The following is a 57671-nucleotide window of genomic DNA, read 5'->3' as shown; positions in this document are numbered from 1 at the left end:
TTAAATAATGCTAACAAGATTAAACAATACTGAACTCAAATTATCAATCTTTTCTAAACTTGCATACAATCACTTCTTTACTCCTAATGTAGGACGCCATTAGTTATTAATAATCATCTAAAATCTTAGAAAAATAAGTCGATAGCATAGGATTATAAATACATAAATAGTAAAAAATATTTTTTAGTTTTAAATGATTGGGTAGAATTATAAGAAAATAAATAAAGATAGCAGAAGGTTAAAAAGGCATAAAATGAAAAAAACCACTCCTCTAAGATTTCAAAAAGCTGGCTTTTTTGGTAGCTTGAGTCTTGCTATACTAGGATCACTTACTTCAATCACTGCAAAAGATATTACAAGTGATGTCTATAATCTTTACAATATTACAAATGATAGTTCAGATAATTTTTATATAAGATCTACTCGTACTTATAAGGGTGCAAATGGAAGTTTTACACAAAATTATAAAAATGGAAAATTGATTTTTGGAAATACTATTACTTCAAGTGGTACAGGAGAGATTTGGTTTGGTGGAAATGGTTGGAATAGCGGATCAGTGGGGTATATTACTGCAAATTTTAATGCAAAAGATGCTTATCTTACAGGCACACTTGGTGCTGGAAATGCTTGGAGTACTGGCGGTGGTGCGACTTTTAACTTCAACTTCACAAATGAGGCTACCTTGCAAGATTGGAATATACAATTCAATAAAGCAGGTACACAAAATAGCCATCTCACACTTAGTGCAAATAAAATCACTGCAAAAAATTTTAGTGCAAAAGATTCTACTGGTGGAAGCATAAGTTTTATTGCAAATACCTTTGATTTTCATGCAAAAATTTTGCAAGGAAATACCTTTAAATTTGAAAACAAAGAACCTGCAACAAAACAAAATACAGGCAAAGTAACAATTGACAATCTAAGTATTTCCGGAGGGTATTTTTATGCAAATAAACTTAAAGATACACTAAAAATTAGCACAATCAATGCAAGTAACGCAACTTTCAAAACAAAAGATATAGATATTTATGCACTAGATGCAAATAATAATGCGAGTTACATGGGTGAAACAAATGCCACTACAATTACAGGTAATTGGAATATCATAACAAGTGCAGGCACTACACACAATGAAATCACTTTGCAAAATGTGGATACTTTTAATGCAAAAGGTAGCATCACACTACAAACTTGGGGGGCATATAGCACAAAATTTATTGCTACAAATATACATAACCTCAATTTAGAAAGTATCAATCTCAATCTCTATACAGGTGGAGATACAGGTAGCAATACTTTTGATGTGAGTAATGTAAGTCAAAAAGTAAGTATCAATAACCTTACTGCTACGCGTGGAAATATTTATGCCAATACAGATTTTCATATCACAAACCTTGATATAAAAACTGCTGATTTTAATGCCACTACAGATTTCTATGGCAAACAAGACACTACTTACAATATCACAAATCTTAAGATTTTTGGTGGTTGGGGAGCTACCACTAAAGGGTCTGCAGTTTTCCATGCTGGAAAAACTCTCATAATTAATAACGCCACTATTTCTGATTGGTCTACTCTGGATGCAAGCAAAGTATCTACTACGACAATAGACACCCTAAATTCTTCTTATGCCACAATCAAAGCAGGAGCAAGTCTAGAAGTAAAAAATGCTACTTTTAGCAATACTATAAACTTCCTAGAAGCACAGGGAAATGTAAAAATTGACAATATTGTTTTTGATCAAAAAGCAGAACTTCATGTAAAATCTGGCACAGCACTTCAAGCAGAAAAACTCACAATGCAAAATGGAAGTGCTCTTGTTGCACAAGCAAATAATCCAAATAGTAATTTTTCAGGAGATACCACGATCAAAGAAATTACTATTGATAATTCTAGAATCTATGCCAATAATCTCACTACAGAAAAAATCACCATTAAAAATAATGCAACAATTTGGTTGAAAAATGATAATAGCGGACTTTATAAAAATGATGGGGATTTAAATATTGATGATGGATCAAAACTAATTGTATATGGAAACATGGAAAATACTGGTTCTTTAAATTTTGGTCTAAAACCAAGTAATAGTGAACTTATCTATACCACAGGTTATTTTAAATTTAACATGGATGATTCAGAAGAAACCAAAAAATTTACTATTACAAATATTGTTAATGGAGTAGAAAAAACAGAAGAAGTGGAGCTAAGCACTCCAAAATCAAAAATCAATATTTATACAAGCTCTAAAGATCTTATTACAGGGCAAGTTTATACACTCATCAAGGCTGATGGTGGCATACAATTTCTAAAAGATCAAAAAGTTTATACCAATCTTTCAGAAAGCACAGAATATGGAAAGCTTAGTCAAATTTTTGCGCAAAATATTTATTTTTTTGACAAAGACAATAATAATTCTGCTCTTGATGTTAATTTTGTATCCAATACAAACGATAATATTTTAAGCTTTTCTATCCCTACAACAGGCGTTTATGTCGATAGTTCACCATTTATTAAGCCAGGTATTTGGGGATTTGGTGGTAATGCTGTATTTGGTATCATGAATGGTGCTGGAGGATTAGCACAAGACTATACTCTAAGACTTGAACCAAAAAAATCAGATGAAGAAGCTACAAAAGGTAAGGAAGTAATTTATTATCTCAAAGATTATACCTATCACAATAGTGGTAATACTAAAGCAGTATTTCAAATCGATGCTACGGGTTCTAAATTTATCCTAGGTAAAGATCGCGATACTGCAGGACATACTGGAGAAATTTATATAGGAAATGCATTAGCAAGATCTACAATGCATATTAAAGCTGATGATATTTATCTAGGTGGTAAAATTTTCTTAGGAGATGGCGCACTAATTAGTGGACATCTACTCTTAGAAACTACAAACAAAGATTCAAACTTTGTAGGCTCTAATGATAATGATCATGCCTCTGAAATCCATGTAAGAAATCACTCTAGCCTTATTGTTAAAGCCGATAGCTTTGATTATCAAGGAACAATTTTTCTAAATGGTAATGGTACTGCAAGTGATGAAGTCACCATGAAACTAGATTTAAGCGGTAAGAAAAAAATCACTATCAATGACAAACAATATGATAGCTACATTTACAAGCTTGTTGTACGCGATGCTAAAAAGCTTGGTGATTCAGATCAAAGTGGTGGGATTACTGCCAAAAATTTCTATATTTCTACCTTAGAAGTTAAAAAAGGTAATAATACCTACAATGAATTTTTAACAGATATTGGACAAAGTAAAGTAGATAATCTTATTCTAGAATCTGGCACAAGCACTCAAGACCATGCTGTTTTGGTATTTAAAGATAAAGGGGTATTAGAAGCAGATCATGTAGTATTGGGAAGCTATAGTAAAATTGATGCAAGCAATTTAGAACAATTTAAAATTCTACAAGATTTAAGCATGGATAATGCAGAATTTATTTTTTCAAAAAAATCTCAAGAGATAGATATCAAAAAAATCTTAAAATTTGAAAACTCTACCTTAACAACAGGGCATTTTGACTCTTATGGCTTAAGTATCACCCCTAATGCTTCTTTCTATCAAAGTGCAGATGATAAAGATGGCTATGCAACAATAAAAATTACTGGTGAATACAAGGCAATATCAAGTCTAATTCCGCTTATAAATAATTCTCATATCACTTTTAATAAACTCAATGAACTTCAAGCAGAAGTTCTTAGCATTCAAACAATTGGTGCATATGGAAGCAGCATCAATTTAAAAGAAGTTAAAAAAGCCACTATAAATACTATCAATTTAAAACAAAATACCAGTGCAGATACTGCATACCCTACTTTTGATGCTAGGGGTAGCAAGAATCTAGAATTGACAATAAACAATCTCAATGCAACAAATGCATATTTTTACGCAAATAATAGTGGAAATACAACACTCCATCATACAAATATTACAAATACAGAAGCATATTTCAATAATCTAGCAATAGCACAAAATGGGGTTTTTTCCTATGATTCTTCTAGTAAAATTTCTATCAATGGAAATTTTGATCTCAAAGGAGAGTTGCGATTACAATTACAAAGTCAAAATTTAAATCCTATTGAAGTAACAGGGCATGCTAATATCTATGCAAGCAACAATGTCAATTTCTTAAATATTAATAATATTGCTATGCTAAAAGGTGTGCAGATCAATAAAGAATATAATGTTATAAATGCTACAAACGGTATTAATTTTTATATCGATAATCAAAACACCAATAATCACGATGAAGTTTTTTCACATTTTGGATTCTATCAAGACAATATGCGTGTTGATGATGGAGATACAACATTTTTGGCTGATACTTTTGTAATCACAAAAATCCTTACAAATCACTCTATTGGATTTAAAATTGATACAAAAGATAGTTATAAAATCAATCCTTTTGATAAAGAGAGAATCGAGTATTATTTTTTCAAAAAAGGTGGGGAAGATTGGATTTACTCTCTTGCAAATCTTAGCGAAAATGATATTGCTAACCTAAAAGATTTATATGGCATTATGTCAGGACATGATCCAATACTCCAAAACAATCAAGGAAAGCATGAGGATTTAGCAAAAAAGGAATGGTTGGATATAATTTTCAGTCACAATGCAGACTTACAAGATTTGCAAAATTTAATGATTGATAAAAATAATGCAATCTGGGCAAATGATATTATCATAAAAAATAATCTATCTTATTTTCAAGAAATTATTAAAAAAATCAGAGATGCTAGAGAGCAATTAGGTTCTATTAATTCAAAATCTAGTAGTGCTGATGCAGTAAGATTGGCAACTGACACAAATAGAACGAGTCGTCTTGTCAAACTCTCTAGCACTAAAAATCAAAGTACCTTTGCTAAAGTTATTAAAAAACTAGAAAAACAAGCCTTTGCCGATAATGATCTTGACCTTGATCTTGCAGCACTTTATCAGCAAGCTATTCGCGAAGAATATAAAAATAATATTTGGGCCACAGCAATTGGTGCAGCAAACTTTGCAGATGGTAGAAATGGTACGCTCTATGGTATTAATGTTGGTTATGATCGCTATATCAAAAATGTGATTATAGGAGGCTATGCCGCTTATGCCTATAGTACATACTATGGAGATTTATTACAAAATAATGCCCATAACTTCAACACAGGAATTTATACTCGTATTTTTATTGATCATGGAGAATTTGACCTAAATGCTAGTTTCACGGTAGGTTGGAATAATGAATACATCAACTCAAAAGAAATTGTTACAAGACAACTCAATCAAAACTATGACTATAATAGCTATATTAGTAATGTAAATTTTAATTATGGTTATTTATTTTATTTGCAGGAAAAAAGTTTTGTTTTAAAACCACAAATTGGACTCAGTCATTTTTACATCGCCTCTTCAAAAATCAGAGGAGATATAAAAGAGGTATTTTATAAAGATCTTAATGTATCAGTAAATGCGGACGGGAAACAAGCTTTAGCAATAAATCTGGCTCTTGAATCTAGAAAATATCTTAGTGAAACCTCATATTGGTACATCACAGCTGGAGCATCACAAGATTTTTTTGTTTCTTCAAATACAGCAAAAACTATAGATTTTATTGGTGCAAACACACTTGATTATCACAAAAACAACACAAGAAATCTACGCTTTTTACTTAATGTAGGTGGTGAATTTGAAGTATACAAGCAAACCTTTATTAATCTTGGATTAGGTTCTAAAGTTGGGGTTTTTTATAAAGATCTGGGAATTAGTGCTAATGTTGGGGTGAGATATATTTTCTAACCCCAACGTAGGTTTGTATCCAACCTCTAAGCCTTCTCACTTTCCTCAAAGCTAAAAGAATTGATTTTTTAATCTTATTTCTTAATAAAAACTAGAATCCTGAAAAAATTACCTTGATTCCATTTTTAATATTAATAGGGTTTTGTGCATCTGAAATTAAAATAAAACGCACATCTTTTAAAACATTAAAAGCAATATTTGTCATTACCTCTTCTTTTTTTAAAATATCAATAATGTGGAGATTTTTGTCAAAAAATATAATTTTTGGCTTCCAATCTATACTATTTGCAGTGATATTCATATTTCCAGAAATTTCAAAAATTTGCAACCAATACTCCCCACTCACCTCTTTAAGATCTAAACTATCGCCAATTTCAATACTTTTAGCATTGGTAATTTTAGAATCAAGAATATCTACATCATACTCCCATGCCTGCATATTAATTCGTTTAACTTTATTAAAAATAAAGCCTCTTTTGTTCATTTCTTCAATCACAATCAAAGGGTCAATCATATATTCACTTGTAAAACTAAAAATGATCTTAGAAATATTATTTTCATACTCTGCTTTTTTAACCTCAAAATAAGAGTATCCCATCGAAGCTAGGGCATTATTTACACTGCGCAACAAAAAAATTGGACTAGTGTGCGACGAAAAAACAATACTTACATCCTTAGGAGAATTAAATTTTAAACTCATTAGACCATTATTTTTAAGAGTTTCCAAAACCTTCTTGTTATCTAAAACTCCATCTCTAAAAAAGATCTGTTGTTGAGAAAAAAGTTTCTCTATGAAATTTTTATTAATCTTAAAAACTTCATCACCTACAAAATTGCGCACTCTATCAAATAAAAAATCATTTGTAAAACAATTTTGAACAAGCACTATAGCGACAAAAAAAATTCTAAGAATCAAAGAATCTCCTTATTCCTCTCTATGATCTTCTTGTTCTTCTCTACGATCTTCTTCTGTGTTTTTATCTTCTATAGTATTCTCCTCTATATTTTCTTCTTTTTTATTTTCCTCCAAGTTTTCTAAACTACTCTCCTCTTTTTCTTCTTTTATTCCCCCTATACTCTTTTCTTCTTTTTTTTCTATTTTTTTCTCTTCTGAAGTTTCAAACTTCTTTTTAGTAACATTAACTAATTTTGCATAATCTGCATAGCGAATAAAACTAATCTGGCCATTCTCGCAAATAAATCGAATAGAATCGCCTCCTTCATAATCTTTAATCGTGTTTCCATAGCGCATCTTAAAAGATCTATGTCCAAAAACAATAATTGATTTTTGCTGAGGAATCTCAAGACGATAAGGTTCTTTAATGATTCTATCCTGCTTAACATTGGTTTCAAGATTCCACACTTGAAACCAAATCTCTCTTTTTGGCTCGATCATCATTACTCCATCTTCCAAAGAGTTGTAGATACTTTCAGGTTGTTTAGAAGGTGTTGGGGTCACCTTATTTTGCGTGGTTTCTTTTTGATTTGTATTTAATTTTGCATACAATCCCGTCTCTGTAGTTGTGTTAGTGGACATTTCTACAACATTTGTATTATCACCCGTACTTTCATAATCTCCATAAGATACCTTTTCAAACCCAACAAAAAAAACATAAAATAATATCATCAATACTAAAATCACGCTAAGCAATAAAATCCAAATTTTTGAAAGTCCAAAGTTTTTATGATTTTTTCTACGCCTATCGTATTTTTGTTTTTGTGTATCTAGCTCTAATTCCCTAATCTTATAAGTAGAATTTAAAGCGCCATTACTAGTACTATGCTCTAGCATATAAGCATCATATTCTGCTAACCATTGACTTAAATCTACTTGATACTCTCTCTCCAAAATTGGCAAAAACCCCATAACCCAGACTCTTTGTATGCTATCAAAACGCTTTTCTAAAATATTTTCAATCATTCCCATGGATATTTTTGTATCCTGATTGATTTTTTTTGCTCCAATTTCTTTTAGTTTGTCTAATACTTCCATGCTTGTATCCTATCAATTAAAATACCGGCTGCAACCCCAACATTAAGAGAATTAAAACTCCGTTGCATTTTTATTGACAATATTCTATCAAGTTTTGACAAAATATTTGAACTTAAGCCCTGATTTTCACTCCCCAAAAACAATGCCCATTTTTCCTGCCCTTCTTCTATTATCCTTACATCTTCCCCATTCATGTCTGCACCATAAAAAAATATTTTTTCGTTTTTTAATTCATTGATTACATCTAAAACATTTTCTACCACACAAAATGGCAAATGTAAAATTGCTCCCACACTCGTTCGCAAAACTCCTTCAATATTAAATTGTTTAATCCCGCATAAAATTACCCCTTCTATTCCAAGGCAATATGCACTACGCATAATACTTCCAATATTTCCAACATCTGTAATTCCGCATAAAACTAACAACTTTTTATTTTTTTTAACAAGCTTAAAAGAGGTTTCTTCTAAAGGTTTGATTTTCAAAAAATACCCTTGGTGATTCCCATTTTTTGATAGGGCTTGGGCTTTTTTATTATCAATTTTTACAATAGGTTTTTTAAGCCTCGCAAAAGCATGAAATGTATTTTTATCCATCTCTTTAGAAAAATAAACTTCCTGAACAATTTCTGGCATCTGTTGGATAATGTAATAAGTAGTTTGTTTCCCAAAAACAATCATTCTTTTCCTTCTCTTACCATGTTTTGATAGATCTTTTTAGTATCTTCATTTGTAATTTTTGCAATCAATTTTGCCTTAATTTTGGGTGGTAGGGGGAGAGAAGTAATATCACTAAGATTTAAAACTCCTTGCGGTGGTTTTATAGGATTGAGCACCAAAACCCATTCCCCTTGAATATTTTGATTCGGCAAAATCCTAGCAACCTCCCTAGCACTTCCCTTGAAGTATTTTTGATTAAGCTTACTCATCTCTTTAACTGCAAAAACTTCACATTCTTCATCAACTACACAAATATCTAACAAAGATTCTAAAATTCTATGCGGACTTTCATAAAAAATCAAACTAAGCTTTTTTTCCACATTTGCGCAATAGTTAAAAAAAGATTCCAAAACCTTTCTTCTTGTTTGCTGTTTATGTGGCAAAAATCCACCAAATATAAACCCATCATCAATCACCCCACTCAAACAATATGCCAAAATACAAGCATTACTACCTGGCAAAACATCATAAGGAATTTGATTTTCTTGAGCATATCGTACTAATAAAGCTCCTGGATCATTTATACATGGCATACCAGCATCACTTAAAAATACTACATTCTGCTGAAAAAAATCTTTTTTTACCTTCTCTAAAAATTCTTCTTGATTATGAGAATGAAAAGGGAAAAATCTTTTTTCTTCAAAAATTTGTGGAAAATTCTGCACTATAATGGGATTTTTAGAAAGCAAAGAAATAAGTTTTTTAGTTATGCGTGTATCTTCGCACAACACAATTTCACTTCTTGCCAACGCATCAAGCATCCTAAGAGAAACATCATAGAGATTCCCAATAGGGGTTGGCAACAAAGTAATCACGAAATTTATTTCATGTTATATTTTTGCTTAAATCTCTCTACTCTACCTGTAGCATCTGCAATCTTATCACTACCAGTATAAAAAGGATGACAAAAGCTAGAAATATCAATTCTCAACTCACTTTTAGTACTCATTACTTCGATTTCCTTACCGCTAGTAACGCAAGTAACCTTACATGGAACATATTGAGGATGAATGCCTTTTTTCATCGTTTAACCTTTCAAATAAAATTTTTCGCTGATTCTATCATCTTATTGCTTTATTTTTTATTAATCTATGGAATAAAGTCAATTTTTTGTTCGATTTCTGTTTGAATTTCTTGAATAGGAATCTCATAAGTTTGATACATCATTAAAGGCTGATAACCTGTATAAAAAAATATATGTGACACAGGGAGTTTTCCACTAAAAATTCCCCAAGTACTATCAATTGGTATCCATTTATCTTGAAAATATACAAGATTCCAAGCATGATATTCAAATTTTTGCTTCACAGGATTAAAACCCACTCCTGTTACAAAAATACTAGGCACACTAATACTTTGCATAATATCATTATAAAGCTGTGCATAATGCTCACAAACCCCGCGTTTAAGTGATAATATTTGTTCACTATTCATATGCTTACTCACCAAAGTTTCATCATATTTCAAAGTATTATACACCCATTGTCCAATCGCCACATAAAAAGGAATATTAGGATTTTTTGCGATAATTTTTTCTGCAAGTTTTTTTAAGGTTTTATTTTCTTTTTCTTGCAAATATCGCTCTGGTTTTAAATGTTTGTAAGAATTAGCGCTATAAATAGAATTTGTGATTCTAGCATTTAATTCTGCCAAAAATCCCTGTGTCCTCTCACCATTAAATAAAAAAGAAGTATTATTGATATTTTGAATAATTTGAGTATTTTTTCTATTTGTACTCAACTCCATTTTTTTAACTTTAATATCACCATCTTTAAAATATTTCGGTAGTAATACATTAATACTTTCAATGCTCTGGTTTGTATAGATTCGATTTTTAATATTAATATTCCAATTTGCTTCTTTAAGGCTTAGCCAAAAATACTCCATCAAAGGTTTTTTATCAAGCAGTCCTTCAAAAATATATTGCTCTCCTTTTTTATAAAACAAAGGATTTTGGGAGAATATTTCCCAATTTTTATCCACTTCCACAATGACTTTTGCATTAACTTTCTTTCGCAAATTAGGCAAGGCAATAGGCTGGATTTGTAAAAATTTTTGCTTATTTAGAGTTTTATAAGAAATATTAATTTCTAAAACTTCATTTTTTTTTACATCAAAAATTGTAAAAAACACGCGATTATTTTTAAGATAGACTTTATAAAATTTTTTCTTAACACTAAATTGCAGGGGATGGATTTGTTGTGTATCAACGACAGGAAAATTCCATTGAAATTGTTTGGAATTATATGTTGATTTTAAAAAAATCGTATTTTTAACATTTTTCTGCACATTTCCTAAAATTATATGAGAATTTAGACTAACAATCTCATAAGAAAATGCCACAGCAAATGCAAGAAAAAATAAAAGCTTTTTCATAATCTTTTTTCTAAAAACGATTGGATATATAAATCATTAGATTTAAAAAAATTTTCTTTTTTTCCATAGAATACAACATCTCCATGCCTTAGCATCATTACACGATCACAAAAACTCTCTACAATATCCAAATCATGGGTAAGCATAATATATGAAGTTTTATACTCTTTTTGCATATCTAAAAGCAATTCCAAAATCTTTTTTTGTGTATTTTTATCTAATGCTGAAGTAGGTTCATCTAAAATCAATACCCTAGGTCGCACAAGCAAAACTCTTGCGATTGCTATTCTTTGATTTTGTCCTCCACTTAATTCATGAGGATACATAGATAACACTCTATTATCCAACCCCACTTCATTCAAAAGTTCCTCATAATCTCGTTTAAAATTAGAAAGTTGAGTAGCTTCTTTTAAAATCTCTACAATCCTCCATCTAGGATTTAACGATGCATAGGGATTTTGCAATACAATCTGCACTTTCTTATAAAACTCCACTCCACGCAATACTTTGCCTTGAAACTTTTTTAATCCACTAGATTCTAAAAGCTCCATAATCCCCAATGCAAAACTTGTTTTTCCACTACCTGATTCCCCAATAATCCCAATATTTTCATTTTCATACAATAAAAAATCCAAAGGTTTCAGCAAGGTTTTATTTTTTTGTGAAAAAAAACTATTTTTTTTCACAAAAACACTAAAATTTTGCAAACTCAAAAGTTCTTTTTCATGAACTACTAATTGTTTCTTTGGCAATTGCAATGCCTCAAGCAAAGTTTTTGTATAAGAATGCTTTGGCAATTGAAAAAGTAAAGATGTTTCTTGAAACTCCAATATTTTCCCCTCCTGCATCACACAAATTTTAGAAACATAATGCTTTACTATATTCAAATCATGTGTAATCAACAAAGTAGTAATATTTTTTTTTCGGCATTCTTGGAATAAAAAATCTAAAATCTGTTTTTGAACGCTAGGATCTAGTGCTGTGGTCGGCTCATCAAGAATCAAAAACTTTGGCTCTTTAAGCAAGTTCATCACAACCAACACCCTTTGATTCTGCCCCCCACTTAATTCATGAGGATAGCGCTCACAAACCTCAAAATCTAAATTTGCAGATTCTAAATGAAATTGAATTTGTTTTTCTCTTTCTTTAACTGTGAGTTTTGGAAATGCTAAAGAAAGACTTTCATGTAACTGGGCACCAATTTTATGTAATGGATTTAATGCATTTAAGGGATTTTGTGGTATATAGCCAAGATCTTTTTGTCGCATTATCCTTAATTCTTTTTCATGCATTTTTAAAAGATTAGAATCTTCTAAAAAAATCTCTCCAGAAACCTTACAATCCATAAAAGTATGCAAGCCAAGAATAATACTTGAAAGTAAACTTTTGCCACTTCCAGATTCTCCAACTAAGCCAATATGCTGACCTTTTTCTATACAAAAATTAATATCATGCAAACAAAATCCACCAATAATTTTTGCATTTAATTTATTAATCTTTAGCATTTTTACCTACTTTTAGCATGAAAAGCATCTCTTACCCCCTCACCTATAAAAACCAAAACCCCAAGAAGTAAAGATGTAGCAAAAAAACCTACAATCGCCAAAAAAGGATCGGAGATATTATTTTTTCCTTGTTGTAATAACTCCCCTAATGATGCACTCCCCACAGGCATGCCAAATCCCAAAAAATCTAGACTCACAAGTGTTGCAATACTTCCAGATGCAATAAAAGGGATATAAGTAATTGTTGCTACCATCGCATTTGGCAATAAATGCTTAAATATAATTTGAAAATCTCTAGCTCCTAGTACACGTGCAATTTTAATATACTCCATATTTCTATTGCGTAAAAATTCCGCACGCACCACACCAACCAAACTCATCCAACTAAACAAAAGTACAATAGCTAAAATCCACCAAAAACTTGGTGCTACAAAACTTGACAAAATAATAATCAAAAATAAAAGTGGCACACCACTCCAAATCTCTACAAAACGCTGCCCTAAAAGATCGATTTTTCCACCATAAAATCCTTGTAGTGCCCCTACACTAACCCCTATTACAACACTAAAAAAAGATAGTAAGATACCAAACCAAAGAGAAATTCTATAAGCATAAAGCAATCTTGCCAAAACATCTCTTGCTTGATCATCTACACCTAAAAGATGATTCTTACTCCATATTACAGGTGCAGGAGTTTCCAAATCTTCTATAATTGTATCGTAGCTATAGGGGATTAAAGGCCACACTATAAATGCATCTTTTAACAAAGAAAGAACTTCAGGATCTTTATATCTTGCTTCAGTCTCAAAATCCCCACCAAAAACTTTTTCAGAATACTTAATAAATATAGGAAAATAAAATTTAGAATCTTTTGCAATAAATATAGGCTTATCATTAGCTATAAAATTTGCAAAACTAGAGATCACAAGCAAAAAGATAAAAATCCATAAAGAATAGTAAGCACGTCTATTATTTTTAAAAATCCGCCATCTTCTTGCCAATAAACTCTGCATTTTCAAAACCCCCTAAAGCCTAAAACCTTAGGGGAAAAATATTACGCTGGAATAATAGAAACTTTTTTTCTATCTTTTGTTTTTTGTTGGAATTTTACAATCCCATCAACCAAAGCAAAAATAGTATGATCCTTGCCCATACCTACATTTTCACCTGGATGTACTTTTGTTCCTCTTTGTCTTACAATAATATTCCCTGCACGAACGAATTGAGAACCAAACTTTTTTACACCTAAGCGTCTACCTGCAGAATCTCTATTATTCTGGGTACTACCCTGACCTTTCTTGTGTGCCATATCTTAACTCCTTAACCTACTATCTTTAGAATACGAACTCTAGTGAAATCTCGTCTAAAGCCTCTTTTTGTCTTACTATCTTTTCTTCTTCTTTTTTTGAAAGTAATAACTTTCTTTCCTCTACCCTCATTAATTACTTCTGCTTCAATTTTAGCACCCTTTACAAAAGGTGCTCCTATTTTTATGTCACTATCAGAACAAATCATCAAGATTTCTTCAAAAGTAATTTTTGACTTTGGCTCAAGGCTCATTTTATCAAGAAGAACAATACTGTTTTCTTGGACCTTGTATTGTTTGCCTCCATTCTTAAATACCGCATACATAAGCTTTTCCTTAGAAATAAGTTAAATTTGCGACGCAAAAAGCGTAACAATTTTTAATTATACCATAAAATGTATTACAAAGTACCAATTAGTCAATTTTTGCAATACATTCAATCTCAACTAATGCATTTTTTGGCAATGTTTTTACTGCGATTGTGCTACGTGCTGGCTTATGGCTACCAAAAAATTCTGCATAAACTTCATTAAATGCAGCAAAATCTTCCATATTTGCTAAAAAAACTGTAGTCTTAATTACATTTGCAGAATGCGTATTTGCTGCCCTAAAAACAGCATCTAAATTTTTTAAAACTTGTTTGGTTTGCGTCTTAATATCACCATCTACAAAATTCCCTTCTGCATCTAATGGAATCTGTCCTGATGTGTAAAGCATATTATCACTAACAATTGCTTGAGAATAAGGTCCTATTGCCTGAGGCGCTTGTTGTGTTGCTATAATTTTCATCTCAATACTCCTTGTTTTTTAATAAAGAATTATTATACAACAAAGCTTCATTTTTTTTCAAAATACTTTAATTTTGTCGATATTTCATAACAAGTTTCCAAGATTATAAAAGATAAATTTTTGGAACTATTTTTGCTTATTAAATATTAAAATTTTTGAGGTTTGGATTATGAGAGTTACTTTTGGCACAAAATACAACCAAATGAATTATCATCAAAATGTCTTACAGAATAAACTCAATGATGCAAACAATAAAATTGCCTCTGGCTTAAAAATCAAATATGGTTATCAAGATAGTAGTGTTTATAACCAGGATCTAAAACTTGATTACGATTCAACAACATTAGCACAAGGGATTGATACTGCAAAGATTGCACAAAACAAAACACTTAATACAGACAAAACACTTGCAGAAATATCAAACACTCTGACGCAATTTAAAAATAAAATGTTACAAGCTGCAAACAACGGGCACTCTGAAACCTCAAGAAGAGCTATAGCGCTTGATTTAAAAGCAATGAAAAATCATATCATTAATATAGCAAATACCTCTATTGGCGGGCAATATATTTTCGGTGGAAGTAAAGTTGATAGACCTCCTTTTGATAGTAGTGGCAAATACCATGGAAATAACGAAATACTCTCCACTCTTGTAAGTTCCAATAATCTTGTTCCTTATAATATTACAGGGGAACAATTATTTTTAGGAACAGATTCTGATAAAAACCGTATCATTACAACAAATATTAAACTACTAAACCAAAGAAAACTCCATCCAAATATCATGGATGCGATTGATAAAGCAAAAAATCCCGAGGAAACTTATATTACCGAGAATGATTTTTTAAGAGATTTAATAGGTGATAATGATGACAATCCTGCAAATGATGGAAAAGAGTTTTTTTATTTACGCGGTGTGGGACCAAATGGAAAAGCATTTAAAACAAAATTTGCACTAGAAAAAGGTTATGTAAACTCAAATAATGCTACAAAAGTGGAAGATTTGCTTATAAAAATCGGGGAAGCATATGGAAATACTTCTCAAAATAAAGTTGTTGATGTGAGTTTAAGTAGCTGGGGGCAAATACAAATAAAAGATCTAAATCCAGGGAGTTCTAGTATACAGTTCCACATGATCTCCAGCAATAAAGATGTTGATGATATCAATGAACTTTATACAGAAGGTACTAGAATTACAACATTTAGCAAAAGTCCATTTTTAGCTCAAAAAACACTAGATACCATAGAAACCTCTCAAAATATTTATCAAAAATGGAAAACTGACTTACCCACACCTTTTATTACAAAAGATAATCTTGCAGCAGACAAGCAAACTGCTCTAAAAGATATTTTTGATCCTAGTGTTTCCTATATTACATTAAAAAATCTTGCATCTGAAGAAGAAAAAGAACACAGAATTGACATTGCAGGAAAAGATATTAGTGATTTGATGCGTCTAGTCAAGGAGTTTTATGGATCTAATATCAGCATGGAAATTACAAATGGCAAAGTAAGTTTTGTAGATTATGAAGCTAAGAAAAATAATTCTCCCTCTTCATTTTCTCTAGCTATAAGTTCTTATAATGAAGAAGGACAAAAAGTCAAGGGGATAGCGGCTAACTATGAAGCAGAATACGATGGTACTTCTTTTGAAAATCAAGGTTCAAAACTTATCGGAAATGTCTCACAAACCCTGCCTTTTCTCAATGGCCTTGCCTCAAATAGCACAAAATTATCAGAAGTAAGTAATAGTGATTTAAATGGGCAGCTTTTTAATCTACAAGTATTAGATATTAACAAACATCCTGTAAATGCACAAATTTCTTTGGGTGAAAAATCCTATTTGATTTTGCCAAATAAAAATCCTCAAGCAGAACCCTATAAAATTCCACTCTATAATCCTGAATCGGATCCAAATCCAAGCATTACAAAAGCAAATAATGTAACGTATAGACAACTTATGGACGCAATGGAAATTGCACTAAGCTATAGTAATCAAGATTCTAAAACACTAGAACTTGCCTCCCAAGAGCCTATTAGCCAAGAAGGAAAGAATGCTTATGAAACTTTAGTACAAAAAGCACATGGTAGCGTAGAGGTTAATTTTGATGAGCAAAGCAGGATTAATGTTCAAGACAAAACTACATCAAGAACAAATATGCAAGTTATTTTTTCTAATAGTTTAAGCAATGATTTCTCTCTCAATGGTATCAAGAATGCGACAGGACTTATTACGCTAAATGCAAATAATGCTCTAACAATTGATCAGCCAAAAGTAAATTTCTTTGAACAAGTTGATGCAATGATTAATGCAGTCGATAAAGATATCTATCGCCCCGGCCATACAGATCAATATAACCCTGATATGAGAAATATAGGAATCCAAAATGGTATCACAGCATTAGATCATTTAATTGACCATATAGAAAAAATGATTATCCTTAATGGAACACATGGAAAAACTTTTGAAAATATTATTCAAAGAAATGAAATGCTAAAAACCCAAGTAGATACTATAAAAGGTGAAAATATAGGTATTGATATTGCAGAAACATATAATAAATTTGCAAATCTTAACAACAACTACAACGCAGTCTTGTCATCCACAAACAAGATTAACCAGATGTCTTTGGTTAACTACCTCTAATCTTCTTCTAAAAAGAAGTTATAACTTAACTTTTATCAATATCTTATCATTCCATAGTGCGAACAATCAAACTAGAAGGAAGCCTAAAATATTCCACCCATTTTTTCTCTGCTTCTCTATGCTCCCCCTGATCTTTTTCGTGATCATATCCCTGTAAATGCAAAATGCCATGAATAAAAAGTAGTGCAACCTCTTCTTCCAGTGTATGCCCATATTTGATTGCCATTTTCTCTGCAATAGGAATACATATCACAATACTTCCTAGTAAAAAATCAATAACCCCCATATCATCTAAAGGGAAGCTCAAAACATCTGTGGGTTTATTTTGATTACGATACAATCTATTAATTTCTTGAATAGTTTTTTCATCTACAAAAAGAAGCTCAATATTTTTTTGTTGCCCTACAACCAAAGCAATTTTTTCTAGTTTTTCTAAATTTGAAAGTTTTACTAAAGTCTGATTGTCAATATCTAACATTAAAATTGCATCATGTCTTGCATGTGATAAAGATTATTTTTTTGTCTAACAAGCCAGATACTTGCATCAACAGCACCCTTTGCAAAGGTTAAGCGTGAAGTGGCATTATGTGTAAATTCAAGATATTCACCATCTGCATAAAACCCAACTGTATGACGTCCTACAACATCGCCACCTCTAAGACTAATTACACCAATTTCATCTTTTGTTCTTGCACCAATATTTCCATCTCTACCACTAACACGCACTTTAGATAGATCCAGATTTCTAGACTTTGCACAAGTTTCTGCAAGAGTAAGTGCGGTACCACTTGGTGCGTCTTTTTTATTATGATGATGAATTTCACAAATTTCGATATCTGATTCCTTAAAATTTATTGCAACTTTTTTGAGAACTGCATTTAAAATTGCAACCCCCTTAGACATATTTGTTGCATAAAGAACGGGGGTTTTTTTAGCCAGTTCCTCCATCAAACTAAACACCTCTGATTGCAAACCTGTCGTACCACATACAAGAGGCAATGGAGAAACTAACAAATGATTTAAAAGTTGTTGTGTTGCTTCGGGTAAAGAAAAATCAATAATTACATCACATGCTTTGATAAATTCTTGATAATCATTTGTAACCAAACAACCAGATGGTAATGCCACATCAATTTTATTTCTCACAAATACTGTGCTTAATTTACATTCTTGATGCTGACTTAAAATTTCAACCAACAACCTTCCAATTCTACCATTTGCGCCAAAAACCCCTACTTTCAAGTCTCAATTCCTTTTTATTTATGAGAATCTAAATAAGCTATAGCTTGCAATGCTGCAGTAGCACCATCTCCTGCAGCACATACTACCTGCTTAGGAGCTTGAATTCTCAAATCTCCCGCAGCAAATAATCCAGCTACATTAGTTTTCATTGAAAGGTCCACTACAATGCTTCCAAACTCATCTACCTCACAAAGCATACTACCATCTTCTTGTTTTAACACCTGATTATTTACTTCATAGCCCACAAAAATAAATATACCGGGAACATCTAATTGACGTGTCTCTCCTGTTTCAATATTTTTAACCATCACGCCAGTAACTCCCATATTATCTCCCAAAATTTCATCTACAACATAAGGAGTAAGGAATTCAATTTTTTCATTATTCTTTGCATGCTCGACAGTTACAGGTGCTGCCCTAAAAGTATCTCTTCTATGAATCAAATAAACTTTTTTACACATTTTAGTAAGATAGATTGCTTCTTCCAATGCAGTATCACCACCACCTAAAACCACAACTTCTTTATTTTTATAAAAAAATCCATCACAAGTTGCACAAGTACTTACACCTTTACCCCAGAATACATCCTCACCCTTAATTCCTGTTTTTTTAGGACGACCACCAGTAGCTAAAATTACACTTTTTGCTTGCATTTCCTTACCATCATTTTGCTTAATCACAAAATAATTATCTTTTTTTTCTATACGCTCCACCTGCGTCATTTCGTGTTTTAATCCAAAACGAAAGCATTGCTCTTGCCAAGGTTGCATAAAATCTAATCCGCTTAATATTTCCTTAACACCGGGATAATTTTCAATTTCACTACTTCCTGTAATTTGTCCACCAGGCATACCTTTTTCAAACAAAACTACATTCTTTACACCACCACGAGTAGCGTATAACCCTGCGGAAAGTCCAGCTGGACCACCACCAATAATTGCTAAATCTATCATAATAATTCCTTTTTAATAATTCTTACACATAATGGTATTACGGAAATACTAATCATTAGCCACTTAAAAAATGGCTAATTTACTCTCACTTATGCAATCGCATCAATCTTTTTCATGATTTCTTGTTTTGAAGTTGCACCCACCATTTGATCAACCACTTGACCATCTTTCATAAATAAAATTGTAGGAATACTTCTAATACCAAATTTCGCAGACAACTCATCTTGCTCATCTGTATTTACCTTACAAATTGCAGCTTTTCCTTCATATTCATTAGCTAGCTCATCAATCACAGGTGCAAGCATTCTACAAGGTCCACACCAAGGTGCCCAAAAATCTACTACTGCGATTCCTTCTTTTGTAACAGAATCAAAATTCTCTGAAGTTAATTCAATATATTGTCCCATAATTTACTCCTTAATTTTTAATCTCTTGGATTAAAAAAATTATACATAATTTTTTTAATCAAAAAGTAATATTCTCTATAAATGAAATCGAACCGTCTTCGATACAAATCGCATCAATACAATAAGGTAAATCTAATGAGTTTAATAAAATATAATACTTGATTGTTTTTAGAATTCTCTCTATTTTTTTAGCAGTAATTGCATAAATAGGATTAAAATTTACACCGCTTTTCACTTCAACAAAATGCACGATATTATCTTTTAAAGCAATAATGTCTATCTCCCCATATTTAGAAAAAAAGTTATATTCAATAATCTCAAACCCCCTCTGCCTTAAAAAATCTCCTGCCTTTTTTTCTGCTATTATGCCTTTTTCCCTACTCATTATATTCCTTGATAAGAATCTCATTTTTCTCATCAATCAAACTCAAATATAACTCATATTGCTTCAAAATATCTACAATTACTTCCTCTTTCGTCATATACTGAATATCATATCCCATTCTACTATCACCAAAAAATGTAATTGGTTCAAAAACATATTTTTTTGAAAGATTGGGAAGTTTTTCATCTTCTAGTAATACATCTGACACACGCCTCTTAACAACTTCTACACCATATAAAAAATCCCTTGCCAAAGCTTTTTCCACAATAAGCGCAATGGTAATTTTTTTATCATTTTTCTCTTGAATATAAGCCACAAGACCCTGCTGCACAAAAGAATCTTTTATCTCCTCCATAGCTGGTCTTATTACTTTTTCTATAAAATTCTTCATATCTCCAATTTGCGGTTGCTTGAGTATTTGTTGCAATCTTTTTTTCCAATGCATTCCTGACCAATAAATACTAGATTCTGTAAACCCTTGACTAAAATATCTCTCATCAACAATCAACCCCCTCAATAAACTAAAACATGCCAATACCAAAAATAAAGCAAAAGGCAATGCTGCAATCATCATTGCATTTAAAATTGCATCCAATCCTCCAGAATAAAGCAAACCACTTGCCAATAAAATTAACACTCCTCCCCAAAGTATGCTCTGCCATTTATACTCTTTTTGCTTCCCACAACTTGCCAAAGAATTTAAAACAAAGATACCACTATCTGCTGATGTAATAAAGAAAAGTACGAGAACAATCAGTGCAATAATAGTGCTAAGCGTAGAAAAGGGGAAATGATCCAAAAATACAAATATTAACTTCTCTGGCTGCACTCCTGTACTCAAAGGAATATCTAAGTCTAAAGCACTATTTCCAAAAACGCTAAACCAAAGAATATTAAAAGTAGTAGGCACAAGTAAAACGCCAAAAATAAATTCCCTAATTGTTCGACCTCTTGATATTTTTGCAATAAAAAATCCAACAAATGGCGCCCAGCTTATCCACCAAGCCCAATAAAAAATCGTCCAAGATTTAAACCAATCTAAATAACCCTCTTGATAAACATAGGTATTAAAACTTAAACTAACTAAATTAGATAGATAATTACCAATATTTGCAGTAAAACTTGCCAATAAATGATTAGTATCTCCATTAAACAACACAAAAAGCATTAAACATAATGCCAAAAGCAAATTTAATTCACTTAAAAATTTTAAGCCTTTTTTCAAACCACTAATTGCAGATATTGTAGATAAAACAACAACGCAAATAATAATAATTTCTTGTTGTACAAACCCACTTTCATTTAGCCAACCAATTTTTATTAATCCAGCATTAAGTTGAGAGGCACTAAAACCAAGAGTGGTACTAATTCCAAAAATTGTGACAATAAGAGCAAGAACATCAATCAAATGCCCCCAAAAGCCAAAAATCTTTTCTTTTAAAAAAGGATAAAACGCACTACGTAGACTTAGTGGTGCGTTATATCTAAAACCAAAATACGCCATTGCAAGTGCAGTAACACCATAAATAGACCAAGGGTGCACACCCCAATGAAAAAGCGAATGGAGAATTGCCTCCTGTTTATCTGCCTCAAGCTTAAATTTATGTATCAAAGGCTCACTTACACCAAAATACATTAACCCAACACCCATACCAGTGGCAAATAACATAGAAAGCCAAGAAACAAAAGAAAAAGCTGGTCGCTCATTTTGAGAACCTAGCTTTATATCCCCAAACTTTGAAAGCGCTAGGAGCACCATAAAACCAACAAAAAAACTTACACCTAAAACATAAAACCAAGAAAAACGCGCAAAAGTAAAATCTTTAATCTTTTGCAAAAACAAATTTGTAGCCTCAGGATAACTAATTCCCGCTAAAGCCAAAATTACAATCAATAAAATACTAGGAAAAAAAACTGCTGGTAAAAAACTACTTGGAATTTTCATTTACAACCCTCTTTATTTTTATTTTAATATAAGTAAAAAAAATTAATAAGTCCGCATCTTTAAAGATCCAATATTTTGAAATAAAACAAAACAATAGATCCCTAATATTTTGAAGGCTAATTAATATTTTTTTTAAAAAAATAAAATTGCTTTAGTAATATTTTATCAGTTTCAGGTAAAAAATATATTGCAGAATCTAAATGATAGAGTTTTGAATAAAGTTTTATACAAAATAGAATTAAAAAGAAAAAAACAAAAAGATGGATAAAGTTCTATGATTTTTAATATTTTAAGTAATGTAATACAAAACAAACAAGGCATTAATACAAATTAAAGATATTTTAAAAATCACTTTTAAATCAAAAAATAAAACTAAGAAATATGATAAAAATCAATAATTTAAAGAGACATTACCAAACAAATAACTTATTAAAACCCAATAATCACACAACCTCCTCAAAAGGAGGTAAAGAAATTAAGAAATCTTTTTGCGGATAATTAAAACGGCAACAAATGAAATACATGCAACACAGGTTAACCAGATTCCAGGAATTGCACGATTTTGCGTAACCTCAATTAAAAAAGTGGAGACTGCTGGCGTAAGTCCACCAAAAACCGCCACAGCTACAGAATAAGAGAATGAGAAGCCCATTGCCTTTACAGAAGATGGCATAATCTCTGACAAAGTTACTGTCATGGTGCCATTCCATACACCGTAAACAAGACTTAAGGCTAGTTCTACAAGAATTAAATTTGTAAAACTAATATTATTTGTAAGATAAATAAGCAAAGGATATGAAATAAATATCCCTAGCAATGAAGCAGTAAATAAGACTTTTTTTCTCCCAATACGATCGCTCATATAACCAGATACAAGAAGCCAAAATAAATTACTAAGAGAAATAATCACTGTAACTCCAAAACTCTCTATTCTTGAAAAATTTAAAACTTCTTTTGCATAAGTAGGAGTATAGACAGAAATAAAATAATAAAATACTGTTGTAGTCATAACCAACATAATTCCAACAATAATAGTTCCAAAATTTTGAAAAACATTTTTTAATAACGCACCAAAAGTTTTTTTAATTTGATGTGCTTGATTTTTAGCAAACTCTGGTGTCTCTTCAAGAGTTCTACGAATATAAAAAATAAATGGTATAACCAGACAGCCAATAAAAAATGGTATTCTCCAACCCCAACTCTCCATCATCGCGTCACTAAAATAATAATGTAAAATAACACCAATACCAGTAGCAAACGCTGTTGCAATTTGTTGACTTCCACTTTGCCAAGCAACAAAAAATCCTTTTAACCCTTTTGGCGCAATCTCTGAAAGATATATACTCACTCCTCCAAGTTCTGCTCCTGCACTAAATCCTTGTATCAATCTTCCAATCAAAACAATAATTGGTGCAATAATGCCAATCTGCTCATAACTAGGACAAAAGGCAATACTAATAGTTCCAATAGACATTAATCCTAGAGTCATAATAAGCCCTTTTTTTCTCCCAAATTTGTCAATATATCCACCAAGCACAATTGCTCCAATAGGACGCATAAAAGCCCCTGCTGCAAAAACACCAAAAGCATAAACAATAGAGATAAAATGATTTTCATTAGGAAAAAATACTTTAGCAATTATAGAAGCATAAAGTCCAAAAATCATATAATCATACATTTCTAAAAAATTACCGCTACCAACTTGAAAAATTTGTTTTGCATATTTTATAAAGTTTTTCATTTCTTCTCCAATAGATAATTCCTCAATAGTATCAATTTTTATTATAAAAAAGAAAAAAATATTTTATTAATTATAATTATTTTTTATCTTGAGTTAAAAAGTTACATTTAAAATTATATTTATAATTAAATACGTTACTATAATTCCTTATATACTTGCTAAAAATAAAAAAAAACATGGGCCAATTACCACAAACCTTAATATTTATTAAAAATAATAAAGATGTAAATATATAGATTTTTATTATTCTTTATTTTTTACAAGACCAAGAAAATGTAAAGATTTTTAAGATTTTCATATAAGCGCTATCTTTAGTGCTTACACAAGTGCAAATAAAATCAAAATAAATTCTACTAAATATTTTTTATTTCTTCCTAGCTTTAAAAATTCACTGTGATTGTTAATTATTTGTAATTTTTTGAGTTTAAAAATAGTTTTTTGTTTTAGAAATCAAGATAAAAATTATCATTTTTTCTTTTTTTGCCTACTTTTTGCTTAATACACATACAAGGAAAATAAAATAATACCACCCCTTCCTAAAGACCTTAAGCATACAGCAAACATCAATTATTAATAAAAATTACTTAAAATCTTCAATTCTTATAAAAAACGATTCCTCAACAATAAACTCCTGCTGATCAATTTTCTGCAGAGCAAGAACTATATCTGCTTCCAAACTAATATGAGTAATAATACACAATCTAACAATCTCATCTTTTGCCTGCTTTTGTAAAAACATCTCAACAGAAATATTATTCTCGCTCAAAATTCCCGCAATTTTTGTCAAAACCCCTACACGATCAAAAGCACTCATTCTTAAATAATAACGACTTTGAATACAACCTTTGTCCCTAAGCTTCAAAGAAAAATGATCTTTTTCAAAGCCAAGCATTGCAGAATTTTTACCTCTAGCAATCTCAATTAAATCACTAATCACAGCACTAGCAGTTGCATCTCCCCCCGCACCAGCACCATAATACAATGTTTCACCTACACAATCTCCAATTACACTAATAGCATTCATTACCCCATCTACTTTTGCAAGCATTTTATTTTCATCAATGAGAACAGGGTGTACTCTCAACTCCACTTCATTATGAACTTTTTTTGCAATTCCCAAAAGTTTGATCACAAATCCAAAATCTTGTGCAAAAACAATATCATCTCCGTGAATTTTCGTAATTCCTTCAATAATAATCTCTTCTGGTTTTGCATTGATACCATACGCCAAAGATGCAAGTATTAAAAGCTTATGTCCTGCATCTTGACCATTAATATCCAAACTAGGATCTGCTTCAGCATATCCTAGATTCTGTGCACTCTTTAGCGCAGCTTCAAAACTAATTTTTTGTTGACTCATTTGTGAAAGAATATAGTTACTCGTACCATTTAAAATCCCTCGCAAAGAAAGAATATGATTTGCGCTTAATCCATCTTTAAGAGCCTTAATAATAGGGATACCTCCACATACACTTGCCTCAAAACCAATAAAGTTATCTTTTGCAATCTGTTCAAGCTCATAGCGATAATAAGCAAGCATTGCTTTATTTGCAGTTACCAAACTCTTATTACTTTTTAAAACCTTTTTAGCAATTCTATACGCATCATCAACACCACCCATTAATTCCACAACAATTTGCACATTAGGATCATTAATCAATGCATCTTCATCAGTATCCAGAGATAAAACTACATCACGAGCTTTAGAGATATTCTTAACCACTCCTCTTTTGACTACAAGTTTTGCACCAATTCTTGCACTAATAATCTCTTCATTTTCTCGTAAAATCTTTACAACACTACTTCCTACGACACCCACCCCAATAATGCCTACTCCAATCTCTTTCACTTTACCTACCTTTAGTTTTTATTAAAATGAATGCGTGGATCCACCACAACATATAAAATATCACTAATCAGACTTGCAAGCAACCCAAGCAATGTAAAAATATACAATGTCCCAAATACAACAGGATAATCACGATGTAATAGGCTATCATACCCTAAAAGTCCTAATCCATCAAGACTAAACAATATCTCAATTAATAAAGATCCCGAAAAAAACATTCCTAAAAATACCACCGGAAATGAAGAAATTACAAGCAACATCGCATTTCTAAAAATATGTTTATATAAAATTTTTTGCTCCCCAACACCCTTAATTCTTAAATAAGTTACATAATATTTCTGCATCTCATCTAAAAAAGAATTTTTCACTAATAAAACCAATGTTGCAAATCCTCCAATACTAAGACATGTAACCGGTAAAACTAAATGCCATAAATAATCTTTTATTTTTCCCCAAGTACTTAACTCTGCAAAATTATCACTTACCAAGCCCCTTAAAGGGAAAAGATCCCAATAATTTCCACTAGCAAATAATACAATCAGCAAGATTCCAAATAAAAACACAGGAATAGCATTTGCAAAAATAATCAAAACACTACTTAAAATATCCCATCTACCACCATCTCTATATGCCTTAAAAATCCCCAAAGGAATCCCTAAAAGATAAACAATCAATGTGCTAAAAACCCCAAGACTTATAGAGACAGGCATTTTTTCCTTAATAAGATCAATTACACTAATTTGACGATAATAACTTCTACCAAAATCAAATTGCAAATAATTTTTAAGCATTAAAACATAACGCTCTAAAATAGGCTTATCAAACCCATACATTTTTTTAATCTCTTCTAAAGCTTCTGCATCAACTCCACTAGCACCACGATAAGCACCAATTTTTGCACTAGAATTATGTACTTCTGTTTGATTTTGCAAAGAATCAATTTTATTTATCATTTGCTCAACCGGCCCTCCAGGAGAAAGTTGAATAATAAAAAAATTAATACTTAAGATTCCAAAAAGTGTGGGGAAGATTAGCAGTAAACGCTTGAAGATATAAGAATACATCACTCCTCCATCCACCAAGTATTAGGATCAACTCCATATTGAGGTAAAATTTTTGGCATCATAATTTTTTTAGCATATGCAATACGATATGAAGGTAAATAAAAATGTGGAATCACATAAAAACCCCAAGAAAGAACACGATCTAACACCCTGGTAATAATAATTTGCTCTTGATTATCTTTTGCATTAATTAATCTTTTAATCAAATCATCAATCATTTCATCTTTGATTCCAGAATAATTACGACTCCCTGGCATATCTGCGCTCTTACTCCCCCAATAATACATTTGCTCATTACCTGGAAAAAGTGATTGTCCAATCACACCAACAATCATGTCATAATCAAAGTTCCTCACCAAATTTGCATAACGCGAAGAATCTACCACTTCAATTTGCATATCAATCCCCAAAATCTCCAAGTTTTTTGCAAAACTCAAAGCCAGTCTCTCAAAAGCAGGATTATTTAAAGTCAAGGTAAAAACAAAAGGTTTTCCCGTCTTTATATTCACTAGTTTAAAATCCTTAATTTCATATCCTGCTTTTTTTAATAAATCTCTTGCATATTTAAGATTTTCTCTTTTATTCTCACCTATCTTTTTTGCTCCATCTGTCCTTGGTATTACAAAAGCCTCTTTTAGTAAGCGAGGATATTTCTTATCTAGAATCTGCATATAAGGCTCTAGCACCTTTTTTTCATCTTCGCTAATGATGTTTTGCATAGCATAAACAGAATTATCAAAATAACTTAGTGTTCTTTGATATTGAGAAAAAAATAAATTTTTATTGCTCCATTCCCCATCAAAGGCATATAATAATGCTTCTCGCACTAAGGGGTTTTTAAAAACCTCTCTCCTAGTATTCATAAAAAACCCTTGCATACCGCTAGGAAATCCATTTTTTAACATAACTTTTTTTATCTTTTCTTCTTTAATAAGCCTACCTGTATATCCGCGTGCCCAAAGTTTTGCTGTACTCTCTAAACGCCAATCATAATCCCCCTTTAAAAATGCCTTAAGTGCCACACTTTCATCTTTATAATATTCATAAACTATAAAATCAAAATTATACATTCCCCTTACTACAGGTAGATTCTTAGCCCAATAATTCTTATTGCGCTCATAAGTAATTTTTTTACCTATATCAAAAGATGCAATAAAATAAGGACCACTACCTAGCGGTTTTTGTAAAACATCTTTATCAAATTCATGATTTTTTCCATAAAAATGTTTAGGTAAAATTTGCAATTGTCCCAAAATTAGCGGTAATTCACGATTTTTATTAGTTTTAAAAATAAATTTTATAGTTTGTTTGTCTAAAATTATCGCCTCTTTGACATCTGCATAATATTGCCGAAAAATTACAGAACCTTTTTCTCTTAAAATATCAAAACTAAATTTCACATCTTCTGCACTCACAGGCACACCATCATGAAATCTTGCTAAAGGGTTAATATGAAAAGTCACAGAATAAAAATCCTTTGCTACCTGGACATCATCTGCCAATAATCCATACTGACTATAAGGCTCATCAAGGCTTTGCACCATCAAAGTATCATACAAAAGTTCCAAACCTTGTGCGGGATTACCTTGCAATAAAAATGGATTAAGACTATCAAAACTCCCCAATGCATAATTTCTAAACACCCCACCTTTTTTGGCATCAGGATTAACATATTCAAAGTGCTTTAAAGAAGGATATTTTACCTTTCCATCTAACGAAAGAAAAGGGTTAGCAAAAAATTGCCCTAAAAAAAGACAAATAATAAGGATTTTTTTCACTCACCTAGCCACCCTTCTAGCATTGCTATATCTTCATAACTTGTAAGATTTAAAGTAATAGGTGTAATAGAAACATACCCTTCTTTTGTTGCAGCAAAATCTGAAGACACTCCTCCTCGCTCACGCCATGCTAATGGTTGCAAACCTAACCAATAATACTCATTGCCCCTAGGATCCCTATTTAAATGTGCATTATTTGTATAAAGCCGATATCCCTTTTGAGTGATTTTATACCCCTTAAATTTTTCTATACCAATCTGAGGTACATTAACATTTAATAATTTTCTATCTCCCAAAGGAAAGGAGTTGTTAAAAATTTTTTCTACCAATTCTCTAATTACTTTTTTAGCAAGTGCAAAATCAAATTCACTAGAGAGATTTTTATCTCGCATAACTTGTGAAATAGCAATTGATGGAACCCCTTGTATTACCCCTTCCATAGCTCCTGCAAGCGTTCCTGAATAGGTTGTATCTTCTCCCATATTTGAACCCAAATTAATTCCTGAAATCACTAAATCAGGTTTTTTACCATCTTTATAAATTGCATTTAATGCCAAATAAACACAATCCGTGGGACCACCATCATCAAGCTTATAAAAATCATCATCTACTTTAATAAACTTCAAAGGTTGCGTAAGACATAAACCATGTCCACAAGCAGATTTTTCTCTTGCGGGTGCCACAATTAATACTTGAGCAATATCACTCAAAGCCTCTTTTAATGCTAATAATCCATTAGAATCAAACCCATCATCATTTGTTAATAATATTTTTTTCATATTTCATCCTTAAAATACTTCTTCAAAAGCCATTGAAGATTTTGTTGCAATTTTTCTGGAAATTTTTCCATTTCTTGCAAAAGTGTTTCTTTTAATCTCTTCAGCTCATCTCTAGCACCATCAAGTCCCAATAAATTCACATAACTATTTTTATAGGAATCATTTTGTGTCGTTTTACCTGCTTCTTCTTGTGTATGTACGCAATCAATAATATCATCACGCACTTGAAAAAATATTCCCAAAGTAATCCCAAAATTATAAAGATTATGCAAACTTTTTTGATCTAAATTTACAACTAATCCACCCATATACAAACTTGTTGCAATAAGTTTTGCAGTCTTATTAAGATGAATAAGATAAAGTTTTTCCAAAGGTAGTTTTTGATTCTCAAAATAACAATCCATTGCCTGCCCTATAATCATCCCCCCTACTCCACCATTTGTACTCAAAACCTCAATCATTTTAAGTTTATTTTCAGGACTTAGTCTTGCTTGTGTAAGAAGATAAAAACTAAAAGTATTTAAACCATCGCCCACTAAAGTAGCTGTAGTAATATCATAAGTTTTATGCAAAGTAGGATGACCTCTTCTTAAATCTGCGTTGTCCATACAAGGTAAATCATCATGTATTAAAGAATAAGTATGCAAACATTCCAAAGCTAGTGCTGGTAAAAAAGCATTTTTTAATAACACAGGAGCATAAGATTCTACAACTGCTAAAAGCAAAGCAGGTCTAAACCTTTTACCGCCATTTAAAAGCATCTCCCAAAATGCCTTTTGAAAATAAGGATGAAATCCTTCAAAATCAAGAGGATAATTCTGCAAAAACTCTTCAAAATCTTTTAATACCTTTTCATAATCCATTTTTCACCTCGGATAAACTTTTAGATAAAATTGAAAACCATTGCGATCTACTAATAATTCTATAAAACCATGCTTTAAAAATGCACGCATCAATAACTCACGCACATTATAAAAAAAATCACCTTCTAAATCAAAAGGTGAAATTTTGTCAATCCAAACAATCTTATCTCCCACATTTAATTTTTCTAAACCATTTTTTAAATTATCATTTGCGCGTATAATTTTTAGATTTTTATTAATTTTTATCCCTTGGCTTTCAAAAAAGCTATCTTGCAATAAAAACCCACCATATCTCTGACCTACATTAACTACAAAAGATTTTGTAATATTTTTTTGTCCTTTTTTACGCTCCACCAAAATCTCTACAGGTTTATCAAATATAAGATTTACAATACTCCATTCTAAATTTACATTTTTAAGCAATGCTTGCTTCCCAATTTTTATAATTCTATCTCCGGGTAAAAAGGGATTGTTTGGAAAAAATGGGTCAATTTGTATAATCTCCCTTCCTTGTATCCTTACTCCAATATCACCATAATAAGGCTTATCTTGTGATAAAAAACGCTCGATATAAGGCTTGGTTACAAAATCTCCATTTTCTGTAGTAATCCCATAAATTTGATAGCAAATATTACTAACAACTTGATTCGCACCCATAGATTTATCTCTAAGCTTTGCAAAATCTAATAATCCATTTTGTTTTCTTATAATTTTAGTAGGTATTTTTTCTTGATGATTTAACACACTTACTTCAATTTCAAAGGCTGTTTGATCAATATTGCGTAATAAATAACCTCGAATATTCTTATCAGATTCTATGAGATAAAGCCCTATAAAAGGATCATGCTTAATAATTTTTTTATCACGCAAAGGAGCAAATGAATGTATAATAAAATAAGTTTTGTTTTTGTAAAAGATAGGAACTGCATAAATATTTTTATTAAATTTTAAAGTTATTTCTTCATAACGCTTTTGACAATAAGAAAAATCATACCCTTGTGCTAAATACACAAAAAATAAAAAATAGCAAAGAACTCTATGCATTAAAACAGCTTTACATCACCAAATAAATTCATCGCCATGCTCTTTCTACCCTCATCGACATTTTTATAAACATCATTTAAGGCACTCATTAATAAAATCTGCAAAGATTCTTTATCTTCTAGCAAACTATCATCAATACTCAAATCAATTAATTCTCCAGCACCATTCATGGTTACACTCACTAATCCTCCAGCACTTTTTGCTGTATAAATATTACTCTTTGTTTTCTCTTCTAGATCATTTACACTTTTTTGCATATTACCTAGCAAATCTTTTAAACCTTGTGCATCAAACATTTCTATATCCTTTATATTTTATGATGTATTGCAGAAATTGCATTATTTTCATCAACTAAAACAATCTTTGGTTTATAATCCTTAAGCTCTTTAAAATCATAGCTTGCGTAAGCCACTATAATCACAACATCTCCGATTGCCACCTTTCTTGCAGCTGCACCATTTAAACAAATTTCTCCTTTTTTCTGACCAATAATCACATAAGTAGCAAAACGCTCTCCATTATTAACATTTAAAATCTCTACTTTCATCCCCTCTAACAATCCTGCTGCATCAGCAAGTTCTCTATCTATAGTGATAGAGCCAACATAATTTAAATTTGCATCACTCACCCTAGCACGATGAATTTTACTATAAAGCATCTCTACTTGCATATTAACCTCAATTATAATAATCCAAATAGCCTTTCTTCGGCAAAACCAAATAAATATTTTTTGGAATGTAATGCAAAATCTTATCTAAAAAAATCTTTTCTTCCAACAAACTTCCAAAAATTAACACATTTTGCAAAGAAAAATTCACACAAAGATCTTGAATAAAATTACCAAAAAATTCTCCCATAGAATCTAAAATTCCATAACTTAGCGTTGCCTCATCTACTCCAGCAAGCAAAAAACTCATTACAGAACGCAGAATCTTTGGATAGTCTAATTTTAGATTTTGTTGTTCATCTTTAACAATCTTGTAATCAATCCTAGGTCCCCTATCTCTTACATATTTTCTCGCATGATTTAAAATACTTTCAGAATCAATATTAAATTCCTTATCATATTGCGCAATAAATGCTACAACACTCAAAAACTGAAAAATATTTGATGTTTTTTTATATTCTTCATTAAAAATTTCTATACGATCTTTTGTATCCTTAAAAACTTGGTAGAAATTTTTAAGTAACTTTTCTCCATCCTTATATGCCAAAATATCCTGCAATACAAGTTTTGGATTTAATTCAAAACTAAAGTTTAGTGCGCTTTGGTATTCCCCATTCTCTCCTATCCAAAATAGCGTAGGATTTTTCTTACTAAGACATACAATAAGATGTTTTTGATTCTGAATTTTTTTATTTGAGAAAGACTTCCTCAATTCTTTTTGATGTGCTTTGATAATACTAAAAGGATTTCCTTGAACTTTTTGTGTATCTAAAATTATACCACTTTGTGAAACCACAATATTTTGTGCAGGAGATACACCTTTTTTTTGATGATAAGACAACACTGCTTCTTTATCACTACTTAAAATATATGCATAATGTATGCCTTGTTGCAAAAGCATACCACCCAAAGCACTCAAAAACAAATCATAAGGTAACATACACCAAAATATACGATCACCTAAATTCTCTCTAAAAATATCCTTAGGATTTAATGCGATAATAGGTTTTTCATAGCTAGCTAAAGATTGCACTTGTAAAGCTTCTGTACTCATGTAAGTTTTTAGATTTTCTATATCCCAAAAAATTAACTCCGCATTTTTTTCCTGTGAGGCATTAAGGCTTAAAATCTTCTTCCCCCTTGTAGTCTCTAAAACCAATTCCTCTGTAAGTAGTTTTTTTACACAATCATGTAAAACTTCTTGAAATGCCTCAAAAGTATCAATCTCTTGATTTTGGTACTTTAAATGAGTAAGCCAATCAAACACTATTTTTAAGGAATTTATATTTCCAGTTTCTTTAATCAGCTTAGCATCAAAAATATTTTCCTCATAAAAATTATCAATATTTTTTTTAAATTCCACTCCCTCTATTTCTTCTAGTTCTTTCAATTCTTCAAAACTAAAATTAATCGACAAAGGAATACTTTGTGAAATTTTTTCGGCAAAATCTATCATTTCTTTTTTTGATGCTTGGATATAAAAACTATAAAACGCATAATCACTTGCATTTTCCTCAAGTTTCTCTGCATGCAGTAAATCAGCTTGTTTTACATGAAAATAAAGAATATTCTTTAAAATATCAAAACCATCGATGTATAAAATTGTAAATTTAAATTCATAAATCATCAACGCCCCTAAATGAATGATTAGCAATAACTTGCAAATCAATATTCTTTATTTTTTCATACTTAACTTCATGTTTTTTAAAAAAATCTAAAACTACTTGTTCCATCACTTTTACCCCCTGCAAGATTTCTTGACTAAGCATAAAAGTTGTATCCTCTCCAATTATATAAGGTACAATTCCCACAATATATACTGGAGGTAAATCCCCCATTGCCTCCACTAGGCGTAATGTTTGCAACATCTCCACTTCATGCGCACTCCCAGCCCAAGTAATTATATTAGGAATTTGAGTAAATGAAAAATGATATACATCACCAACTTTTGCCCCATCAACACTCACACAATCAAGTATCAACACTTCATCATACTCCACAATAACAGGAATTAAAGATTGTGCCAATGTCCCCCCATCGATAAAATCCACTTGATGCTGGGTGTATAACTTATAATTTACCTTAAAGTAATTACAAAGATGCACCCCTATTCCCTCATCACCAAAAAGAATATTACCTACGCCTAAAACCAAAATTTTCATTTATTTTTTACTATCTTCTTTGTGATATCTAACACCACTTACAATACCATCTACACCACCATTAGGATATTTAATAGAATTCCATACTGCCATATAAATATGCACAGGAATAAAAAGTATAAATGCCCAAGTAGCTAGATGATGAATCACCCTCACATTTGCCAAACCACCACACATAACTTCAACCCATTTAAAGTAATGTTCCAAAATACCCCCTAGCCCATTATGATAAACATTTATATATAATGCTATACCTGTAACAGAAACAATCAAAACCAAAACAGCAAGTCCAAAATACACAACAAGCTGCAAAGGGTTATAAGCCCCTTTAATATGTGGATGCCTACTAATCCAAAGATAAGAGCCTATTACACCTAACCAAATTTTAGGTTTATAAAATTGACAAAAAGACCTACGCTCTGGTGCGCTCTTTTTATCAAAAATAAAAAGATAGAGTCGAAAAATAGAAATACCAATTAATAAAAACCCTAAAATCAAATGAATACTTCTTGTATATCCTTGCAAAAATCCTGTTGGTGTTGCATTAAAATTTGGTTGCAAAAAAGGATAGGCTATATAAAATCCCGTAAAAATTAATCCAAAAATAGAAAAAGCCCTGATCCAGTGAAATGCTCTTACAAATCCAGAAAACTCTTCTTCTGCAAAAAAAGTTGATGCCTTCATGTTCACTCCTTAAATTTTTGCAAAATTTGGCTCTACTTTATACTCACCAAGTGCATTCCCTTTTGTATCCATCATGTGTACAGAGCACGCAATACAAGGGTCAAAAGAGTGGATTGTTCTTATAATTTCCAAAGGTCGAGTAAGATCTTCAATCTTTGTTCCAATAAGACTCATTTCATAAGGTCCTTTTTGTCCTTTATGATCCCTTGGTCCTGCATTCCAAGTAGATGGCACTACAGCTTGATAATTTTCCACAACACCATCTTTTATTTTCACCCAATGACTCAACATTCCTCTAGGAACATTGCCAATATACCTACCTTGATATACTTTATTTTTATCAATTACATAAGGTGCGCAAGTAGTCTGATCAGATTTAAGATTTTCAATTAAAGTATCTAATGCCTTCATTCCATGTTTACAAATCACCACAGACTCAATACATCTTGCCGCAGTTCTTCCAAGCGTGCTAAAAAGTGCTGCTATAGGCAATCCACTATCTTTTAAAAATTTTGTTGCAACTGGTGTAATATAAGGATTTTTTGCTGCCAATCCCACAACAATTGTTGCCAAAGGTCCAACCTCCATTGGCATATCATCATATCGCGGCGATTTAATCCAGGAATATTTCCCCTTAAGATCCAATAATTTAGTATCAATCATCTTACCATCAGGACCTAGGCTTTGTCCATCTTTAAAGCCTGTGTGATATGGATTTGTCTGACCTGAGTAAGGATGTAATGCTACTTCTTGTGTATTCTCATATTTGTACCAAGAATTTGTCACTTCTTCTTTAATAAGCTCTTCATCAATTGCATGCACTTTAGAGAGATCTCCATCTAAAACCACTCCTGTACTAAAAAGATATTCATTAATCCCGATTTGCATTTCAGAATGAGAAATAAAATTCTTAAGATTACAGCCTTTTAATACAGATTGTTCATTATTAAACATTTTTGCTGCCATTACAACATCAGGATAATATGCATAATTAATAAATTCTGAAACCATTTCAAACTTTGCTTTCCACTCACCAATTCTTGAAGGATCTAAAATATCCATAACAGCAGTAATTCCACCAACAGTCAAGCTTTGTGGATGCGGTTGTTTTGCACCAAAAATTGCCATCATTTTTGCAATTTCTCTTTGCACTTCCAATAATTTCAAATAATGTGATAAAACAATAAGATTTTGCTCTGGTGTAAAATGATAAGTCTTGTGCCCCCAATATGCATTATTGAATGGACCCAATGCACCTTGTTTTACAAAATCTGCCACTCTTTTTTGCACTCTTTTTAGCTCATCTTCCCCTGTATTTATTGGATATTCTGTATGTTTAAATGCTTCTTTAGCAGCCTTTCTTGGATCTGCTTTGAGTGCTGAGGTAATATCACACCAATCAAGTCCGTGTAATGTATAAAAATGTACCACATGATCATGTAAAAACAAAGAAATATTCATCAAGCTTCTCACCATTTGTGCATTTAATGGAGGAGTAATTCCTAATGCATCTTCTACTGCCATAATCCCTGCTTTATAGTGGCTATAAGTGCAAACTCCACAAATTCTTTGCGCAATAAATCCGGCGTCCCTAGGATCTCTACCCTTAATAATTGTTTCCAATCCTCTAAAAAGTGTTGATGAAGAAAAAGCATCTGTAATTACATTATTTTCATCAACAATTACTTCAATTCTTAAATGCCCCTCAATTCTTGTGATAGGATCTACTACAATTCTTTTTGTCATTTTTTCTCCTTTGTTTTTATTTGTTTTTAGCTACACCAGAGATTAACGCATGTGCTGCAATACCAATTGCTGTTGCAGATAAAATCACCATCCCCGCTGTATCAGCTGTCTTGTCGGCTCCAAAACCATTAAACGCAGTATGATAAAGTTTATTACCTAAAGGCTCTTCAAACGGACTCATTGTATCCCAAAAATTTGGCTCACTACACCCTATACAACCATGTCCCGCTTGAATTGGCCAACTTGTATGAGAATTAAAGCGTAGTTTAGAACAATTATTAAAAGTATAAGGTCCCTTACACCCCACCTTGTAAAGACAAAATCCTTTTTGTGCATTTTCATCTCCAAAATGTTGCACAAACTCGCCTGCATCAAAATGTCCTCTCCTTTCACATAAATCATGGATTCTATTACCATATGCCCATTTTGGTCTATTAAATGCATCTAAAGCAGGTAATGCTCCAAACATAATAAAATAAAGCACATTACCTACAATATTTTTTTCACTAGGAGGACAGCCAGGGACATTAATTACAGGCTTTGTGATAATTTTACTCAAAGGTTCTGCAGCAGTTGGATTAGGGTATGCAGCTTGCACGCCACCAAAGCTAGAACAAGTTCCAATCGCAAAAATTGCTGCCGCATTTTCTGCTGCATCTCTACATGCTTGCGCACCTGTTTTACCATGTGCACCAATTGTCAAATAATACTCAATTGTAGGTATTCCTCCCTCTACCATAAGAATATAATTTCCCTGATGTTTTTTAATTGCATTTTCTAGATTCTGCTCTGCTTGATAGCCAGCCGCCGCCATAATTGTTTCGTGATATTCTAAATTAATGACATCAAAAATAATAGAATCAATACTTGGATCCTCTGTACGCAACAAGCTCTCGCTACATCCTGTACACTCAGCCATGTGCAACCAAATTACTGGGAGTCTGTTTGCAACTTCAGCTGCCTTAGCAGTCAGTGGAGCAAAAGATGCAGGAAGTGCCAATGTTGTTGTCATCATTCCCGCCCATTTTACAAAATCCCTACGATCTATACCTTTTTTACTCAACTCCTCATAAATATCTTTTTTATCTTCTTTACATACGGGAAGTTTTGCTAACAAATCCAATCGTTTCGAAATCTTATCAAATAACTTCTTGTTATCTCTCATTGCATTCCTTTCTTTGTTAAGTTTATTTAGTATGGCACAATTTTATTTTACAGTAATATTGATGCAAAAGCTATTTTTTTACTATTTAATTTTAAGATTTTTTTATTTTTACTCTAAGAGGACGACTTTATTTAATATATTTTGCATACAAAACACTTATTTTGTAATAATTTAAAAATTAAAAAAATCAATTAATGTTTCTCAAATCTGTTTTAATAAACTAATATTGTTATATTTCATTACTTTATTTTTTAGTATAATTACAGCTAAAAACAATAAAACCAAGGATTTATTTGCCCAAAAAAATATCTTTTTATTTTCTACTTTTCTTTCATATTTCTTATGCTGGCGGATTTAAAGTACAAGAGCAATCTCTTAATGGCACTGCACTAAATTCTGCTTATGTTGCGGGAGCTAGAGGAGCAGATGCAAGTTATTATAACCCCGCTAATATGGGATTTAGCAATGACTGGGGAGAAAATAAAAGCGAATTTGAACTTGCCACTTCTTTGTTGCAAATTCCTGGTTTTGATTTTCAAGTGCCTACAACAAACCAAGGTCTATATTCCCAAACAAACATCAAGTATCAGGACACTTCAAAAAAATGTGATTGGTGGAATTTTGTCTGTCTAGGAGCGCTTGCTGCGGTAAATGCCTTTGCTCCAAAACAAGTAGATATTGAGCACTCCAAACCTGATTCTCAAATTGTTAATGGCTCCACAGGAACAACAAATTTTATTCTTCCAAAATTCTTTTATAAAAGTCGCACAAAAAGTGGCTTTACCTTTGGTGCAAGCTTTGTGGCAAGTTCAGGTCTTGCGATGCAATGGAAAGACAAGGGGGGAGAATTTTTACAAGATGTTTTTATTATGATGGTGGAATTCTCTCCATCTCTAAGCTATACCATTAAGGATCGTTTTTCTATCGGTATAGGTCCTAGAATCATGTATGCGATGGGAAGTTTTAACAATGTTGTTTATGTCCCCATGCAATGGAAAAATGGTCAAAAACCTAGCGGTACAAGCCCAACTTGTACAGATCCTAAAAACTCTTGTATTGCATTAACAGGCGCAGATCTAGATGCAATTGGAATTGATAATATTCCAAGCGAATTGATGAATGAAAGTGCAAAAGATGCCTTAAAAGCTGTTATTAAATTAGGTATCTTTAATAATCTTGATGATATTGTAGATACTTCCACCACTACAATGCATGGAACTACAAAAGTTTATCAAAAATCAGAAGGCAAGGATCTTTCAGCAGGATATCGCATAAGCGCTAGTCTTAGAGTATTTGACAATGGTATGTTTTCAGTAGTTTATAATTCCTCAGTTCCTTTTAATATGCAAGGTACACTAGAAGCTACAAGCTATGTAGGCGGTGCTATGGGAAATGTACTCACGAAAACAAACTTAAATATCGCAGTAAATATGCCTGAGATTCTTACACTTTCTTATGCTCATGATTTTTTTAATCATAGACTAAGGGTTGAAGGGGTTTATGAACGCACTTTTTGGGCAAAAGGACCAAACTTCCTAGTAACACCAGATTTTGAAAATGCGGAATATATCGGACTTAGTGGCATGGTAAAACATTTTACTTCCGAAAAACTCAAAAGCATGGTAGGATTGGCAGATTTTTCTGGGGTGAGCAATATGGGTGCAGGTTGGAGAGATACAAATACTTTTAGACTGGGAATAACCTATCAAGAAAAAAATTTCCGCCTTATGGGTAGTGTTGCTTATGATGAAGCCCCAAGTCCACAAGATAAAATAGGAATTCCTGATTCCAATGGCTATATGTTTGCTCTAGGTGGAAAATATAAATTCAGAGATTTTGTTTTAGGATTAGCTTATTCTCTCACCATTAAAGATAATCGCACAAGCCTTTATCAACAAGCAGCAAATCTTGGGCAATTTAGAATCCTCACAGCAAGTTTGGAATATCACTGGTAAGGAAAGAGATGTTAGATAATAAAACTATTTTAATTACAGGTGGAACTGGTAGTTTTGGAAAAAAATTTGTAGAAACTATTTTAAGGGATTTTGATCCTAAAAAAATTATTATTTATAGTCGTGATGAACTCAAGCAATATGAAATGGCACAAAATTTCAATCATAAATGTATGCGATATTTTATTGGCGATGTTAGAGATAAAGAAAGATTAAAATCTGCATTAAATGGAGTTGATATTTGTATTCATGCCGCAGCTCTAAAACATGTCCCTATCGCAGAATACAATCCTATGGAATGCATCAAAACAAATATAGAAGGGGCAAGCAATATTATTGATGCTTGTCTTTACAATAATGTATCCCACATCATTGCACTAAGCACTGATAAGGCTGCAAATCCCATCAATCTTTATGGTGCTACAAAACTTTGTAGTGATAAACTTTTTATCGCTGCCAATAATATCAAGGGAAAAACTCAATCTAAATTCAGTGTTGTAAGATATGGCAATGTTGTGGGTAGTCGCGGTAGTGTTGTGCCATTTTTTCAAAAACTAAAAAATGATGGAGCAAAAGAACTTCCAATTACTGATGAACGCATGACAAGATTTTGGATTACACTACAACAGGGGGTGGATTTTGTTATTAAAAATCTCAAAAGAATGCATGGTGGTGAAATTTTTGTTCCCAAGATTCCTAGTATGAGGATTATGGATTTGGCAAAAGCAATTGCTCCGACACTAAATACCAAAATCATTGGAATTAGGCCTGGAGAAAAACTTCATGAAATCATGATACCAAAAGACGATTCTCATCTTTGTATAGAATTTGAAGATTTTTTTATTCTTACACCAACAATCCAGTTTCAAACTCCAATAGATTACACTATTACGCAAATTAATGAAAAGGGTAAAAAAGTAGCAGAAGAATTTGAATATAGCAGCAATACTAATACGCAATGGTTAGACAATCAATCTCTTTTAAAATTGCTAAATTCCTAACTCTATACCATAAAAAGAGCTTTTTTAAAAATAGTAATCTCTAATTTTTATGCAAAAGTTTATAAATCACGCAATAGTTATACCTAAACACAGAAATCATGAGTTATATTCTATAATCTAGTTTAAATATAAAAAAAACATAACCCCATAAAACTTTAATCAAAATTTAAAAAATAAAAGAAATGAGAAATCAACTCCAATTGAAATACCATAGATCTTAAAAAATTATTTTTCAATCATAATTAATGGAGAATTATTTTTAATCTCTACATACAATTCCTTAGAATCATTAGAAGTATATGTAACCGCTTTATTTTTATAGGCCTTATAATGCTGTATAAAACTCACTCTAAAAAGTTTTTTATTTTCAACATTAGGATAAGGAGAAATATCTATATAAGAAAAAGAAATATGCTTGTCTTCTTTTTTCGCAAAAATGCGTGTCTTATATTCTGAAAAACGCTTTAGTGCCATGCCATCAGACTTTCTAAATCCAGCATCATAAAAACTTAAATATGTCTTAATATCATTATTGCTCCAAGCTTCTTTCCATCGATAAAGCATCGCCAATATTGCTGCCAAATCGCTCTTTTCAACTTTAGGAAAGGAATTTTCATAAGAAATCAGTAGCGTTTTCTCATAATTAATCGTTTTATTAAAATCATGTATGATATTATTTTCTACTGCGATACATCCCTTGGTATTTTTTTCTTCTCGATTTCCATTGAGTGGTAGACCATGAAGCCAAATTCCAGAACCTGTACGCTTTAATATTCGATCATATATATTTGGATAATTAGTTACAAACGCCATGGGACCATAGTATTGATCAAGTTTATCTAAACGATCTACAAAACTATATACACCAATGGGTGTAATCTTATCTCCTTCAATTTTTTTGGCACCTTCACCAATACCTACAATAGTACTTACTTTATTAAGCTGAGTTAAATGACCATTTTCAATCCTATAAAGAAATAGTTCTGTAGTATTCTTATCAGACAAAAACAAAAAATGCGTACCTTCATAATATCCAAAATCTGTATCTTGATTTTGCAATGCCTCTAACCAAAATTTTTCTTTGGTCAACATTTTTTCTAATATTTTTTGTGTAGATTCAATTCCGTGATAACGATAATTCTGAATAATTTCAGTCAAATTGTTTTCTATACCAACCCCCAATGCACTTGCCACTAAGACTGAAAAAATTTTTTTTATCATTAACACTTCCTCTTATTATTAATCAATATCATAGCCAAAAAACTTTAGCTTATCCTTCTCTTTACTCCAAGATTTGTGAACAAAAACATTTAATTGAAGAAAAACTTTTTTTTGAATAAGGTGCTCAATTTTTTCTCTAGCACTCTTCCCGATTCTCTTAATCGTATTTGCATTACTACCAATTACCATGGATTTTTGGCTTTCCTTTTCAACAAAAATTTTAGCAAAAATTTTTTCTATTTTATCACTTTCTATAACTTTTTCCACGACAACATCACTCTCATAAGGAAGCTCGTCACTAAGATTATTAAAAACACTCTCGCGTATCAATTCTTTATAAATATCTCTTAACTTTAGATCTGTCAAATCTTCAGAATCAAACAAAAAAGGTGCATAAGGCAAGGAAGTATGTATCGTTTTTAAAAGTTGATGAAAATTCTCATCTTTTTTTGCGCTCATTGGAAAAATTGCTAAAAATTTATCCTGATATTTTTGGTATAAAGCAATTTTTGCTAAAATTTTTTCCTGAGAAAGCAAATCTATTTTATTCAATAAAACAACATGGGGCTTATTTTCATTGAAATGCAAAAATTCCTCGTAGCCTTCAAGAGTATCTGTAGCACTAGCGATGAATAAAATTATATCACTTTCTTGATGAACCCTTAAAGCTTCTTTAAGCATAAATTGATTTAAAAGTTTTTCTTGATAATCTAATCCGGGAGTATCAACAAAAATAATCTGCCCCATCTCACCACTAGCAATATCCTCAAAAGGAACAATAAAATTCATTCTTTTTCTAGTTGCATTAACCTTATGTGAAACTAAAGCAATATTTTGTCCTACAATTTTATTTAAAAATGTACTTTTGCCTGCATTAGGCTTGCCAATCACTCCAACAAAGCCACATTTTGTTTTCATTAAAGAATGTATCTCGCTAAATCTGTATTTTCTACAAGATTTTCTAATTTTTCTTGAACAAGCTCCTTGCTCACCCTATATTCTTTATTTTCATATAAATCTGCATCAAAGCTAATATCTTCTAACACGCGCTCAATCACAGTATGCAATCTTCTAGCCCCTATATCTTCAGCCTTCTGATTTGCATTGTAAGAAAGTTTTGCAAGTTCTCTTAAAGCCTCATCTTCAAAAACAAGATCAATAGACTCTGTTTTTAGTAAAGCTTGATATTGCTTAATAATAGAAGTTTTTGTTTGTACAAGAATTTGATACATTGTTTCCTCTTTTAGAGTGTCTAGCTCCACTCTTATGGGAAATCTACCTTGTAATTCAGGTATCAAATCACTAGGTTTACTCAAATGAAATGCTCCTGCTGCAATAAAGAGTATATGATCAGTTTTAATTGGGCCATATTTTGTATTCACTACACTACCTTCAACAATAGGCAATAAATCCCTCTGCACACCTTCCTTGCTAGGATCTTGTCTAGAGCTATTATTTCCTACCGCTACTTTATCGATTTCATCAATAAAAATAATTCCACTAGTTTCTGCTCGTCTTAAGGCTTCAGTTTTAATTTTTTCTTGATCCAGCACATATTCACTTGCTTCTTCTTGCAAAACTATTTTTGCTTCTTTGATATCCATTTCTTTTTTAATTTTTTCTTGATTCTTGCTTAAAACTTTTATAAGACTTTCTTGAACCTTAATAAGCTCAGGTGGCATTCCATGATCGCTATCCATCATTTTTTTCTGTACTTCAATTTCTATTTTGATATGATCCATCGTGCCACTTCTTACTTTTTCTTTCATTTTTTCAAAACTTAAATTATATTCTTCTTTTTTTTCCGCACTCACAGAGTCAGGCAATGGTGGCACTAACACACGAGTGATCCTATTGAGAATATATTCTTGAATCTCATTTTGTGAAACTTCTTTATATTCATTTTCCACCAAGTGTAGGCTCGCAGATACTAAATCTCTTACCATAGATTCTACATCTCTTCCCACAAAACCTACTTCTGTATATTTACTCGCTTCAACCTTAATAAATGGTAAATTCATCATCTTGGCCATTCTCCGAGCAATCTCTGTTTTTCCAACTCCAGTAGATCCTATCATAAGAATATTTTTTGGCGTTACTTCTTCACGCATTTTTTCATCAAGTAGTAATCTTCTATAGCGATTTCTCAATGCAATAGCTATAGCTTTTTTTGCATCATTTTGACCTATAATGTATTCATCAAGATATTTTACTATCTCTCTTGGGGTCATATCTTTTGTATTCATTCTAACTCCAAAATTTTAATATTAGTATTTGTGTAAATACAAATTTCTCCAGCAATATTTAATGCATTTTTTACCAAATCTCTAGGATGAATGGAAGCGAATCTATCTAATGCCCTTGCTGCACTAATTGCATAATTTCCCCCACTACCAATAGAAGCTATTTTTCCATCTTCTGGTTCCACAACATCACCATTGCCACTAAGAATAAAAATATTTTCTTTATCCAAAACTATCATCATAGCTTCAAGTTTACGCAAATACTTATCCTGTCTCCATGCCTTACTAAAATCTAATACTCCTCTTACTAAATCTCCTTTTTTATTTTCCAAAATTTTTTCAAACATGTCAAAAAGTGTAAAGGCATCAGCTGTACTTCCTGCAAAGCCACTTAATATCTTATTATTGTAAAGTTTTCTAATCTTAACTGCATTATTTTTTAAAACACAATTCCCAAAAGTAACCTGTCCATCACCACCAATAATTGCGTATTTTTTTCCTTCAAACTCCCCTTTATATCCCAGAATCGTTGTTGCTTCAAACATATCTTTTCCTAAAATTTATTGTGATACTACTTCTATTTTCAAGGTTCCATGGATTCCATTACCCAACTTTACCTCTACTTCATAATGCCCCAAACTCTTGATTGCTGTCTTAAATTCAATATCTTTTTTATTAAGCTCTAAATTATGATCTTTTTGCAAAGCCTCTATAATTTCTTCTTTGGTAATTGCGCCAAATAAAGCATTATTTGCTCCAACTTTTTTAGCAATCACCACTTCAACTTGACTAAGTGTTTGAATAAATTGTTTTTTTTCCGCAAGTTCTAGAGCTAAAATCTCCTCTTTTTTCTTCATTTCGGCTTTATATTTATTAATCACTTCATTAGTTGCATGCTTTGCCTTACCCTTGGCAATCAAAAAATTTTGCCCATATCCATCTTTTACTTCACAAACCTCTCCTTTTTTCCCCAATCCCTTAACATCTTCTAAAAGTAGCACTTTCATATTCTATTCCTACATTTTTGATATAATTTTTTAGAATTCTAGCAAATAAAAGATAAGATTATGAAACCTACAGATATAAAAATCCACCAAAACTCCAAAAGAAAAAATATTTGTCTCAAAATTACACCTGATATGGTTTTGCACCTTTATCTCCCTCTAAATTATCATAATAAAAAAATTGAAAAAATTCTTGAAGAATCCACTCCATGGATAACAAAAACAATACAAAAGCTTGCAGCACAACAAGAATCATATGCCAAAATCTTACAAAATCACAATAATGAAATTCTTGCATTTGGCACTTGGAGTAAAAAAGAAGATTATCTTACAAATCAAGATATTAAAATTGCATTATTGCAATACATAACTTCTACTATTGCGTATTATGCACCACTTATGCAAGTTACTCCTCAAAAAATTAAAATTAGAAATAATAAAAAAGTACTTGGTAGCTGTAGCTATGAAAATAATTTAAACTTTTCTATTTTATTGTTTTTTGCACCAAAATTATTAATTGATTATGTAATAATCCATGAACTTGCACACATTAAACACAAAAATCACTCAAAAGCATTTTGGGATTTTGTAGGAGAATTTTGTAAAAACTACAAAGAAAAACGCAACCAAATCAAACAAAATTTAAGATTCTATCAAATGCTTTATGAAAAATATTTCTCCCTCTCCTCTAATACTCTCCTTTAATTGGTGAAATTAGCGTCTTGGATCTTTTCCCATATTTGGTATTTTTCCTATTTTAGGATCATTAGGAAAGAAAAATGGACCTGTATTCTTCTTACTATTACCAGTTAATTGTTGTTTATAAATACGATAATTATCACATCCACGCTGATAACCTAAATTACAAGTATAACCAAACAAATCTAGTGCTCTTTGCGTATCTTGCGTCACTCCAAGTCCTTTTTGATACAACACTGCAAGGTTGTTGCAACTACTTAAATTTCCAGAGTTGCAAGCAATATTAAAATAATGAGATGCATAATAATAACTTACTGGTGCTCCACTTAATCCATTTGCATAAATCCAACCTAAATTTGCACAACCAGTAATATCCCCTGCATTACATGCAATATAATTAAGATCCACCACTGTTAATTTTGCGCGATCATAACCATATACATTATTAGTATTACTCAAAAGTCCTAAATTATAACATCCCAAATCACTACCCGCATCGCATGCAAATTTATAATACTGCAACGCTTTAAAATAATCTTTTTGTACACCATCTCCATTCGCATACATATATGCTAGATTATTACAAGCCATCACATCACCCCCTTGACAAGCTGTCATATAAAGTTGTATGGCTTTTTCCTTATCATTTGCATTAGCTTGTTCTTTGCGATCATAAATCATTGCCAAAGAAGAACAAGCACTAGGATCTCCACCAGAACATCCCATTTGATAATAACGCTCAGCTTTTTGAATATTTGTATGAATACCCACACCATTCATATACATCGTTCCAATTGCAAAACACCCTGCAGGATTGCCATTATCACAAGCTTGCGTAAAAAATCTAAAAGCAGACTTATAATCCCCTTTCTCCGCTGCTTCAATCCCAAAGCTCAAAGCATCTTTAGCGCTTTTAGGAGATGTTAGAGAATTCCCTGTAGAAGGATTATCTAATGGTATTTTTCTCTCATCAGGCTTTGGATTTGGAGCGATAGTAGGTGCTTTTGGTGCATCTTGCACGCTCATTCCCTGATTTCCATCAATAGATTGTTCATCAGCAAAACCTATACAAAAAAGCAACGCCAAAACGATAAAAAATTTTTTCATTAATCTTTCTTCCTTGAGATATCAAATTAGATCTAAAAAAGCAAAAAGCATGCCATTAATGCAAATCTTTATTCAATGTAATTTCACGATTACTCCTAAAGGCAATCATTTTTCCAGTTTTACTATCCTGTCTAAAATGAATTCCATGAACCTTAGAAAGCTCCTTACCTTTATAAAGATTATTATCTTTAATACAAAAATCTGGATTATTATCTTTAATTTTTTGTGCTTCTTCCTGTGTAATCTCAAAAATTGTACCCGCTAAAACTGCAATTCCTCCATCAACAATACAACCATCTCCAAGACTAATACCCGTAGAGCTATTTACACCCAAAAGACAATTTCTACCAATACTAATAGGCTCAGAATTTCCACCACTCAAAACCCCAAGAATACTTGCACCACCACCAATATCGCTACCCTCACCTACAATTACAGATGAAGAAATACGCCCCTCATTCATACAAGCTCCCTCCACACCAGCATTAAAATTTACATAACTAGCCCCCGGCATTTGTGTATACCCACCCCTACCAAGATAAGCACCAAATCGTGTTTTTGCAGTGTCAAGAATACGAATATTGTCATATTGTGGAATCACTTGCATTAAATAACGAGGAAATTTATCAACAAAATCAATATGCGGATATTTACCAGAAAGTTTAAGACTAATTTCATTATTACGCAAATATTCCAACTCATAAGGTTTATTACCACTCCAAGCTACATTACTCAATAAACCAAAAATTCCATCAAGACACAAACTACGAAGTGCTGCTTTACCAAGCGAAAGTGCTAAAAGTTTCATATATGCAGTTTCCACACTTTGACATTTATGATCTTCATAGAGAAAAACCAAACGAAAATCTACTTGAGCTTCTAAGGGTAATTCTAAAATTTTTTTAAGCTCTAAGAGAGTTTGAATATTTTTATGACTATTACTATCTCTAAAAGCCTCTGGTAAGAAAGGACTAAAAAGCTCTAAAGCTTTGTTAATAAAATCCAAAGTAACACTATATACCGCCTCATCCTCAGATTGAGAAATTAATTTTGCTTCATTTTTACAAGTATCAAAAACTGCATAACTCCCAAAATTTTCTTCCCAATTCAATACGGGATAAGTTGCGCACAAGACATTATTTTCTTCACCAAGATCTACTCTTGCAATCCCAAACCCTATAATTTTTTTGGCACTTTTTGCATGATCTTCCACAAATTTTTTAAAATTATTCATTCTTTCACCTTAAATATTATAATATTTCTATCATTATAACAGCTTATTTTTTAATTTTCCAAAAAGTATAAATCATCTTGATAATCACAATAAATACAACTCCCTCAAACATTGCAGCCAACAAAAAAGCATAATAAGTATTTTGATTCATCGCACCGAGCTCCAAGCCAAGTGCAGCAGTAGCAACCAAAAAAGTCAAAGGCATAGAATCACTAAAAGCATAAAGCACCAAATCCCTTGTATAGGTAAAATATTTTTTGAACGCAACACTAGCTGCTAAGATTCTTAAAAATATCATAGAACATGCAATTAAAACACCATAATAAAGCAGCTTTGGATTATGTAAAACAATATCAATTTTCAAAGTCGCTCCAACATTGATGAAAAATAAAGGAACAAAAAACCCAAAACCAATGTCATTAAGTTTATGAATCAATTCATGCTTATAAGGGAAAAATGTTGCAATAATCATCCCTGCCAAAAAAGCCCCTAGCACATTTTCAAGCCCTAACCACATTACCGCAACAATCAGTACAAAAAATAACATCATGCAAATACGAATATCTTGATTTTGCGTATCATCATAAGGCATTAAAAATATTTTAAAATTTGGAAACCACCAAAACAAAATTTTAATTAGCATAAAAATCATACCAATAATAATAACAAAACCAAAAAGTACCAGTAAAGTTTTATAAAGTTCAAAAGTAAGGCCATAGGAATAAATCCCATTGATAAAAACCAACACCCCGATACTCAAAAGCTCGCCAACAATTCCAATTCTTAGCGCGAGATTTAACCAAGGCTCATCTTTGCCATAATCCCTAATTAATGCCATGATCATCCCCAAACTCATTACAGGAAGTGCGGCAATAAAAATATGAGGCAAGCCAAAAATAACCACAATACTACATGCTCCCAAATAAAGTACGAAAAAATATAAAATCGCATATTTAAGAAAATCTTTTCCTAATTGTCTGAAGCCACGCAAATCCACTTCCATACCACACAAAAACATCAAAAACAAAAAGCCGATTTTTGCAAAGATCTCCACTGCTTCTGTAATATGAAAAAGGCCAAAATAAACCCCAAAAGCACCCAAAAACATCTCCACCACAACAATGGGAATCCTGCTAATTTTACTTAAAAATGGTGCAACCACAATAAGAATTGAAATAATTGCAAACGCAATAAGATTATGAAAAATAACTTCTTCCATCCTATCTCCTTACAAACTAGCAATTGCTTTTTTTATTGCTTCAGGGTAGATTTCATATTCTAAAGCATGAATTTTTTGACTAAAAACCTCCAAAGAATCCTCAGGCATTCTCAAAAAACTTTTTTGTAAAATAATTGCACCACCATCTAATTCTTCATTAACCCAGTGCACACTTACCCCCACTTCCCTATCACCACTTTCAAAACTTTCAATAATTGCATTTGCTCCTTTATATTTTGGCAATAAAGAAGGGTGAATATTAATAATTTTAAAGCTATCACAAAATTTTTTGGAGAGTATTCGCATAAAACCTGCTAAAACCACCAAATCAACCTCCATTTTTTTTATTTCCTTCTCGAGTGCCAAATCAAAAGAAATCCTGTCAGCAAAATCTTGATGAGGAAGCAATAAGCAAGGAATTCCTAAATTTTTTGCTCTTGTGATTCCAAAAGCATCTTTTTGATTACAAACACATCCCTTTATTTCAAAAAAATACTCCTTGCTTTCATGGGCAATTTTTTTTTGATGAAAAGTTTCAATAATATTTTGCATATTACTGCCATTGCCGCTAAAAAGAATTGCTATTTTAATTTTTCTAGGCATAAGTTTCCTTAAAAATTTGATAAAAATTATATAATTATACAAAATCAAACTACAACTTTTTACTTTAGTTTGATCATCTCAATGCTTGCAATATCTTAATTTTAAGGAATTATTATGGAACTAACGCCACAAGAACAAGAAGAAATGGAAAAATTTTGTGCACAAAGCTTTGATTTTGCCAGGGAAAATGATGCAGAATCTCTAAAGATCATGTTAGATCATGGATTAAATGTAAATCTCGCAAATCACAAGGGCGATACTCTTTTAATGCTTGCAAGTTATCACAATAGCTTAGAAGCTGCGAAATTATTACTAGAGAGAGGCGCGCAGGTTGACCAAAAAAACAATCGAAATCAAACCCCATTAGCCGGTGTGTGCTTCAAAGGATATTTTGAAATGGCACAGCTACTTTTACAATATGGCGCAAATCCCAATGAAGGCGGCACAATGTCTCCTTTAAATTGCGCAATTATGTTTAAGCGTAAAAAAATTTTAAATATATTACTTAAACATAAAAATGTAAAACTTAGCTTCTTGCAAAAAATTTTTTTAAAATTTTCTTCATTTAAAAAATCTAAAATCTAATAATAAAAATTATTCAATATGACTTCATTCTTTTTTTAGAGTTTGCGCAATCAACTCTAAGGGATGTTTGAAAACCACTTTGCTTTTTTTCTCGGCTAATAAAGTTGCAATTTGTGCATGGCATGCACTACATTCTGCACTTACAATCTCAGCATTGGTTTCTAGAATCTTATCTATTTTTTTTTCACCAACTTTTTTTATCAAATCATTTTTCTTAATCTGCAAAGTAATTCCTCCAAATCCACAACAACTCTCACTATCCTCAAGTTCCACTAAATCATAATGTTGCAAAAGCTCTCTTGGAGGGGTTTTAATTTTTAAAGATTTACAAGCATGACATGGATCATGATAGGTAATTTTCTGCTTTGTTTGTATCATTTTTTTTCTCAGATCTGTATGCATAGCAAAAAAAACACTTGTTAAAAAAAACTTATGTTGTATTAGTTTTAATTTTTGTAAATATTCTTCTTCTTGATAATACTCTAATACCCTCTGCCAATCTTTAATAATCACAGATGCACAAGTGGCCTCTGGAATCAAAATTGCCTCCACTTCATCAATAATTTTTTCGAAATATATGATATTTTTTTTGATAAGTTTTAAACTTGTATCAAAGTCTCCACTAAATAGTGCAGGTGCACTACAACATTCTTGCTTAGGTATTAAAGCCTCAATTTCAAGAGAATCTAAAATTTTTAATAAAGCATCTCCTGTTTCAGAATAATTATAATTTGCCAAACAACCAATAAAAATTGCGACCTTTCTTGAATATTTTTTAGATTGATATTTTTTATATTTTTGTAAAAATGCTTGATGTTTAAAAGGAATCTTAAAAATTACCCCTACTTTTTTCTGCTTAAAAAAACAGGGAGGTAAAAAAGATAAAAATAAAAAAACAAAATCCATGATTTTTCTATGTCTCAACAAGAAAAAATAAAACCTCTTTAAAACTCCTTGTTTATTTTCCCTTCTTGATTGCATAATAGCAAAATCAATAGGAAGTCCAATAGGACAGGCACTAACACAATGCGTGCACAAAAAACAAGTATCTAAAAATTCTTCTTGCTGAGCAATCTCTACGGATTTAATAAGTTCCAAAAATCCTCGTGGAGAATGCACCTCATCGCGATGAATCTGATAAGTTGCGCACCCTTGGATACATTTTGCGCACTTAACACAAGCAGAAGCAATGTCTTGCATTAGACTGTTTTAGAAAAGCGTCTTTTTTCGTGAGGTATCTTTTCTAAATAAGCATCAAAACACATTGCAATATTACGAATTAACATAGATCCGGTAGGATTTGCAAAAATTCCTTCTTCTGTAATCTCTAAAATACCATCATCTACAAAAACCTGTAGCGCTTGCAATTCCTTCGCAAAATACTCTTTGAAATCAATCAAAAATTTTTCTTCAATTTTACAGAAATATAATTTAGAATTATTCATTAATTGCATAATTACTTCTTTGCGTAAGATATCATCAAAATCTAATACAACACCTCGTTCAACAGGTAGTTTTCCTTCATCTAAAGCTTTTTCATAACTCTTAATATCTTTATAATTTTGCACATAATAATCCACTCCTTCACCAATTGAAGTAAGTCCAATTCCAATTGTCTGCGAGAATCCCCTCGTAGTATAGCCTTGAAAATTTCTTCGAAGCTCACCTTTTTGACTCGCAAGATAAAGTTCATCATCAGCCCTTGCAAAATGATCCATTCCAATCATTTTATAACCACTCTCCTGTAAAAACTTTATAGTAAATTCCAAGATTTTTAACTTATTTTCTGGAGTTGGAAGTGTAGATTCATCAATATTTGCCATTGTTCTTTTAATCCAAGGAACATGTGCATAATTAAAAATTGCAAAACGATCAGGTTTCAAAGAAATCGCTTTTTTCAAAGTCTCTTCAAAAGTATTAATATTTTGATAAGGAAGTCCATAAATAAGGTCAAAATTAATTGAAAAAATACCATGTTTTCGTGCAATTCCCACGACATTTTGCATCAATTCCATACTTTGATAGCGATTAATAGCTTTCTGCACCTTTTCATCAAAATCCTGCACACCAAAACTCACGCGATTGAAACCACCATTTTTTAAAACAATCATCTGATCTTCTGTGAAATGTCTTGGGTCAATCTCACAACTCACCTCAGCATTACTTGCAAAATTTGTAAAAGTGTTACGAATAAGAGTGATAACTTCTTCAAGTTGCTTTGCACTAAAATAAGTTGGAGTACCACCACCAAAATGCAATTGCACAACTTCACGTCTTGTATCCATATGGGTTTTGAGAATCTCTAATTCTTTCCTCAAATACCCCAAATAACGCTCTTTTTTTTCTTCACTATTTGTATAAATCACATTACATGCACAAAAATAACACGCACTTTTACAAAATGGTAAATGCACATAAATGGATAATGGAATATCTTTTCGTTTATCATTGCGCAAAAATGCCTCTTGCAATGTTTCTTGTGTAAAATTCTCACTAAACTCTACCGCAGTAGGATAACTTGTATAACGAGGACCAGATTTTGAGTAACTTGAAAATTTTTTAAAATCTATCATTATAAACTTCTTACAAAAGCATTAGTATTTAAATCTATAAATAAATTTGGATGTTTTTCTTTAATTTCTTTAACAATCTGCATACTATCAATATTTGGCAAACTTCCATCTTTTCCACGCAAAGATTCTACTCTATTAATTGCTACACTCATCACATCATCAAAATCTATAGGTGCATGCATAATAATATCACGCTCTAACTCTACCTTCAAACGATCTTCATGTGCTTTTCGGATAAGCATAATAATATTACGTAAAACCTTTTGTGGCAATACAACATATTCTTGATTTTTTTCATCTTTTAAAAACCAAGGCTCGCTCTTAGAGAATTCTCCACTACTTAAGTGTAACTGCAAAGTATGGGAATCTATTGACTGCATTACCGCCTGATTATTAGCACCTAAAATTTCAACTAACTTTGTTTGTTTAGCCATACCATAATTCCTTTTTGTGCATGTAATCTATTTTCTGCTTCTTGAAATACTCGACTTTGTCTTCCTTCTAAAACTTCTTCACTTACCTCTTGCCCACGATATGCTGGCAAACAATGTAAGAATATCGCTTCTTTATCTGCTAATTCCATCTTAGCATAATCAACACAATAATCCTTAAAAATTTTCTTTTTTTCTTCCTTCTGTTCTTCTTGCCCCATAGACACCCAAGTATCTGTTACAACAACATTACACCCCCTAATTGCCTCATTAGGATCTTCATAAATACGAATATCTTTGGTACTAATTTTTTGTGCATATTCCAAAATTTCTTGTTTTGGCATATATCCTCTTGGACAAGCAATATTAATCTCAAATCCCATAATTGCAGCTAATAACAACCAAGAATGTGTCATATTATTTCCATCACCCACATAAACCACACGCGGATCTTGCTTATATGCTGCATCAAAACTCCCTTTTACAAAAATTCCATTTTCAATCATAGTGAGATAATCTGCTATTACCTGCACAGGATGATATAAATCACTCAATCCATTAATCACAGGGACATATGAAAATTTTGCAAACTCTTCTAGTCTTTCATGTTCAAAAGTACGAATTACAATCATATCTACCATCGAACTAATCACCCTTGCGGTATCTGCGATACTTTCTCCTCTACTAAGCTGAATTTCCTTACCTGATAAAAAGATCCCATTTCCACCAAGCTGATAAATTCCTGCTTCAAAGCTTACACGCGTTCTAGTAGAATTTTTTTCAAAAATCATTCCTAGAATCTTTTTGTGCATATCATTACGCTCTTTATTTTCTTTATAATCTTTTTTGATTGCGATAGCAAGCTTAATAATTTCGATAATATCAGCTTGTTGATAATCCCTTAAAGTTAAAAAATGTTTCATAATACCCCTATTCTTTAATACTATATTCTACTATAAAAATCCAATTTTCTCTATTTTTCAACCTGCTATTATTTTAGATTTTTCTCAAAAACTCTAAAATCTCAGCTAATAAATTTTCCTCATCCTGAATACTTAAAAACTTTTTAGAATTATCTCTAAAGAAAAATGTTACATCTTTTTTGAAATTTGAAATCAATGTAATATCCACATCTCGTGCCACAATTTTTATCAAAATAAGAATCAAAAACTGCTTGGTATAAAAATCCAATGTCCCAAACCTATCTACAATTTCTCTTTCAATTTCATAAACAGATTCTGCATTTTTACACAATGATAATCTTCGATAAAGCTCAAGTCTCAAAGTATCACTATTAATCAAATCAGGATTAAGATAAGCAGATACTTGTAACTTAATTTCTACATCTTTCTCTTGCAATTGTTCCTTCCCACTAAGTTGGTAAATTGCATCTTCAAGCATACGGAGATAAAGACTATAACCAATATTTTTAATATGTCCGCTTTGTGCTTCACCTAATAAATTCCCCCCTCCTCTAATTTCTAAATCTTGATAGGCAATCATAGCACCACTACCTAAAAATGAATTTTTTTCTAATGCAAGTAATCTTTTTGAAGCCTCTGGAGTAATTTTATCTTTATCTTCAATGAGATAATAACAAAAACCCTCTTTATCTCCTCTACCTACACGACCTCTAAGCTGATGCAAATCTGCCAAACCAAAATGATCTGCCCCATCAATAATAATTGTGTTAGCATTAGGAAGATGGATTCCAGATTCTACAATAGAAGTACAAAGTAATAAATGATACCTCCTCTCTGCAAAGGCCATCATGATTTCTTCTGTCGTATTAGAATCAATTTGGGAATGCAAAATTGCAATTTCAAGTTGTGGTAACAATTCCTTCAAATCTCTTGCAATATTTGTAATGTTTGCAATATTGTTATAAATATAAAATACTTGTCCATTGCGTCTTAATTCTCGCAAAATAGTTTCTTTAATTACCGCATCGCTTTTTTCTTTTACAAAAGTTTTAGTACTTAAGCGTTCGCTAGGTGGGGTAAGCAAACTGCTCATACCCTTAATATGTGATAATGCCATATTAAGCGTTCTGGGGATTGGTGTAGCAGACATACTTAAAAGGTGCACATTTTTACTCAAAGATTTAATACTTTCTTTTTGCTTAACACCAAATTTATGCTCCTCATCAATTACAATCAACCCAAGATTTTTAAACACCGCATTTAATAATCCATGTGTCCCTACTACCACATCAATTTTTCCGCTTGCTAAAGCATCTAAAATCTTTCTTTTTTCAGCAGCCTTAACAAAACGATCTAATCGAACGACATGTAGTCCCTCCAATCTTTTCTTCAAAGTATGATAATGCTGCAATGCTAATAAAGTTGTAGGCACAATCATCATTGCTTGGAATCCATTTTTACAAGCTGCAAAAATTGCATTCATCGCTACTTCAGTCTTACCAAATCCTACATCCCCACTCAAAAGTCGATCCATTACTTGACCACTCTTAAGATCTGTAAAAATCTCTTCAATACTTCTTTCTTGATCTTGCGTTAAAACAAAACCAGCACTCTCCTTAAAAAGCAAAATTTCAGGCAATGTTGTATCAATTTTTTTACCTTCAATAAGTTTTCTTTTGGCTGCTAAAGCAATAATAGAATCAGCAATTTCAAAAAGTTTTGTTTTGATTTTTTCTTTAAGTTTTAAAAAATTGCCTTTTCCTAACTTATCAACAATGGGTACACCTCCAGAACCTGCCACATAACGATCAATAGTATTAAGATTTTCAACAGGCAATAATAAAGAATCTTCTCCTTGATAATCAATCCGAATAAAATCTCTAGTAGCTCCTAAAATTTTTGCCTGTTCTATACCACGAAAAATACCAATTCCATAAGTGGTATGCACAACATACTCGCCCACATTAAGCTCATCAATAGCAATACGAGGTTTTTGTTTTTTCTTGGTTTTAGGATAAGAATTAAGAGAAATAATATATTTCTCTGGCAACGCAATATTTAAAACAAGTGATGAGACCTCTGCATATAATCCTTGTGCTTGAAACTGCTCTTGCATCATTTGCGTAGGCACTAAAATCTCTATGCGTTTATCAGCATTGAGTTGTAAAAAATACTCTAAATTTTTTGATTCTATATTAAGATCTGCATAATCTTTCTTATCTTTTAAAAAAGGTAACTGCATAAAAAAATCTTTACCATAAGGATCTTGCAAATCGCGTTCAAAAAGTTCTTGTGTATAATCTCTTGCATTTGGTGTCATTACAACATTTTTATGTAATAAAAACTTTTCAGCTAAAGAATCTAAACACCAAAAACCAAGAGAAAATAAATCCTTATAAAAACTATCTGTATCTAAACTCTCAATTCTACGCAATATTTCATCATACTGCTCTTGATTGAGACTAAATAACGCAGGAGGGATTTTTAAATTTTCTAATTCCTGCTGATTACTTTTTTGAGTTTGCAAATCAAAGGTGCGAATACTTTCGCATTCAATATCAAAAAAACTCAAGCGATAATTTTTTCCATTAGGAATTGCAATATCTATAATATCCCCACGAAAACTCACTTCTCCTTCCATCTCAACAATATCTACTACCTCATAGCCAAAATGCACAAATTTTTGCTTTAACTCCTCAAGATTATAAAGATCTTTTTTAATGATTTCTAAAGGTTGTAGCAATTCCTTTTTTGGTAGAGGATAAAGTACACTAGAAATCGGTGTAATTAGCAAACTTTCTTGTGTATAATACTCCCTCAATTGCGCCAATAAAGTCAAAAATTCTTCACTAAAAGACCTAATATCATCTCCCATTCTTGCACGAAAATCAGGTAAAACCACTGGTTTTTTTTGTAGGATCTTTTTTTCATAACAATACTGCGCTACTTGCCAAAGCACCTGGGTTTCTTTATCATTTTCTGTGAGTAAAATCTCTGTAGATGATTTCTCTAATAAATGAGCATAAAATCTAGCTTGCATTACTTCTCCACTTTTTCTTTTTCTCTGTCTTTATTTTTATCCACAATTTTGCTTTCACCTACAAATACACCCTTGCGTTCAATCACAAACTCTGGTGTAATAACCCTACCCTCAATTCTTCCTGTTGGTAAAATTTCTACCACACTACTTTCGGTAACACCATTAAATTTTCCATTTACAATCAATTTTTGTGCAAAAATATTTCCAAGTACATTACCTGTTTTACCAATCATGAC

Annotated in this window: 52 protein-coding genes (1 of these 52 running past the window's edge); 6 read left to right on the top strand and 46 right to left on the bottom strand. The window is 31.7% G+C overall.

The window, feature by feature from the left end:
* Positions 1–253: 253 nt before the first annotated feature.
* Entirely contained in the window at positions 254–5791 is a 5538-nt protein-coding gene (locus tag LW133_RS04340) for a vacuolating cytotoxin domain-containing protein (RefSeq protein WP_233077001.1), read from the top strand.
* Positions 5792–5882: 91 nt separating this feature from the next.
* Here LW133_RS04340 and LW133_RS04335 read toward each other — a convergent pair whose 3' ends face one another.
* The 11 genes from LW133_RS04335 to LW133_RS04285 all read right to left on the bottom strand — a co-directional run bounded on the left by LW133_RS04335 (position 5883) and on the right by LW133_RS04285 (position 14479).
* Positions 5883–6707: a hypothetical protein gene (locus LW133_RS04335; protein WP_233077000.1), complete on the bottom strand. Its 825-nt coding sequence runs from the start codon at positions 6705–6707 to the stop codon at positions 5883–5885.
* Between the two features lie 9 nt (positions 6708–6716).
* The gene (locus LW133_RS04330) at positions 6717–7784 is read right to left on the bottom strand and encodes a hypothetical protein (protein WP_233076999.1); all 1068 of its coding nucleotides are present in this window, start codon (positions 7782–7784) and stop codon (positions 6717–6719) included.
* Positions 7772–8464, bottom strand: coding sequence for a 23S rRNA (guanosine(2251)-2'-O)-methyltransferase RlmB (gene rlmB, locus LW133_RS04325; RefSeq protein WP_233076998.1), 693 nt, complete (start codon positions 8462–8464; stop codon positions 7772–7774). Before rlmB ends, LW133_RS04330 begins: the two co-directional genes overlap by 13 nt.
* Positions 8461–9318, bottom strand: coding sequence for a 16S rRNA (cytidine(1402)-2'-O)-methyltransferase (rsmI, locus tag LW133_RS04320; RefSeq protein WP_233076997.1), 858 nt, complete (start codon positions 9316–9318; stop codon positions 8461–8463). Before rsmI ends, rlmB begins: the two co-directional genes overlap by 4 nt.
* 5 nt (positions 9319–9323) lie before the next feature.
* Entirely contained in the window at positions 9324–9527 is a 204-nt protein-coding gene (gene rpmE, locus LW133_RS04315) for a 50S ribosomal protein L31 (RefSeq protein ID WP_233036445.1), read from the bottom strand.
* Between the two features lie 65 nt (positions 9528–9592).
* Positions 9593–10879 (bottom strand): transglutaminase-like domain-containing protein, encoded by a 1287-nt coding sequence (locus LW133_RS04310; protein WP_233076996.1) that lies wholly within the window; start codon positions 10877–10879, stop codon positions 9593–9595.
* Positions 10876–12384: an ATP-binding cassette domain-containing protein gene (locus LW133_RS04305; RefSeq protein ID WP_233076995.1), complete on the bottom strand. Its 1509-nt coding sequence runs from the start codon at positions 12382–12384 to the stop codon at positions 10876–10878. Before LW133_RS04305 ends, LW133_RS04310 begins: the two co-directional genes overlap by 4 nt.
* Before the next feature lie 2 nt (positions 12385–12386).
* On the bottom strand, positions 12387–13403 hold the full coding sequence (locus LW133_RS04300) for an ABC transporter permease (protein ID WP_408610457.1): 1017 nt from the start codon (positions 13401–13403) through the stop codon (positions 12387–12389).
* Between the two features lie 35 nt (positions 13404–13438).
* Positions 13439–13693, bottom strand: a complete 255-nt coding sequence (rpmA, locus tag LW133_RS04295) for a 50S ribosomal protein L27 (protein WP_233036450.1) — start codon at positions 13691–13693, stop codon at positions 13439–13441.
* An 11-nt stretch (positions 13694–13704) separates the two neighbouring features.
* Complete coding sequence (gene rplU / locus LW133_RS04290) at positions 13705–14016, bottom strand: 50S ribosomal protein L21 (protein WP_233076993.1); 312 nt, start codon at positions 14014–14016, stop codon at positions 13705–13707.
* Between the two features lie 88 nt (positions 14017–14104).
* Positions 14105–14479, bottom strand: a complete 375-nt coding sequence (locus LW133_RS04285) for a RidA family protein (protein ID WP_233076992.1) — start codon at positions 14477–14479, stop codon at positions 14105–14107.
* Positions 14480–14648: 169 nt separating this feature from the next.
* Between LW133_RS04285 and flgL the strand changes: the two genes are divergently transcribed.
* Entirely contained in the window at positions 14649–17126 is a 2478-nt protein-coding gene (flgL, locus tag LW133_RS04280) for a flagellar hook-associated protein FlgL (RefSeq protein ID WP_233076991.1), read from the top strand.
* Between the two features lie 46 nt (positions 17127–17172).
* Here flgL and ybeY read toward each other — a convergent pair whose 3' ends face one another.
* The 20 genes from ybeY to LW133_RS04180 form a co-directional block, all read right to left on the bottom strand.
* Positions 17173–17604 (bottom strand): rRNA maturation RNase YbeY, encoded by a 432-nt coding sequence (ybeY, locus tag LW133_RS04275; protein WP_233076990.1) that lies wholly within the window; start codon positions 17602–17604, stop codon positions 17173–17175.
* On the bottom strand, positions 17604–18368 hold the full coding sequence (dapB, locus tag LW133_RS04270) for a 4-hydroxy-tetrahydrodipicolinate reductase (protein WP_233076989.1): 765 nt from the start codon (positions 18366–18368) through the stop codon (positions 17604–17606). Before dapB ends, ybeY begins: the two co-directional genes overlap by 1 nt.
* Before the next feature lie 14 nt (positions 18369–18382).
* Entirely contained in the window at positions 18383–19321 is a 939-nt protein-coding gene (gene trxB, locus LW133_RS04265) for a thioredoxin-disulfide reductase (protein ID WP_233076988.1), read from the bottom strand.
* Positions 19322–19410: 89 nt separating this feature from the next.
* Complete coding sequence (gene trxA / locus LW133_RS04260; RefSeq protein WP_233076987.1) at positions 19411–19728, bottom strand: thioredoxin; 318 nt, start codon at positions 19726–19728, stop codon at positions 19411–19413.
* A gap of 58 nt (positions 19729–19786) precedes the next feature.
* Positions 19787–20137, bottom strand: a complete 351-nt coding sequence (locus LW133_RS04255) for a YraN family protein (protein WP_233076986.1) — start codon at positions 20135–20137, stop codon at positions 19787–19789.
* Positions 20106–22058, bottom strand: a complete 1953-nt coding sequence (locus LW133_RS04250) for a BCCT family transporter (RefSeq protein WP_233076985.1) — start codon at positions 22056–22058, stop codon at positions 20106–20108. Before LW133_RS04250 ends, LW133_RS04255 begins: the two co-directional genes overlap by 32 nt.
* Positions 22059–22533: 475 nt before the next feature.
* Positions 22534–23799 carry a tricarballylate/proton symporter TcuC gene (gene tcuC, locus LW133_RS04245; protein WP_233076984.1) on the bottom strand — a complete coding sequence of 422 codons (1266 nt, stop codon included), beginning with the start codon at positions 23797–23799 and terminating at the stop codon, positions 22534–22536.
* 580 nt (positions 23800–24379) lie between these two features.
* Positions 24380–25648 (bottom strand): homoserine dehydrogenase, encoded by a 1269-nt coding sequence (locus LW133_RS04240; protein WP_233076983.1) that lies wholly within the window; start codon positions 25646–25648, stop codon positions 24380–24382.
* A gap of 11 nt (positions 25649–25659) precedes the next feature.
* Positions 25660–26712, bottom strand: a complete 1053-nt coding sequence (locus LW133_RS04235; protein ID WP_233076982.1) for a microcin C ABC transporter permease YejB — start codon at positions 26710–26712, stop codon at positions 25660–25662.
* Positions 26712–28481: an extracellular solute-binding protein gene (locus LW133_RS04230; protein WP_233077015.1), complete on the bottom strand. Its 1770-nt coding sequence runs from the start codon at positions 28479–28481 to the stop codon at positions 26712–26714. The genes LW133_RS04235 and LW133_RS04230 overlap by 1 nt, the downstream gene beginning before the upstream one ends.
* 5 nt (positions 28482–28486) lie before the next feature.
* Positions 28487–29269, bottom strand: coding sequence for a 5'/3'-nucleotidase SurE (surE, locus tag LW133_RS04225; protein WP_233076981.1), 783 nt, complete (start codon positions 29267–29269; stop codon positions 28487–28489).
* A complete protein-coding gene (locus LW133_RS04220; RefSeq protein ID WP_233076980.1) occupies positions 29266–30132 on the bottom strand; it encodes a polyprenyl synthetase family protein in 867 nt (288 codons plus the stop codon). Before LW133_RS04220 ends, surE begins: the two co-directional genes overlap by 4 nt.
* 3 nt (positions 30133–30135) lie before the next feature.
* Positions 30136–31176 (bottom strand): DUF7488 domain-containing protein, encoded by a 1041-nt coding sequence (locus LW133_RS04215; protein WP_233076979.1) that lies wholly within the window; start codon positions 31174–31176, stop codon positions 30136–30138.
* Positions 31176–31472: a YbaB/EbfC family nucleoid-associated protein gene (locus LW133_RS04210; protein WP_233036478.1), complete on the bottom strand. Its 297-nt coding sequence runs from the start codon at positions 31470–31472 to the stop codon at positions 31176–31178. The genes LW133_RS04215 and LW133_RS04210 overlap by 1 nt, the downstream gene beginning before the upstream one ends.
* 11 nt (positions 31473–31483) lie before the next feature.
* Positions 31484–31846 carry an aspartate 1-decarboxylase gene (gene panD, locus LW133_RS04205; protein ID WP_233076978.1) on the bottom strand — a complete coding sequence of 121 codons (363 nt, stop codon included), beginning with the start codon at positions 31844–31846 and terminating at the stop codon, positions 31484–31486.
* A 7-nt stretch (positions 31847–31853) separates the two neighbouring features.
* On the bottom strand, positions 31854–33470 hold the full coding sequence (locus LW133_RS04200) for a hypothetical protein (RefSeq protein ID WP_233076977.1): 1617 nt from the start codon (positions 33468–33470) through the stop codon (positions 31854–31856).
* Complete coding sequence (locus tag LW133_RS04195; protein WP_233076976.1) at positions 33460–34005, bottom strand: HyaD/HybD family hydrogenase maturation endopeptidase; 546 nt, start codon at positions 34003–34005, stop codon at positions 33460–33462. Before LW133_RS04195 ends, LW133_RS04200 begins: the two co-directional genes overlap by 11 nt.
* Positions 34006–34689 carry a Ni/Fe-hydrogenase, b-type cytochrome subunit gene (gene cybH, locus LW133_RS04190; protein ID WP_233076975.1) on the bottom strand — a complete coding sequence of 228 codons (684 nt, stop codon included), beginning with the start codon at positions 34687–34689 and terminating at the stop codon, positions 34006–34008.
* Between the two features lie 9 nt (positions 34690–34698).
* On the bottom strand, positions 34699–36435 hold the full coding sequence (locus LW133_RS04185) for a nickel-dependent hydrogenase large subunit (RefSeq protein ID WP_233076974.1): 1737 nt from the start codon (positions 36433–36435) through the stop codon (positions 34699–34701).
* A gap of 16 nt (positions 36436–36451) precedes the next feature.
* Positions 36452–37600, bottom strand: coding sequence for a hydrogenase small subunit (locus tag LW133_RS04180; RefSeq protein WP_233076973.1), 1149 nt, complete (start codon positions 37598–37600; stop codon positions 36452–36454).
* A 275-nt stretch (positions 37601–37875) separates the two neighbouring features.
* Here LW133_RS04180 and LW133_RS04175 point away from each other — a divergent pair, with 275 nt between their 5' ends.
* Both LW133_RS04175 and pseB read left to right on the top strand, forming a co-directional pair.
* Positions 37876–39555 carry an OmpP1/FadL family transporter gene (locus LW133_RS04175; protein ID WP_408610459.1) on the top strand — a complete coding sequence of 560 codons (1680 nt, stop codon included), beginning with the start codon at positions 37876–37878 and terminating at the stop codon, positions 39553–39555.
* An 8-nt stretch (positions 39556–39563) separates the two neighbouring features.
* Complete coding sequence (pseB, locus tag LW133_RS04170) at positions 39564–40553, top strand: UDP-N-acetylglucosamine 4,6-dehydratase (inverting) (protein WP_233076967.1); 990 nt, start codon at positions 39564–39566, stop codon at positions 40551–40553.
* 225 nt (positions 40554–40778) lie between these two features.
* Here pseB and LW133_RS04165 read toward each other — a convergent pair whose 3' ends face one another.
* From LW133_RS04165 to rplI, 5 genes are read right to left on the bottom strand one after another with little or no spacing between them, the layout of a single operon-like run.
* Entirely contained in the window at positions 40779–41774 is a 996-nt protein-coding gene (locus LW133_RS04165) for a L,D-transpeptidase Cds6 family protein (protein ID WP_233076957.1), read from the bottom strand.
* Positions 41775–41792: 18 nt separating this feature from the next.
* A complete protein-coding gene (era, locus tag LW133_RS04160; RefSeq protein ID WP_233076955.1) occupies positions 41793–42692 on the bottom strand; it encodes a GTPase Era in 900 nt (299 codons plus the stop codon).
* A complete protein-coding gene (hslU, locus tag LW133_RS04155) occupies positions 42692–44020 on the bottom strand; it encodes an HslU--HslV peptidase ATPase subunit (RefSeq protein WP_233076945.1) in 1329 nt (442 codons plus the stop codon). The genes era and hslU overlap by 1 nt, the downstream gene beginning before the upstream one ends.
* Positions 44017–44562 (bottom strand): ATP-dependent protease subunit HslV, encoded by a 546-nt coding sequence (gene hslV, locus LW133_RS04150; RefSeq protein WP_233076943.1) that lies wholly within the window; start codon positions 44560–44562, stop codon positions 44017–44019. The genes hslU and hslV overlap by 4 nt, the downstream gene beginning before the upstream one ends.
* A 15-nt stretch (positions 44563–44577) precedes the next feature.
* Positions 44578–45024 (bottom strand): 50S ribosomal protein L9, encoded by a 447-nt coding sequence (gene rplI, locus LW133_RS04145; RefSeq protein ID WP_233076941.1) that lies wholly within the window; start codon positions 45022–45024, stop codon positions 44578–44580.
* A 60-nt stretch (positions 45025–45084) separates the two neighbouring features.
* Here rplI and LW133_RS04140 point away from each other — a divergent pair, with 60 nt between their 5' ends.
* Positions 45085–45726: a M48 family metallopeptidase gene (locus tag LW133_RS04140; protein WP_233076939.1), complete on the top strand. Its 642-nt coding sequence runs from the start codon at positions 45085–45087 to the stop codon at positions 45724–45726.
* Positions 45727–45735: 9 nt separating this feature from the next.
* Here the strand turns inward: LW133_RS04140 and LW133_RS04135 are convergent, their stop codons facing one another.
* Genes LW133_RS04135 through purN form a run of 4 tightly spaced genes read right to left on the bottom strand, consistent with a single transcriptional unit; the run spans position 45736 to position 49883 of the window.
* Positions 45736–46827 (bottom strand): tetratricopeptide repeat protein, encoded by a 1092-nt coding sequence (locus LW133_RS04135; RefSeq protein ID WP_332908892.1) that lies wholly within the window; start codon positions 46825–46827, stop codon positions 45736–45738.
* A gap of 55 nt (positions 46828–46882) precedes the next feature.
* Positions 46883–48061, bottom strand: a complete 1179-nt coding sequence (locus tag LW133_RS04130; protein ID WP_233076937.1) for a tetrahydrodipicolinate N-succinyltransferase N-terminal domain-containing protein — start codon at positions 48059–48061, stop codon at positions 46883–46885.
* A gap of 43 nt (positions 48062–48104) precedes the next feature.
* The gene (locus LW133_RS04125) at positions 48105–49280 is read right to left on the bottom strand and encodes a cation:proton antiporter (protein ID WP_233076935.1); all 1176 of its coding nucleotides are present in this window, start codon (positions 49278–49280) and stop codon (positions 48105–48107) included.
* Between the two features lie 9 nt (positions 49281–49289).
* Positions 49290–49883 (bottom strand): phosphoribosylglycinamide formyltransferase, encoded by a 594-nt coding sequence (gene purN / locus LW133_RS04120; protein ID WP_233076926.1) that lies wholly within the window; start codon positions 49881–49883, stop codon positions 49290–49292.
* Positions 49884–49997: 114 nt separating this feature from the next.
* Here purN and LW133_RS04115 point away from each other — a divergent pair, with 114 nt between their 5' ends.
* A complete protein-coding gene (locus LW133_RS04115; protein ID WP_269843735.1) occupies positions 49998–50468 on the top strand; it encodes an ankyrin repeat domain-containing protein in 471 nt (156 codons plus the stop codon).
* Positions 50469–50492: 24 nt separating this feature from the next.
* On the opposite strand, the gene LW133_RS04110 is transcribed toward LW133_RS04115, so the two are convergent.
* From LW133_RS04110 to LW133_RS04085, 6 genes are all read right to left on the bottom strand, one after another.
* Positions 50493–51668, bottom strand: a complete 1176-nt coding sequence (locus LW133_RS04110) for a (Fe-S)-binding protein (protein ID WP_233076924.1) — start codon at positions 51666–51668, stop codon at positions 50493–50495.
* Entirely contained in the window at positions 51668–53041 is a 1374-nt protein-coding gene (hemN, locus tag LW133_RS04105; RefSeq protein ID WP_233076922.1) for an oxygen-independent coproporphyrinogen III oxidase, read from the bottom strand. Before hemN ends, LW133_RS04110 begins: the two co-directional genes overlap by 1 nt.
* Positions 53041–53475, bottom strand: coding sequence for a DUF2603 domain-containing protein (locus LW133_RS04100; protein WP_233036505.1), 435 nt, complete (start codon positions 53473–53475; stop codon positions 53041–53043). The genes hemN and LW133_RS04100 overlap by 1 nt, the downstream gene beginning before the upstream one ends.
* A complete protein-coding gene (argF, locus tag LW133_RS04095) occupies positions 53454–54395 on the bottom strand; it encodes an ornithine carbamoyltransferase (RefSeq protein ID WP_233076921.1) in 942 nt (313 codons plus the stop codon). Before argF ends, LW133_RS04100 begins: the two co-directional genes overlap by 22 nt.
* A gap of 73 nt (positions 54396–54468) precedes the next feature.
* Positions 54469–57435 carry a transcription-repair coupling factor gene (mfd, locus tag LW133_RS04090; RefSeq protein WP_233076911.1) on the bottom strand — a complete coding sequence of 989 codons (2967 nt, stop codon included), beginning with the start codon at positions 57433–57435 and terminating at the stop codon, positions 54469–54471.
* A protein-coding gene (locus LW133_RS04085) for a bactofilin family protein (RefSeq protein ID WP_233076909.1) crosses the window boundary here: on the bottom strand, positions 57435–57671 show its 3' portion. It continues 162 nt past the right edge of the window; the window shows 237 of its 399 coding nt (coding positions 163–399); its start codon lies beyond the right edge, outside the window — the gene reads right to left on this strand; it ends in the stop codon at positions 57435–57437. The genes mfd and LW133_RS04085 overlap by 1 nt, the downstream gene beginning before the upstream one ends.

The organism is Helicobacter anatolicus (genome assembly GCF_021300615.1).
GTDB classification, from domain to species: Bacteria; Campylobacterota; Campylobacteria; order Campylobacterales; family Helicobacteraceae; genus Helicobacter_H; species Helicobacter_H anatolicus.
The sequence above is the reverse complement of the archived record's forward strand: the minus strand, read 5'-3'. Positions and strand labels throughout refer to the sequence as shown.

Bases quoted from the DNA above. Each gene is read 5' to 3' on its own strand.
- tcuC (WP_233076984.1), bottom strand. From the start codon at position 23,799: ATGAAAAACTTTATAAAATATGCAAAACAAATTTTTCAAGTTGGTAGC.
- LW133_RS04185 (WP_233076974.1), bottom strand. From the start codon at position 36,435: ATGACAAAAAGAATTGTAGTAGATCCTATCACAAGAATTGAGGGGCAT.
- LW133_RS04310 (WP_233076996.1), bottom strand. From the start codon at position 10,879: ATGAAAAAGCTTTTATTTTTTCTTGCATTTGCTGTGGCATTTTCTTAT.
- era (WP_233076955.1), bottom strand. From the start codon at position 42,692: ATGAAAACAAAATGTGGCTTTGTTGGAGTGATTGGCAAGCCTAATGCA.
- LW133_RS04140 (WP_233076939.1), top strand. From the start codon at position 45,085: ATGAAACCTACAGATATAAAAATCCACCAAAACTCCAAAAGAAAAAAT.
- LW133_RS04215 (WP_233076979.1), bottom strand. From the start codon at position 31,176: ATGCATAGAGTTCTTTGCTATTTTTTATTTTTTGTGTATTTAGCACAA.
- LW133_RS04125 (WP_233076935.1), bottom strand. From the start codon at position 49,280: ATGGAAGAAGTTATTTTTCATAATCTTATTGCGTTTGCAATTATTTCA.
- rplU (WP_233076993.1), bottom strand. From the start codon at position 14,016: ATGTATGCGGTATTTAAGAATGGAGGCAAACAATACAAGGTCCAAGAA.
- trxA (WP_233076987.1), bottom strand. From the start codon at position 19,728: ATGGGACAATATATTGAATTAACTTCAGAGAATTTTGATTCTGTTACA.
- LW133_RS04200 (WP_233076977.1), bottom strand. From the start codon at position 33,470: ATGATTTATGAATTTAAATTTACAATTTTATACATCGATGGTTTTGAT.
- LW133_RS04100 (WP_233036505.1), bottom strand. From the start codon at position 53,475: ATGGCTAAACAAACAAAGTTAGTTGAAATTTTAGGTGCTAATAATCAG.
- mfd (WP_233076911.1), bottom strand. From the start codon at position 57,435: ATGCAAGCTAGATTTTATGCTCATTTATTAGAGAAATCATCTACAGAG.
- flgL (WP_233076991.1), top strand. From the start codon at position 14,649: ATGAGAGTTACTTTTGGCACAAAATACAACCAAATGAATTATCATCAA.
- trxB (WP_233076988.1), bottom strand. From the start codon at position 19,321: ATGATAGATTTAGCAATTATTGGTGGTGGTCCAGCTGGACTTTCCGCA.
- LW133_RS04180 (WP_233076973.1), bottom strand. From the start codon at position 37,600: ATGAGAGATAACAAGAAGTTATTTGATAAGATTTCGAAACGATTGGAT.
- LW133_RS04195 (WP_233076976.1), bottom strand. From the start codon at position 34,005: ATGAAAATTTTGGTTTTAGGCGTAGGTAATATTCTTTTTGGTGATGAG.
- LW133_RS04305 (WP_233076995.1), bottom strand. From the start codon at position 12,384: ATGCTAAAGATTAATAAATTAAATGCAAAAATTATTGGTGGATTTTGT.
- LW133_RS04130 (WP_233076937.1), bottom strand. From the start codon at position 48,061: ATGAATAATTTTAAAAAATTTGTGGAAGATCATGCAAAAAGTGCCAAA.
- LW133_RS04330 (WP_233076999.1), bottom strand. From the start codon at position 7,784: ATGGAAGTATTAGACAAACTAAAAGAAATTGGAGCAAAAAAAATCAAT.
- rplI (WP_233076941.1), bottom strand. From the start codon at position 45,024: ATGAAAGTGCTACTTTTAGAAGATGTTAAGGGATTGGGGAAAAAAGGA.
- LW133_RS04250 (WP_233076985.1), bottom strand. From the start codon at position 22,058: ATGAAAATTCCAAGTAGTTTTTTACCAGCAGTTTTTTTTCCTAGTATT.
- LW133_RS04115 (WP_269843735.1), top strand. From the start codon at position 49,998: ATGGAACTAACGCCACAAGAACAAGAAGAAATGGAAAAATTTTGTGCA.
- LW133_RS04340 (WP_233077001.1), top strand. From the start codon at position 254: ATGAAAAAAACCACTCCTCTAAGATTTCAAAAAGCTGGCTTTTTTGGT.
- LW133_RS04220 (WP_233076980.1), bottom strand. From the start codon at position 30,132: ATGGATTATGAAAAGGTATTAAAAGATTTTGAAGAGTTTTTGCAGAAT.
- ybeY (WP_233076990.1), bottom strand. From the start codon at position 17,604: ATGTTAGATATTGACAATCAGACTTTAGTAAAACTTTCAAATTTAGAA.
- pseB (WP_233076967.1), top strand. From the start codon at position 39,564: ATGTTAGATAATAAAACTATTTTAATTACAGGTGGAACTGGTAGTTTT.
- argF (WP_233076921.1), bottom strand. From the start codon at position 54,395: ATGAAACATTTTTTAACTTTAAGGGATTATCAACAAGCTGATATTATC.
- rlmB (WP_233076998.1), bottom strand. From the start codon at position 8,464: ATGATTGTTTTTGGGAAACAAACTACTTATTACATTATCCAACAGATG.
- purN (WP_233076926.1), bottom strand. From the start codon at position 49,883: ATGCCTAGAAAAATTAAAATAGCAATTCTTTTTAGCGGCAATGGCAGT.
- surE (WP_233076981.1), bottom strand. From the start codon at position 29,269: ATGAAAAAAATATTATTAACAAATGATGATGGGTTTGATTCTAATGGA.
- hemN (WP_233076922.1), bottom strand. From the start codon at position 53,041: ATGATAGATTTTAAAAAATTTTCAAGTTACTCAAAATCTGGTCCTCGT.
- panD (WP_233076978.1), bottom strand. From the start codon at position 31,846: ATGCAAGTAGAGATGCTTTATAGTAAAATTCATCGTGCTAGGGTGAGT.
- LW133_RS04235 (WP_233076982.1), bottom strand. From the start codon at position 26,712: ATGTATTCTTATATCTTCAAGCGTTTACTGCTAATCTTCCCCACACTT.
- rpmA (WP_233036450.1), bottom strand. From the start codon at position 13,693: ATGGCACACAAGAAAGGTCAGGGTAGTACCCAGAATAATAGAGATTCT.
- LW133_RS04210 (WP_233036478.1), bottom strand. From the start codon at position 31,472: ATGTTTGATGCACAAGGTTTAAAAGATTTGCTAGGTAATATGCAAAAA.
- LW133_RS04255 (WP_233076986.1), bottom strand. From the start codon at position 20,137: ATGAGATTCTTATCAAGGAATATAATGAGTAGGGAAAAAGGCATAATA.
- LW133_RS04110 (WP_233076924.1), bottom strand. From the start codon at position 51,668: ATGCAAGACATTGCTTCTGCTTGTGTTAAGTGCGCAAAATGTATCCAA.
- LW133_RS04135 (WP_332908892.1), bottom strand. From the start codon at position 46,827: ATGAAAAAATTTTTTATCGTTTTGGCGTTGCTTTTTTGTATAGGTTTT.
- rpmE (WP_233036445.1), bottom strand. From the start codon at position 9,527: ATGAAAAAAGGCATTCATCCTCAATATGTTCCATGTAAGGTTACTTGC.
- cybH (WP_233076975.1), bottom strand. From the start codon at position 34,689: ATGAAGGCATCAACTTTTTTTGCAGAAGAAGAGTTTTCTGGATTTGTA.
- LW133_RS04285 (WP_233076992.1), bottom strand. From the start codon at position 14,479: ATGAAAATTATAGCAACACAACAAGCGCCTCAGGCAATAGGACCTTAT.
- hslU (WP_233076945.1), bottom strand. From the start codon at position 44,020: ATGAATACAAAAGATATGACCCCAAGAGAGATAGTAAAATATCTTGAT.
- hslV (WP_233076943.1), bottom strand. From the start codon at position 44,562: ATGTTTGAAGCAACAACGATTCTGGGATATAAAGGGGAGTTTGAAGGA.
- LW133_RS04165 (WP_233076957.1), bottom strand. From the start codon at position 41,774: ATGATAAAAAAAATTTTTTCAGTCTTAGTGGCAAGTGCATTGGGGGTT.